We start from the raw sequence: 57,671 nt of genomic DNA on the forward strand, positions 1-57,671 counted from the left end.
CCACCAACACCAACTAGAAATCCAGATGATGTTATTTCAATCTTTAGCAATCATTATACAAATACTAATGTAGATTTTTATAATGGATATTGGCAACCTTATCAAACCACCGAATCTGCAGATTTTAGTGTAAATGATGATGATTTTTTAAATTATACGAATTTTAATTTCGTAGGTATTCAATTTGCTAGCCCTACAATTAATCTAACTTCACTGGCTAACTTGCATTTTAATATGTATATACCAAACGAGGTCCCTTCTAATTTTGATTTTTTAGTAACAGTAGTAGATTTTGGTCCCGATGGTGTAAATGGTGGTACAGATGATACAAGACAGCAATTATTTGTTAGAAAAACACCAAGTATTGTGGCAGATTCTTGGATGACCTTTGAATTTTCATTGAATGGTTTAACTAATAGAAATAATGTTGGATTACTCATCTTCGAAAATATTAATTTTTCATCACTTACAAATTTGTATCTAGATAATATCTATTTCTATAATTAAAATAAAATAAAATGAATTTTATAAATAAAAATAAATCAAAACTTCGTTTACCATTATTTGCATTTGCAATCGTACTTTTTTCAAGTTGCGAAAATGGCGAAACTCAAACAGTTACCACAAAATCTGAATTAGTTTGGTCAGATGAATTTGATACAGATGGCGCACCAGATAGTAATAAATGGACTTTTGATATTGGAGACGGTACTGCTCAAGGTATCCCTGGATGGGGAAATAATGAGTTACAGTATTACACAGATCGTCCAGAAAACATAGTTGTTCAAGACGGTATGTTGCATATTACTGCTAACAAAGAAACTTTTATGGGGGCTACCTATACTTCTGCTAAAATCTTAACCAAAGGTTTATATGAAACTAAATATGGAAGGTTTGAAGCTCGTATTAAATTGCCTTGGGGTAAAGGTTTGTGGCCAGCATTTTGGATGTTAGGAGACGATGCTGACGGCACTGTTACTTGGCCAAACATTGGGGAAATAGATATTATGGAATACAGAGGTCAACAGCCAACAATAACCCATGGTAGCGTTCATGGACCTGGTTATTCTGGAGCAACACCTATAACTAAAAGCTACGAATTAACAAATGATAGGTTTGATACTGGTTTCCATATTTTCGGAATAGAATGGGGAGAAAATTACATTAACTATTATGTAGATGATGTACTTTACAATCAAATTACACCAGCAGATTTGCCAGAAGGCGCAAATTGGGTATTTAATAGCAACCAATTTTACATAATATTAAACATGGCTGTTGGTGGTAACTTTTTAGAAAACCCAGATTTAAATACTGTTTTTCCACAAACCATGATTGTAGATTACGTAAGAGTATACAAATAGAACAAAAATTAAATATTACAAATTAAAAATAAAAACATTGTTTTTCATGTCTTTAGATATGTTTTAAGTATGATTTTATAATGACCAAGAATACTATTTATTTAGGTAAAAATTTAGCAGAAAACACTGCTTTAAAGGTAAAAGGAGAATTAGTAAACTTTGATAACGAAGTTTATTACAAAATTTCGAATAGTAATAAAATGAGACCCTTTTTTATGAGTCTTGTTAGTAACGCCAATCACTGGATGTTTATTTCTAGTAATGGAGGTTTAACTGCAGGTAGAAAAGATGCAGAAAATTCACTATTTCCTTATTATACAGATGATAAAATAACAGAATCTGCAGAAGTAACAGGTAGTAAAACAATACTACAAGTTCATAAAGAAGACAAAACTTTTCTTTGGGAACCTTTTTCTGATAAATATGAAGGCGTTTACCAAATAAAAAGAAACCTTTACAAAAATAGTTATGGAAACAAAGTTGTTTTCGAAGAAGTTAATGAAGATTTAGGATTAACTTATAGATATCACTGGAATACTTCAAATGAATATGGTTTTATTAGAAAATCAAACTTAATTAACAACACAAATAATAAGGTTGATGTAACTATTTTAGATGGGGTTCAAAATATTTTGCCTTATGGAGTAACTTCAGCAATTCAAGGTATACGCAGTAATTTAGTAGATGCTTACAAAAAAAGTGAGTTAGAAACAAGTTCTGGTATAGGTATTTATGCATTAAGTGCAATTATTGTAGATAAAGCAGAACCAAGCGAAGCATTAAAATCAAATTTAGTTTGGTCTTTGGGTGTTAAGAATCCAACATACTTAATTTCTTCAAGACAATTAGACGCTTTTAGAAATGGTGAAGAAATGCATCAAGAAATTGATGTAAAAGCAGAAAAAGGAGCTTATTTTACAATTCAAGATTTGTCTTTAGAGGCAAATGCGCAAGAATCTTGGTGTTTAATTGCAAACGTTAATCAAGATTTAGGAGATTATCATCGTTTGGCAAAACGCATTAAAACCGAATCTAATTTATCAACCTTACTTCAAAAAAGTATAGATGAAGGCACAGCGCAATTAATAAAATTAGTAGCTGCTTCTGATGGTTTAGAGTTGGGTGAAATACAATTAAGAAATACACGTCATTTTGCAAATACACTTTTTAACATTATGAGAGGTGGTATTTTTGATGATGGATATAAAATTGAAAATCAAGATTTTAAAAAATACTTAAAAGGTGCAAACCAACAAGTATTTAAAAATCAACAAGAAATCATTAATAAATTTCCAGAAGAATTTACGGTAGATTATTTAAAAAACACAGCAAAGACAAGTAAGGACAAAGATTTTAAAAGACTGTGTTTTGAGTATTTACCTTTAAAATTTAGTCGTAGACATGGAGATCCAAGTAGACCATGGAACCGTTTTTCAATAAACACACAAAGTGAGATTGATGGTTCTAAAATATTAGATTACGAAGGAAACTGGAGAGATATTTTTCAGAATTGGGAAGCATTAGCACACTCATATCCAGAGTTTATAGAAGGTATGATTCATAAGTTTTTAAATGCTTCTACTTTTGATGGTTATAATCCTTACAGAGTTACCAAAGGTGGTTTTGATTGGGAAACTATAGAACCAGATGATCCTTGGTCTTACATTGGTTATTGGGGTGATCATCAAACAATTTATTTATTAAAATTCTTAGAATTTATAGAAAATTATTATCCTGGTAGATTGTCAGAAAACTTTACAGAACCTGTTTTTGTATATGCCAATGTGCCCTATAAAATTAAAAGTTATCAAGAAACATTACAAAACCCAAAAGATACCATAGACTTTGACCAAAAAGCGCATCAAAAAATAGATGAATTAAGAGCTCAAATTGGTGCAGATGGGGCTTTGTTAAGAGACGCAAATGATTCCATTTATAAAGTAAATATGATGGAAAAATTGTTAGCAACACTATTAGCAAAAGTAGCTAACTTTATTCCAGAAGGTGGTATTTGGATGAATACACAAAGACCAGAATGGAATGATGCCAACAACGCTTTGGTAGGTAATGGAGTTTCTATGGTAACGCTTTATTATTTACATCGTTTTATTACATTTTTCGAAAAAGTAGTGTCAAATACTGATATTGAAGAATATACGATATCTAATGAATTGGTTACTTTTTTCAACAAAGTTGTGACATCATTAAAGGATAATGAAAGTATTTTGTCTAAAAACATTTCTAATGCAGATCGTAAAAAAGTTTTAGATGGTGTTGGTGAAGCAGGAAGTGAATACAGATTAAAAATTTACGCAGAAGGTTTCCAGAATAAAAAATCGCCAATTTCTAAACAAGAATTGGTAGACTTTTTTAGCATTACCAAAAAATATACATCACAAACAATCGATGCCAATAAGCGCAAAGATAATTTGTATCATTCTTATAATTTAATGACTGCAGAAAATGATAAAGAAGTATCAATTTCTTACCTGTCAGAGATGTTAGAAGGGCAAGTTGCAGTATTAAGTTCTGGTAGCTTATCTCCAAAAGAATCCTTAGCAGTTTTAGATGGTTTAAAAGCAAGTGCTTTGTTTAGGCAAGACCAATACAGCTACATTTTATATCCTAACAAAGATTTAGGAAGATTCATTGATAAAAACAATATCCCAGAAACAGCTGTAAAAAAATCGAAACTATTACAACAATTACTAGCAGAAGACAATCGTCAAATTGTAGAAAAAGATGTTGCTGGAAATTATCATTTTAATGGAAACTTTAACAATGCGAATGCATTAAAAGTAGGATTGAAAAACTTACCAGAAAAATACCATTCTTTAGTAAACAATGAAGAGGAATTGTTGTTGGCAGTTTACGAAGAAATGTTCGATCATAAATCATTTACAGGAAGATCAGGAACATTCTTTGGTTACGAGGGCTTAGGGTCTATTTATTGGCATATGGTTTCTAAACTATTATTAGCAGTTCAAGAAAACTGTTGGTTGGCTGTAAATAATAACGAAAGTGAAGATGTTATTGGTAGATTATTAGAACACTATTACGAAATTTTTGAAGGAATTGGTGTGCATAAATCACCAGAATTATATGGTGCTTTCCCAACAGATCCATATTCACATACACCAGCAACAAAAGGAGCGCAACAACCTGGTATGACAGGTCAAGTAAAAGAAGATGTGCTTTCTAGAATGGGCGAATTAGGTGTTTTTGTAAAAGATGGAGAGGTAACATTTAATCCAAGATTACTTAGAGATGAAGAGTTTTTAAAGACTTCAAAAGATTTCGAATATATAGATGTAGAGAATCATAAAAAAACACTAGTTCTTGACTCAGATACTTTAGCTTTTACCTATTGTCAAGTACCTATTGTCTATACATTGTCTTCAGAAAATAAGTTAAAAGTATTTTATACAGAAGGCAAAACATCTACAATAAATAGTTTAAAGTTAGATAAAAATAACAGTGATAAATTATTTAAAAGAACAGGTGAGATCAACAAAATTATAGTTTTTGTAAACAAATAAAAACATCCGAATTTAAACAGTTAGTTATGAACATAAATAAGACACTTTTTTTAGCTCTTTTTGTATTGATGTTTAACTTCGGATGTAATAAAAAAAACAACACAGAAAATACTCAAACAGTATCAATGACAGCTTCAGAAATTTTAGGAAACCCTAATTATTTGGCAATATCATATGGTGGTTATAGAGAAACCTCTAGAGAAATTCAACCAACAATAGAAGAGTTGAAAGAAGATTTAAAAATTCTTTCTGCTATGGGCGTTAAGGTTTTAAGAACTTACAATGTACAACCCAAACTGCCACATGCTTCAAATGTTTTAAAAGCAATTTCAGAGCTTAAAATAGAAGATCCAAATTTTGAAATGTATGTAATGTTAGGTGCATGGATAGATTGCTTAAATGCATGGACAGATAAAGTTCCTAATCATAATATAGAAAGTCCTCAAAACGAAGGAGAAATTAAAAGAGCAGTAGCCCTAGCAAAACAATATCCAGAAATTGTAAAAATAATAGCTGTTGGTAATGAAGCTATGGTAAAATGGGCAGCAAGTTATTTTGTACAGCCTAATGTAATTTTAAAATGGGTAAACCATTTACAATCGTTAAAACAAAAAGGAGAGTTACCTAAAGATTTATGGATTACAAGTTCAGACGATTTTTCATCTTGGGGTGGTGGAGATCCTCTTTATCATACAGAAGATTTAAATAAGTTGATAAAAGCAGTAGATTATATTTCTATGCATACGTATCCATACCATAACACACATTATAACCCTGCATTTTGGAAAAATCCGAATCACTTAAAAAATCTGTCAGACAAAGAAAAGATTGATGCTAGTATGCTAAGGGCTTTAAATTTTGCAAAAAACCAATATAAAGGTGTTGTTAATTATATGAAAAGTATTGGTGTAAATAAGCCTGTTCATATAGGAGAAACTGGTTGGGCAACCATTTCTAACGGTCTTTATGGACCAGATGGTTCTAGAGCAACAGACGAATATAAACAAGGTTTGTACTATAAATATATTAGAGATTGGACCAATAAAGAAGAAATTGCTTGTTTCTATTTTGAAGCTTTTGATGAACAATGGAAAGATGCCAATAATTCGAAAGGTTCAGAAAATCATTTTGGGTTAATAAACTTAAAAAGTGAAGCTAAATACCCACTTTGGGAAATGGTTGATAACCATGTTTTTAAAGGCTTAACTAGAAATGGAAAACAGATAACCAAAACTTTTAACGGAGATAAAGAGCAAATGATGAAAACTGTTTTGGTGCCAAATACAGATTATCCAAGATAAATATTATTAAAATGAAATTCAATATTTTTTTTTCGACACTTTTTTTATTAGCTATAATGAGTTGCACACAAAAAGATAATACACTTGCTGTAGAAGTTTATGAAACTTCTGCTGCAGGCAATAAATTAGCAAAAATCACCAATTTTAAATCTGTAGAAAAGAGTTCTATCATAGCATTAGATCCTTCAAAAACATTTCAAACAATTACAGGTTTTGGAGGCGCATTTACAGAGTCATCTGCATATTTATTAAATAAATTAAGTAAAAAAAATAGAGATACTATTTTACAAGCCTATTTTTCAAAACAAGGTGCTAACTACTCATTAACAAGAACTCACATGAATTCTTGCGATTTTTCACTATCTCAATATTCATATTCTCCAGTTGAAGATGATATAAATCTAGAACACTTTACTATAAAAGATGATATAGATGATTTAATACCGATGATAAAAGATGCTCTAAAAGTATCTGAAGATGGTTTTAAAATATTTGCATCACCTTGGACAGCTGCCCCTTGGATGAAAGATAACAAAGAATGGGTTGGCGGTAAATTATTGCCAAAATATTATGATACTTGGGCGTTATTTTTCTCTAAATATTTAGATGCTTACCAACAAGAAGGAATCGATATCTGGGGTTTTACAGTAGAAAATGAACCTCATGGAAATGGTAATAATTGGGAGTCTATGCATTTTACACCTAAAGAAATGACAGATTTTGTTCAATTTCATTTAGGACCAAAGTTAGAAGTAGAGGGTTATGGTGATAAAATTATTTTAGGGTACGATCAAAATAGAGCAGGCTTAAAAGAATGGGTAGATGAAATGTATAGAGATGAAGCCTCTTCTAAATACTTTGATGGTACTGCAATTCATTGGTACGAAAGCACTTATGAGGTGTTTCCAGAAGAACTACAATATGCGCATAACAAAGCACCAAATAAATATTTAATAGAAACAGAAGGTTGTATAGATTCTCAAGTGCCTGAGTGGAAAAATGATGTTTGGTATTGGTCAAAAGAATCCACAGATTGGGGTTGGGATTGGGCTCCAGAAGATCAAAAGTATTTACATCCAAAATATGCGCCTGTAAATAGATATGCAAGAGATATTATTGGTTGTCTAAATAATTGGGTAGATGGTTGGGTAGATTGGAATATGGTTTTAGATAGACAAGGTGGCCCAAATTGGTTTAAAAATTGGTGTGTAGCACCCATTATTGTAGATTCAGATAAAGACGAAGTATATTTTACACCATTATATTACACAATGGCGCACTTTAGTAAATTTATTAGACCAGAAGCAAAAGTTATTGGATTAGAAAATTCAGATAAAGAGTTACAAGTTACAGCAGCACAAAACAAAGATGGTTCTATAGCTGTAATTGTATTTAATGAGGGTAAAAAAGCGAAGAGCTTTACATTAAAATTTAAAGAAAAAGAAATTACTATAAACATAGATCAACAAGCATTACAAACAATATTAATTAACTAAATTATAAAATATGTCTAATATTAAAACAACAGCAAGAGGAAAAGTACCTTTTGGACAAAAAGCAGCATTTGGTTCTGGTCACTTTGTATTAAACCTTTTACCAGGTGTATTGGGTGTGTATCTCCAGGTATTTATTTTAACAGCTTTTGGTATGGATCCTGTTTGGGCTGGTTTATTAGGCGGTTTACCTCGAGTTTTTGATGCTTTAACAGACCCCATTATGGGCTTTATTTCAGATAATACAAAATCTCGTTTTGGTAGAAGAAGACCTTATATTTTTACAGGGGCAATAATAAGTGGAATCCTATTTATTTTAATGTGGCAATTAGATGAAAACGCATCACAAACCTTTAACTTTTGGTATGTAATGATTTTGCAAATTCTGTTTTTGGTAGGAAACACCATGTTTGCAACACCATTAGTTGGTTTAGGATATGAAATGACATCAGATTATAATGAAAGAACAAGATTAATGAGTCTTGCAAATAGTATGGGGCAAATTGCGTGGATGATAGTTCCTTGGTTGTATGTAATTATTCCAGATGTAAATACGTTTGACAATCCTGCACAAGGGGTAAGAACAATGGCAATAATTGTAGGTGGTGTATGTATATTATTTGGAGTTTTACCTGCATTTTTCTGTAGAGGTATAGATTCTGCAAATATGGATAATAGACAGGTTATTACCCTTAAAACACTTGCCTCTAACTTTAAAGAGTTATTTAAAGCAATCAAACAAGTATCCAAAAACAAGCCTTTTATGAAACTTTGTGGTGCTACTTTTTTAGTATTTAATGGGTTTCAATTAGTGGCTGCATTTTCTGTATTTATCATTGTTTTTTATATGAATCATGGTAGTTGGGAGCAAGCAGGTACTTGGCCAGCTTGGTTTAATACTTTAAATGCGGTAATTACTGCTTTTATAGTAATACCAATTGTATCTAAAATGGCAACAAAATGGGGAAAAAGAAATGCTTTTTTAATTTCTACATTTTTGTCGATAATAGGTTACGTTCTAAAATGGTGGGGTTTTGATATTGCTCTAAATAAAAGCTTTAATGAAACAGCTTTAGGAGAATCAATGACCAATGGTGTGGCTTCTATTTTTGAATTTTTAAATCCTTATTTAGATACTATTGGTATGTCTTGGTTTAGTATAGATGCCAGTAACGGAATACCATGGCTTATCTTTTTACCAATACCATTTTTTGCTTTTGGTATGGGAGGTTTATTTACCCTAATGATGTCTATGACTGCAGATGTTTGTGATTTAGATGAATTAGAAAATGGAATGCCTAGAAAAGAAGGAACTTTTGGAGCCATATACTGGTGGATGGTAAAGTTAGGGCAAGCAATTGCAATTATTTTAAGTGGTGTAATACTTAAGTTTGTTGGTTTTGATCAAAACATTACAAAGCAAGCACTAGAAACAATGACATCGTTAAGAATTGCAGATATTGTAGTACCTGCAAGTACAGCAGCATTAGCAATGTTTGTCATGTGGAAATATAGTTTAAATGAGTCTAAAGCTAAAGAAATTAAAGAGGTTTTAGTGAAACGTAGAGGAGAATTATAAAAAAAATATATGTCATTTAGAGGAAAACATAATTATTTAGTAAGTACCACCAATTATAGTGGTTACCGAGGTAAAGATTTTTCGAAATATTCATTAGAAGATTTAAAATCACAATGGAAAGAGGTTTTAAACCAAGGAATGCATGGTATTTGTTTTAGTATGTATGAAGATGGTCAAGAGCCAGGAGACACTATTACAGAAGAGCAGGTAGAAAGACGTATTAAAATATTAAAACCCTATACAAAATGGATCCGTTCTTTTTCTTGTATAGAAGGTAATGAACACATACCAAGAATCGCACAAAAACATGGATTAAAAAATATGGTGGGGGCTTGGTTAAGTGATGATTTAGAAAAAAATGAGCAAGAAATAGACGCATTAATTCAATTAGGTAAGCAAGGTTACATAGATATTGCTGCAGTTGGTAACGAGGTTTTATACAGAAACGAATTAACTTTAGAACAACTGTTAGCCTACATTAAAAGAGTAAAAGAAACACTACCAGATGTTGCAGTGGGTTATGTAGATGCTTACTACGAATTTTCTAGACACCCAGAACTGGTAGAAATTAGCGATGTAATTCTATCAAACTGTTACCCATATTGGGAAGGATGTCATATAGACGATTCTTTAAATCACATGCAACAAATGTTTTACCAAGCTACAAAAGCTGCAAAAGGTAAAAAAGTAATTATTACAGAAACGGGTTGGCCAAGTAAGGGGGGAACTGAAGTAGCAGCAGATTCTAATGAAGAAAATGCAATAAGATATTTTATAAACACTCAAAAATGGTCTCAAAAAGACAACGTAGATATTTTTTACTTTTCATCTTTTGATGAATCTTGGAAAACTGGAGATGAAGGAGATGTTGGAGCTTATTGGGGGTTATGGGATAAAAACGAAAAACTAAAATTTTAAAACATCTTATTCAATTATAAAATGTATTTTATTAATCCTTTAAATATGAGTTATTTAAAGGGTTTTTTAGTTTCTAACTACTTGTCAAATTTTTAGAATTCACCAATCTTTTTTTACCCATACACTACCAATACACACTTATTTTTATTTACAAAAAAATATTATTTTTTTATTAAAATAATTTCAATGTAAACTACCGCTCTCACTACAATGTGCTAATTTGTTAAATGTTAAATTTAGTTTTTTTATTTTTTGTATGTTTTTTGTTGAGGTGCTATATGTTAAAAATGAATATATTAAAGTTAATATTGTATATAACAATTTAAATAAACTTTATAATTATGAAAAAAATTACATTACTATTGATGTTATTTGTTACATCACTTTTAACATCGCAGAATACAGTTTCTGTTGATGCTTCAAAGACTTGGAAGTCATTTGTAGCTGCATTTAATGTTTCGGACGGAAATTTTGAATTTGGGTTTAATTATGAATTTGCAAAAAATAAATCAACATTTTCTGGAAACGTATTAACTATGCAACCCAATTTTTTAATTTGGGCTGAAAATGCAGCATCATGGGATGCTGGTTGGTTTAGCGCTTCAGAAACTCCTAACAAAACCGTTGAAGTAAGTGGGTTTGTAGAAGATAGTAGTTTAGCAGGTTCCGATTTAACTTTTTCTGGAAACTTAGATTCTTATACAATAGCTTCTGGATACACCGTAAAAGCTTTTATAAAAGCTTTAGATCCAGGTAACAATTATGCAACGGTTACAAATAAAACATTCACTTTAACAGATGCGGTTAGTACTTTTAGTGTTTCTGCTTCTGCAAGTGAGTTACCTGCAGGTCATATTGTACAGTATGGTTTTTCAGTAACTGGTTTAATAGCAAATCCTACTGAAGAAAGTAATTTAGGCAGCGTTGTTGTAAGTAACCCAGCAAATAGTAGTCAAACGGCAACTTACGATTTGCTAGAGTCATTTAACGGTACTGGTTTACAAGGTGGTTTTGGTGATGCAACTCCAGTTTATGATGCTGACCCCACAGATGCCAATACTCAAGTTGTTAAAATAACAAATACAAATGGTGCAAATTGGCAAGGTACAGACGTTACTTTAACTACTCCTTATACTTTAACAGCAGCTACCCAGCTATCTATGCAGTTAGATGTTTATTCAACTACAGCTATAACAATTGCACCTAAAGCACAAGGAGGTGTTGATGGGGCTCCAGATTCAGTTACTTCTGTAAGCCATACTGGATCAGGTTGGGAAACTTTAACGTTAACATTCGACCAAAGCTTGGATGGGAAAGGACAAGCCAATGGTATTTATACTGATTTTGCACTCCATACCAATTGGGATACTAGTACTAACAATTTTGGAACACCAGATGGTAGAGTTTTTTATATAAAAAATCTTAAAGGTTTACCAACAACACTTCCAGAAGATCCAGCACCAACTGATGCTCCAACCACTCCTCCAACAAGAGATGCAGCAGATGTTATTTCTTTGTTTAGTGATGCTTACACAGATAAACCTAACGTTACGTTTGGAACTGATTGGGATGAAGCTGATATTTCTGATGTTACAGCAGCAGGAAATAATATTAAAAAAGTTTCATTTGCATCAGGTCAAAATGCTAATTTTGTAGGAATAGATTTTGCAAATTCAAAAATAGATTTAACATCATTCACTCATTTCCACATTGATATTTGGACAGAAACAGAGACTTTAGACAAGAGTTTTAATCACAAATTAGTTAACTTTGCTAATGTAGAAGCAAAAGAGACTAGTGCAATAGAGTTTTCTACAGCTAATGGTTCAAGTCCTGCTTTGCCAAATCCTAACCCAGGAGGTTGGATATCATATGATATACCATTTTCATCATGGATTGTAGCAGGGAATACCGGTATTAATTTAAGAGATAATATTGCACAATATATAATTACTTCAAATTTAGGAGTTGTTTATGTTGATAATATATATATATATAAAGATGGTTCTGGGACTGGAAATACTGGAGATAATGCATCAGGTGATATAATTAATTGGACTTTTGATGAAGCTGCTTCTATAAACGTATTTGATAAAATTGCAGATGCTGCTGCAGATACAAATGCTGCAGTTAATTTTAATGAAATTGGTAATGGTACAGGTGCTTTAGAAATAATAGGCGTTAATAGTGCTGGTGGAGCTGGTAAAAATTATTCTTACAGATATCAAAACGAAAATTTTGATTTTAAAGGTAATTCTGAATTTAATATTTCTTTTGATGTTAAATTTGTTGGGAATTATGTTGGTGCTGCTTTTCACACGGGGATCCAAGTGCCAAATACAACTTCTGGTGCAGGTGTAAAACAAATAAATAAATTAGATTTACAAAGTCAAATAAATAATTCTACTTGGTCTAATATAGAATTTAATGTTTCTGACAATGATTTTAATGGTTCAAATGGATTATTTATTTTTGATTTTATAATTGCTGCTGGTGCTGATGTGAATGCTGGAGGTACTGTTTTAATCGATAATTTTAAGATTTCTGGTTTAACTACTGCAAGCGTAGATAATAATAAGTTATTAGGTTTTTCTATGTTTCCTAATCCAGCTAAAACTCAATTACAAATATCAGCAAAAGAAACGATTACTAAGGCAGATGTTTTTAACGTTTTAGGTAGAAAGGTAAAGTCTTTTACAGTTAATAATACAAGTACTAGTTTAGATATTTCAGAATTAAGTAAAGGTATTTATTTAATTAAGTATGAATCTGCAGGAAGAGTAGGTACAGCAAAATTTATTAAGGAATAGTTTTTTACACTAATACCTTAAACTTTAAAAACGCTCAAATTTATTTGAGCGTTTTTTTATGGCTAAAAATATTGTTTGATAATAGAATTAAATTACAAAAAAAGATAGAAAAGTATTTTATTTTAATTGATTACACCAACAACAAATTCAAAGACATTACATCTAATTTACCAGTAGAAAAAAGGTGTTTTTTTTAGTTTAAAATTTCTTTTTCCTTACATCTAAAACAATTTTCTTGTCCCAAAAAGTTAGGGTTTCCAAATTCTTCAGACCAAAAACCCTCTAAAATATCTTTGGTAATACATTTATAAACTACAACACCTTTGTAGATTTCGTTTTCATCACCTTGATATTCAAAATTAATAACCAATATATTATTCTTAAAAAAACCTTTGCCAAATTGTTGCTGGCTTTTATTTATTAGCCATTTAGCATCAATTCTATGATTGCTATCAAGGCTTAGACTTAATATACCTTTGTAAGTGTTTTCAGAATCATCTTGGTTACTTCCAATAATTTGATACTCTCCAATTAAATCTTCTATAACCATTACTTGCCAATACAGAAATTAGAAAAAATATGGCCTAAAATATCTTTATCTACATCATATTCTCCTGTAATATTCCCTAAATGACGCAAACATTCTCTAATATCTATAGAAAATAAATCTGTAGAAATTTCTAAATCTATCCCTTGTTGTACAGAGGTAATTGCTTCTAAGGCATTGTTTAAAGCTTCAAAATGTCTAGAATTGGTTACAATAGTTTCGTTATTGCTTAGCGCACCGATATTTACCAAAGATGTTAGTTCGTTTTTCAATTCTTCTATCCCTGTTTTTTGCTTTGCAGATAAAGGAATTAAGTTTTCAATTTCCGATTCTAAAATAGATAAATCATGACAAGATAACGTATCTACTTTATTGGCAATAACCAACAACCTTTTATTTGGGAAACGCTTTTTTATGGTATCAATTTCCTCTAAAAAAGAATCCTTTGAGTGGATGTATTTATTGGCATCAATTAAGAAAATAATCAACTGTGCATTTTCTGCTTTTTCATACGCTTTTTGTATTCCAATACTTTCTACAACATCTACAGTTTCTCTAATTCCTGCTGTATCTATAAATCTAAAAGCAACACCTTCTATAATTAATTCATCTTCTATGGCATCTCTAGTAGTACCAGCAATGTCAGACACAATGGCTTTTTCTTCGTTTAAAAGTGCATTTAATAGTGTTGATTTTCCTACATTAGGTTCACCAATAATAGCTACTGGAATTCCGTTTTTCATGGCATTTCCAAACGAAAACGAATCTATCAATCGTTTTAAAACAAAAGTAATTTTTGCTACCAGTTCTTTAAATTGAGTTCTGTCTGCAAATTCTACGTCTTCGCCAGAAAAATCGAGCTCTAACTCAATTAAAGCAGCAAAATCTAATAATTTTTTTCTCAATTCTTTTAACTCGCTGGTAATGCCACCTCGCATTTGTTGTATGGCCATTTGGTGGCTTGCAGCAGAGTTTGAGGCAATTACATCTGCAACCGCTTCTGCCTGACTCAAATCCATTTTTCCGTTTAAAAAAGCGCGCATCGTAAACTCCCCATTATCTGCCATTCTACAACCTTTTTGCAAAAATAATTGTATAATTTCTTGCTGAATAAAACTAGATCCATGACAAGAAATTTCTACAACATTTTCACCAGTATAAGAAGTTGGATTTTTAAAAACAGATACCAAAACTTCATCTAAAACAATATCATTTTTTATAATATGCCCTAAATGTATGCTATGTGTTTTTTGCTTTTTTAAAGATTTATCATTTTTTATCGATTTAAAATTGGCATCAACTATATTAATAGCATTTTCTCCAGAAAGTCTAATTACAGAAATTGCGCCAACTCCTGCAGGAGTCGCCAAAGCAATAATGGTATCATTTTGAATCATATTGCAAAAATACGCAAACATTTTACTACAAAAAACCAAAAAGTTTAGCGCATTTTTAGTAATTAGACTTTTTAGCTAATTACTATCAATTTTATAAGCTAACTATAAACAAGCAAAAATAAATTGAAGTTAGTATAAAACTAAAAAAGTATATTTGTTTAAGCAATCTATTAATTTTTTGAAAATATATTTTTGTAACAAATACTAAATTTTTCGGTCAAATAAATAAAGTAACAAACATGAAAGAAGACAAACAACTATTAGTATTAACTCACTTAAGTCAATTATTAGATTTTGTATCAGGAATTGGTGGTTTTATTGTGCCGTTAATTTTATGGCTTACCAAAAAAGACGAAGTTTATGGTATGGATTTTCACGGAAAAGCCATTTTAAACTTTAGAATATCTATGTTTATTTACATATTAATATGTATCCCTTTAATTTTACTTTTAGGTTTAGGTATTTTAGGTTTAATCATTTTAGGGTTTTTATATTTAATCTTACCTATAACAAATGCCATCAAAGCAAGTAATGGAGAAGCACCACATTATCCATTAAGTATTCAGTTTATAAAATAATTTTTGGGCGTTCCCTTTCAGGTCAGGCTTTCCACTATATCTTTTTATGTTTAATGTTTTATAAAAGAATATTTTTTTAAAGGAGAAAGTAGTTGTTATTTATAGAGAAAAAGCAAACATAAAAAGGATGTCGTTTCAATCCTTAACGCAAGCTAGTTTGCCAACAACGTAATTACTTTTAACTAAATGTTTTTTATAATAGCTTCATATTCGTGAAAAAAAAGCTCAAATTTAGGCATGGTTGCTACAAAAAACTCAAAACAATCTCTCCAAGTATTTTTGTTGTGGATGCTAAATTTACGTTCAAAAGGTACATAAATTCTTCTTATGATTTTACCATTATCAAGTTTATAACAATCATTAAAAATAACTTCTGGTAATGCTGCCTCTAAAAGAGTTTTTAAAGAAAGTAATTGGTCATAATACAACATGTTTGTTAACTCATCAGGATTTTCTAAATCCAAACAAACCATGGCTCTTTTTCTGTCAGCAACAAATTTAAAAGCCAAACCTTTTACTTTGGTATTGTACAACAACCATTTTCTTGGAAACGATTTTCCAAAACTAGTCCAAAATTCTTTTCTAAGTTTTGCAGCTTCGTCTTTAGAAAACATTTTTTTTTAATCAATTTTTAAATTCAATAATATTTTGTTTTTTCACCATAAACCATAAACCATAAACCATAAACCATAAAAACCATAAACCATAAACCATCAACCAAAATTACCCATGAATTTTAGCCACATGTCCACGTTCACGCATCATTTCTGCTTCAAAAGCCAACAAAGCATTCCATTTTTGGTCTACAATTTCTCTATCTTGATATTGTCTTGCAAACTGTAAAAAAGTAGTATAATGTCCAGCTTCAGAAATCATTAAATTTTTGTAGAATTTTTGCAGTTCTTCATCTTCCATGTTTTCAGAAAACACTTTAAAACGCTCACAACTTCTTGCCTCAATTAAAGCAGCAATTAACAAACGTTGCACCAAAGCTTGTGTTCTATCTTTGGTTTTAGGAAAAAACTTCTGTAACCTTATGGCATAATCGTTTTTTTGCTCCCTGCCTAAAACCATTCCTCTTTTAACCATCAGCAAGTGTACCATTTTAAAATGTTGCATTTCTTCTATGGCAATGTTGCTCATTTCCTTAACTAATTCAGTTTCTTCAGAGTAATTTATAATAATAGAAACAGCATTAGAAGCTGCTTTTTGCTCTAAAAAAGCATGATCTGTTAATATTTGTTCTAAGTTTACTTTGGCAATTTCTGCCCAAGAAGTTTCAGTTTCAAACTGTAATCCTAACATAATATATAAGTTTCTGATGCAAAAATAAACAATATTTCATGTAAAGAAACTTGCCACAACTATGTTTTTTCATAAATTAGACTTTTTAAAAAATTAACATGTTAGAATTAGCAGGAATTATAATTTTAGGAATATTGGCACAATGGGTGGCTTGGAAATTTAAAATACCAGCCATCTTACCATTAATACTAATAGGTTTGTTGGTAGGCCCAATAGCAGCAGCATATTTAAGTGAAGATGGCTCTAAATGGATAGAACCCATTTGGAATGGAGAAAAAGGTTTATTTCCTGGAGAAGGTTTGTATTATTTTGTTTCATTAGCCATTAGTATCATCCTTTTTGAAGGAGGTTTAACCTTAAAAAGAAGCGAAATTAAAAATGTAGGTCCTGTAATAACCAAATTAATTACCGTGGGTGCTGCAATTACCTTTTTCGGAGCTGGTATTTTAGCACACTATATATTTCATTTAAGTTGGGATTTATCCTTTCTTTTTGCAGGTTTAATTATAGTAACTGGGCCAACAGTAATTACACCTATTTTAAGAAATATTCCTCTTAAAAAAGATATTTCTACTGTTTTAAAATGGGAAGGTATTTTAATAGACCCAATTGGTGCACTTGTTGCAGTATTGGTTTTTGAATTTATTAGTGTTGGTGGGGGTGGTGGTTTTACCAAAACTGCCTTAATTGAGTTTGGTAAAATATTACTTTTCGGAACAACTTTTGGGTTTACGTTTGCACACGCTTTAGCTTTTGCAGTCAATAAAAGGTTAATTCCACACTATTTATTAAATGTGGTTTCTCTTTCTGCGGTTTTATTGGTTTTTGTTGAGTCTGAGCTTTTTGCGCATGAATCTGGCCTTTTAGCAGTTGTAGTTATGGGGATGGTTTTAGGAAATGGAAAATTAAATAACATTAAAGAGCTATTGTATTTTAAAGAATCGCTAAGTGTTTTATTAATTTCGATTCTTTTTATTTTACTTTCAGCAAACATTAATATAGAAGATTTAATGCTTTTATATACCTGGAAAACAGCCTCTTTATTTGCCATAGTTGTTTTTGTATTAAGACCTTTAGCAGTTTTTGTAAGTACTTTTAAATCAAAATTAAAACTTAATGAAAAGCTATTTATAAGTTGGGTAGGTCCTAGAGGTATTGTTGCCGCAGGAATTGCATCACTTTTTGGTAGTAAATTGATAAAACAAGGAGTAGAGGGTGCAGAATATATTACACCTTTGGTTTTTATGATTGTTTTAGGAACCGTTTTGTTAAATGCAACAACAGCAAGAGTTTTTGCAAAATTAGTAGGGGTTTTCTTAAAAAAATCGGATGCAATTTTGTTTGTAGGAGCTTCAAACCCTGCAAGATTAATTGCTAGTTTTCTAAAAGCTAAAGGCAAAAGAATTATTTTAATAGATTCTAACAAAAATTTTGTGCAACAAGCTTTAGATGATGATTTAGAAGCATTTAAAGTAGATGTCTATGATGATGAATTAACTGATAATATAGAGTTAAATGATGTTGGATATTTAATTGCTTTAACAGGAAGTGACATGGTAAATAAACATGCAATTAATAAGTTTTCTCCAGTATTTGGTGAGCATGGTTCTTATAAATTAGCATCTTCTGAAGAAATTATTGAAGCAACAGTTACTGAGAGAAAAAACTTTTTTACACCAAATGACGATTATATAAATTTGAGTGAAGCTTACAGAGAAAATCCGAATATAACAGAAGTAAAAATAGCCAATAAAGAGGAATATGATAAGGTTTTAGAAATGCTATCTGAAGAAGAAAAAGCAGTTGCGCTATTCATAGAAAAAGGTACAGGAATTTATTTAATTCCTGAGTTTGAAGAAACAGAAGCTATCAAAGAAAACTTAGTTTTATCTTATTTAGGTAAAAAAATGAATTTTCAAAAAAATAAAAATAAAAAAAGTAAAATTTAAAAAGCAGTTTATTAAGTGTACTAAATGCACTCATAAATGTAAAAATGTTACAGATCTAACATAAAAGTTTGACGTAACTTTTCTAACATAGGATTTTTTTCTAAAAGTTTGCTGTATTTTTCTTGTGGAGTATAAGCAAACTTTTTTTCTACAGTTTCATTAAGCTCTAAGGCAATATCAATTCCGTAATTATTTAATTTTTCTCTTAAAAAATTTAATAATTTAGGTCTTCCTTTTTTAAATTGATCTTGCATTAATTTGTTGGGTACAGTGTACACAATTTTAAATTTACCATCTAATTTTGGTGCATCTGCAGCAATAATAGAAGCCATGCTTCTTTCACCTTTTTTGTTTAAAACATTAATGTATTCTTGCCAAAAAAGTTGTAATTCTTTTTCTGTAAAAACATCTTTTGGGTGGTTGTCAAAATTTTCTTCAACAACTTTTTTCTTACTTTCTTTCTTTTGATGTATGCTTTTTAAAGATAAAGAAGAGGTGCGTTTTCTTGCAAAATTTAAAACAGGTTTTACAGGTTCTGTAGAAGCTGATATATGGTCAGTTTTTACTTGCTCTTTAGCCTGTGTTAGCTCTTTTTTTACAATTGTTTCTGTTTTTAAAACAGATTTATTTACTTGTTTTTTTATAGGCGAAAGAGCTTGAAAAAATGTAGCAGGTATTATGTAGTTAGCTGACTTTTTTTTTTCTCCATCAAAAGTGATAGAGGCAATCTGCATTAAAGTTAATTCTACCAACAATCGCTGATTTTTACTTGCTTTGTAATTTAAATCGCAATCATTTGCTTTATTAATGGCTTGCATTAAAAAGGGAATACCAGCTTTTTCTGCTTGCTTTAAATATTTCTTTTTAGCAGCGTCACCAACTTCCAATAAAGCAACGGTAGCTTTGTCTTTAGCAACTAATAAATCTCTAAAATGACTAGCCAATCCATTAATAAAATGATGTCCTTCAAAGCCTTTTGCTAAAACTATGTTAAACGTATTTAGAACATCAGGTATTTTATTCTCTAATAATAAATCTGTCATTTTAAAATACGTATCGTAATCTAAAACATTCAAATTTTGGGTTACAGCCTCTCTAGTTAAATTTTTACCAGAAAAACTAACTACTCTGTCAAAAATAGACAAAGCATCTCTCATAGCGCCATCAGCCTTTTGGGCTATAATGTGTAAAGCATCATCTTCAGCTGTAATTTCCTCTTTCTCGCAAATGGTTTTTAAGTAATTTTTGGCGTCTAAAACACCAATTCTCTTAAAATCAAAAATTTGACAACGAGATAAAATTGTAGGAATTATTTTGTGCTTTTCTGTAGTTGCTAATATGAAAATAGCGTGTGCAGGTGGCTCTTCTAAGGTTTTTAAAAATGCGTTAAATGCAGACTGAGAAAGCATATGAACCTCATCAATAATATACACTTTGTATTTACCAGTTTGTGGTGGTATACGTACCTGGTCTGTTAAACTTCTAATATCATCAACAGAGTTGTTAGAAGCTGCATCCAACTCAAAAATATTAAAAGCAAAATCTTCATCTTTAGATAATGCTGCCTCTTGTTGATTGATTTTTTTTGCCAATATTCTAGCACAAGAAGTTTTACCCACACCTCTAGGTCCTGTAAACAATAAAGCTTGTGCTAAATGATTGTTTTTTATAGCATTGTCTAACGTATTAGTAATGGCTTGTTGGCCAACAACATCCTCAAAATTTTTAGGACGATATTTACGTGCTGATACTATAAAGTGTTCCATGTATATTTTAAAGTGTTTAAATTCGAGTAAATTAAAGTTGTTTTCTTTAATTTTTCAGTAAAAAGAAAAATTATTTTCTCATTTACCCAACAAAAATAACTATCTGAACCCTTTTAAGCAAAAAGGTTTCTTAACAAAATGCTAAAGTTGTAAACAACTGTAAAATATGCCGTAAATTTGCAATTTAAATTGTAGTTTAAAACATTATTTATTTAGAGATAAACGTTTCTAAAATTTTGCGCCAAGCGCGATGCAATGTTTTTAGCGCAATTTTTACTAATAATCATAAAAAAATATAAATGAAATATATAAAATTTAGTGTAATAACTAGTTTGTTAGTTTTAGTTGTTGCATGTTTTAGTTCTGCTAATAAAAAAGAAAAAACACCTTTACAAGCCATGTATTTACCACAAGACGAATATAAAACTGCTTATTTTGCAAGTGGATGTTTTTGGTGTGTAGAAGCTATTTTTGAAAGTGTAGAAGGAGTAGAAGAGGCTATTTCTGGTTATGCAGGTGGTAATACCTTAAACCCAACATATGAAAAAATTGGAACAGGAAAAACAGGACATGCAGAAAGTGTTGCGGTGTATTATAACCCCAAAAAAGTAAGTTTTAATACTTTGGTTACTGTGTTTTTTGGTTCTCATAACCCGACAACTGTCAATGGGCAACATCCAGATTATGGAACGCAGTATAGATCTATAGCGTTTTATCAAAATGCCAACGAAAAAAAGACCATCGAAACGCAAATTGCAAAACTTAATAAAGAAGTTTATAATGGTAAAATTGTTACAGAGGTTAAGAAACTAGATAAGTTTTACAAGGCAGAAGCATATCATCAAGATTTTGAAAAAAGAAACCCAAATCAAAGTTATGTTAGGGCAGTTTCTATACCAAGGTTGAATAAATTTAAAAAGAAGTTTCCACAATTATTAAAAAAAGAAGCACATTAAGTGCTTCTTTTTTTTGCTGTTTATTTGGCTTTTTCTACCAATTCTATTTTATTTACAGATGTTTTTGTTGTAAAAACACCATAATTTATGGTAATATTTTTTTTGTCTATTTTGTCTATTGTACCAACAGAATTTGAATCTATAATTCTAACGCTGTCATTTAACTTAAAAACGTAAGCTGCTTTTTGTTCTGCTTTTTTTACAGCTTCTTTTTTCTTTTCTTTTCTAACCTCTACAACTTTTTCTAAAACCTCTTTTTCTACTTTTTTAATTACTTGCTGCATTTGTTTTTCAACAATTTTTGCTTTTTGCTTTTGCGATTTTGTTTTTGGTTTTACAGGGGTCTTCTTAGCATGCTTTACTTTTTCGTCTGCAACCCATTTATTAAAATTAGTGTTTAGCTCTTTTTTATTATTGGTTTGAAAGTACTTGTTTAATAGCTCATTTATCTTTCTACCTAAAGAAAGCATTTTTTGATTATTGTCATACAATTCTTGAAAACCTGCTAGTTTTGCCTGTATTTTAGCCTCTTTTTCTTGTAAACTGTCTAAATGTTCTTTTCCTTTAGTTTTTTGTTTTTCTAAATTATCCGAGTTTTTTTGTAGTCGACTTCTTTCTTTTTGCAGTTTAGAAATTGTTTTGTCTAAACGAACTTTTTCGGTTTCTACACGCTTTTTTGCTTTGTTTATTAAGCTAAAAGGAATTCCGTTTTTTTGGGCAACTTCAAAAGTAAAAGAACTACCTGCTTGCCCAATAAATAGTTTGTATAAAGGCTCTAAAGAGCGCTCATCAAATTGCATATTGGCATTGGTAACATTTTCCAATTCGTTAGCCAGTACTTTTAGGTTAGAATAATGTGTAGTAATTACACCATAAGCATGTTTGTTGTAAAACTCTTCTAAGAAAATTTCTGCTAATGCTCCACCCAATTCTGGGTCAGAACCAGTACCAAATTCGTCTATTAAAAATAAGGTGTTTTCGTTACATTTTCGTAAAAAATAACGCATGTTTTTTAAACGATAGCTATAAGTGCTTAATTGATTTTCAATAGATTGATTGTCTCCAATATCTGTTAGAATAGTATCGAAAATATACGTTTGGCTACGTTCTGCAACCGGAATTAACAAACCACTTTGTAACATTAATTGCAACAAACCAATGGTTTTTAAGGTGATGGATTTACCACCAGCATTGGGTCCAGAAATAACAATAATTTGCTGTTCTTTATTTAATTCTAATGTTTGCGCAACAGTCTTTATATTTTGTTGATTGTTTTTTCGCCATAAAATGGGATGTACAGCATCTTTAAAAAATACTCGTTTTTCTTTGGTTATTTTAGGTAAAATAGCATGAATTTCTCTTGCATATTTTGCTTTTGCACCTACTGTGTCTGTTTTAACTAGATAATTAACATAGTCTTCTAACAACTCGGTAAAAGGTCTAATTGTAGCCGCCAAAGCTCTAAGTATTTTAATTACTTCTTGCTTTTCTTCGTACACTAAATTCTGATATTCTCTACTGTAAGATAAAGTAGCTTGTGGCGCTATGTAAACAATATTACCCGATTTTGAAGAGCCTAATAAACTACCAGCAATTTTTCTTCTATGCATTGCTGCTACTGCTAAAACCCTTTGGTTATCTACAATTGTTTCTTTAATGTCATCTAAATAACCTGCAGCAATGGCTTTAGATAACGCACTAGAAAAACTTGCACCAATTTTACCACGAACGTTATTAATATCTCTTCGAATTTGTTTTAAAGTAGATGAGGCATTATTTTTTACCTCGCCAGAAATGTCTATAATTTTTTTAATTTCATCATCTACATACGTAGTGAATTCTATTTTTTGAGTAAGCTCATAAAATGTTGGAAATTGTACTTTAAATTTTTTAAAAAATTTAATATGCTCGTTTACGGTTAAAGAAGTGCTTGCTATTTTTAAAAAAGCATCAGTTTCTATAAAGCTATTTTCTATTTTTAAGCGTTTTACACTTTCTTTAATATTATCAAAACCATGATTGGGTATTCTATTTTCGCTTTCAAAAGAAGATACATATTCATTTACCAAATGCAACTCTATAAACAATTGTTTTCTGCTAGTAAAAGGTAAAATTTCTACAACATTTTCTTTACCCAAACCAGAAATACAATGTTCTTTAACATGTTGTAAAACAGTTTTAAATTCTAAATCTTGTAATGTTTTCTCTGAAATATTAGTCCTCAAATTTGTAATTTTGATAATCTATTAAATAAAATAATTTTATAAACTTTATTGGGTTTAAAATTGAAGTAACAAAAATAACAAACAATGCAGGTAAAAATAGCTGATAGCTGGAAAAATATTTTACAAAATGAGTTTGAGAAGCCTTATTTTAAAGATTTAACTTCTTTTGTAAAAAATGAGTATGAAAATTACCAATGTTACCCAAAAGAGAAAGACATTTTTGCAGCTTTTGATTTTTGTACATTCGATAATTTAAAGGTGGTAATTATTGGGCAAGATCCTTATCATGGCCCAAATCAAGCTAATGGCTTGTGTTTTTCTGTAAAAGATGGCATTACTCATCCACCATCTTTAATAAATATTTTTAAAGAAATAACTGCAGATTTAGGTAAAGAATATCCACAAAGTGGGAATTTAGAAAAATGGGCAAAACAAGGTGTTTTATTGCTAAATGCTACTTTAACAGTAAGGGAGCATGAAGCTGGAAGCCATCAAAAACAAGGTTGGGAAAGGTTTACGGACGAAGTTATTAAACAGATTTCTAAAGAAAAAGAAAGTGTTATTTTTTTACTTTGGGGTGGTTTTGCTAAGAAAAAAACAAAATTAATAGACAACACAAAACATCATATTTTAGAATCTGGACATCCAAGTCCTTTAAGTGCAAATAGAGGTTATTGGTTTGGCAACCAACATTTTTCTAAGGCGAATGCTATATTAACTGATCTAGAAAAACAACTAGTAGCTTGGTAAGCTATGCGTTGATAGATTTATGGAGCATTGATTAAACTATTTGTTTGAACTCTTTTGATAAACGAATTAAGGGAGCAGAGGAAGTAAAAAATCTTCAAAAAAAACTACTATATGAAGCGTGTTTATTGAATTTAAAACTAAGAAACAAACTGATTATTAGAATAAATCTGCTTGGTTTAATGTTGTTTGATTGGTTGGTAAAACATCTGCTAAACCACAAGATTTAGACATGCTTCTACAAGAAGAAAAACAAATTAAACCTATAATGCAAATTGCAATAAAAACTATTTTTTTCATTTTTTAAATTTTTTTAAAGTCTAAATATACATATTTTTTATGAACTCACCTGAATTTTTATTGCCTCCTATAGCGATCAAACAAATCATTTTATTTTGAATTCGGGTAACTTTTTTTTTGATGGGTTTGCCATCATTCTACTCGTTTATTTTTAGCCATTTTTGAATATCTTCTAGTTGCTGTTCGTATCTTTTTGCTAAAATCTTACCGATATTTTTATATGATGATTTCAAATATTCATGAACGCTCGCCAAATTCAAGGGTTTTTTTCAAAGATTTGTATAATTTTTGATGGATTGCCAGCACTCATATCTTTAATGATTTCTTAAGTTAAAACAATGCTAATAGCTACTTCTTTCGCACGAAAAGCTTTACACATTTGTATCATATCATTTGGATAATCTTTCTAGCAAAGTTTCATGTTTTTTTATTGTATTGTTTTTTTCTTTTAAATATCAAGAATAATTAAAGTCTTCTGCTACTCCTATCTACTTTGAGGATTGTCTTTTACTCAGTTAATTTATTTAAGCTGTAAATAATTAAATCTTCTACAACTTTTCCAGGTTTTTTGCTAAAAGTACCATTTGCTCTGTTAGCAATAATGGCGTTTATTGAACAAGAATTATGACCTAACAATTTAGACAAACCGTAAATGGCAGAAGTTTCCATTTCTAAATTGGTAATTCTATGTGAATTGAATTGAAAAGAATCAATTTTATGGTTTAAGTTATCGTCTTGTAAAGCAAGTCTTAAAACTCTGCCTTGAGGGCCGTAAAAACCACCAGCAGTAGCTGTTATCCCTGTAAAAGTATTATCTGAGCTTAATTTTTTTTCTAATATTTTACTATTTTTTATAATAATGGGAGCTGCTTTTTTAGTACTCCAGTTGGTATGTTTTACGAAGGCATTTTCTATATCTGTATTACAAATACTTTCTATTTGATATGAATGCAACAGGCCATTTAAATCTAAACCAAAAGAGCTTATTAAAAAACTATCTACAGGAATATCTACCTGTAAAGATCCAGAAGTACCAATTCTAACAATATTTAACTGGCTTAAATTTTCTTTAGGTTTTCTTGTAGTTAAATCAATATTTACAAGCGCATCTAACTCATTCATTACAATATCAATATTATCTGGTCCAATACCAGTAGATATTACAGAAAAGCGCTTGTTTTTATAAGTGCCTGTGGTAGTTTTAAATTCTCTTTTTTGTGTTGTAAACTCAATAGCATCAAAATATTTTGTTATTTTATCTACGCGATCTTGATCGCCAACAAAAATAATATCTTTAGCAATGTTTTCTGGTTTTAAATTCAAATGATAAACGCTACCATCTGCATTTAAAATAAGTTCAGATTGTTTTATTTGCATTTTTAAGAGGTGATTTGTAATAGTTTTTGATTGTTTTTACTAAATAAAAAACTAAATTTTTTAGCTCCTCCAAGATAAGAATTTTCGTTTCGTAATTGCCTATAAAAACTGGTTTCGTTTTCTAAAACTTTTTTGCCTGTTTTGGTTAATTTTACAGGGTTATAAGATGCAAATAATGGGTTTAGTTGCGTTATGGTTTTTTGGTATTGTAAGTCTCCAAAGCCAAATAATTCTTGCTCTTTAAGTAAACTACCCAATAGTTTGTTTTTAGTTGTTAATTTGTTTTTTGTAGCAGTTTGTAGTACAAAGTTTTCTACATTATTCAATCCATTTTCTACAGAAGGAAACCTTTGCAAATGTGTTTTTAAAGCATTTTCTAAATTTACAAATGTATTTGTTGTTTTAATATTTGTAATAGTTTCTAGCCTTAGAGGACTGACCGAACAATATAGTTGCCAAATGTAATCTGCGTAATCAATATCATTTTGAGATAAATTAATTCTTTTTTTATAATGCTGATGTATTTCAGATTCAGAAAGCTCACATAAACCTTTTAATTTTGTTGACTTTTTTACTTTTCCGCTACAGACCAAAGAAATAGGATAGTCTTTTCTGTATTGTTTTAACCAACTAATAACCGCTAACATATTAATTTGACAAAACAAATCGTACTCAAACCAAAGTACAATTTCTTTGGTTTCTTTTTTGTTACAAAGCCTTCTGTATTCTTTTATGGTATAGTCTATAAATTTTTGTTTACTAACTTTGTAAGTGTTTTTAAAAAAGCTATACCTCATTTTCCAAAAAACATCACTACCAACATTTGTAGTGGTTTTGCCTTCGCTTAGCATTTCTCTCCAAGTGATAAAATCTCCAGTAAATTTAAGTTTTTTTAGATAGTTTGTGGTACTGTCTCCATTTGTTATGTGTAAAATTAAAGCGCCCATAATAAATTGACAATAAATTTAATTACTTTTAATTGTGTTGATTTTTATGTTGTTAACCTCCAACACGTTTTACTTTAAAACCTTTATCCTTTAACATATTCATAATTTTATCTCTAAAATCTCCCTGAATGATAATTTTATCATCTTTAAAACTACCTCCTACAGAGAGTTTGGTTTTAATTTCTTTTGCCAAAATTTTAAAGTCTGCTGTTGCACCAGTATACCCCTCTAAAATGGTAATTGGTTTTCCTTTTCGCTTTTCGTATTTACAAATTATAGGTTCATCTTGTAACCAAATATTCGATTTTTCTATGGTTGGTTCAGGTGTTTCCTTATGTTCTGGAAATAGGTTTTTTAATTGATCTTTTAAATCCATTTGTTAGTGTTTGGTTGTAGTTTTGGTTTATAGTTTTTGTTTTGTAAAAACCAAAAACCGCCAACTATTTCTTCAATCCTAATTCTTTTAAACGTTGGTCTAAAAATTTACCTGCAGTAATATCTTCAAACTGTTTTGGGTTTTCTGTATCTACACAGTTTTCTAATACATCTAATTTCATTTCACTTACTGGATGCATAAAAAACGGAATGGAATATCTTGAGGTACCCCACATTTCTTTAGGAGGATTTACCACTCTATGGATGGTAGACTTTAGTTTGTTATTACTATGTCGTGATAACATATCTCCAACATTAATCATCAATTCATCTGGTTCTGCCATAGCATCTATCCAATCGCCTTTGTGGTTTTGCACTTGCAAACCTTTACCTTGAGCGCCCATTAATAGCGTAATTAAGTTAATGTCTCCATGGGCTGCAGCTCTTTCTGCGCCTTTTGGTTCTGTCTTTATAGGTGGATAATGAATAGGTCTTAAAATACTGTTTCCGTTTTTGATGTGTTTATCAAAATATGTTTCTTCTAAACCTAAATGCAATGCTAAAGATCGCAGCACATATTTTGCTGTTTTTTCTAACATTTTATAGGTTTTTTTACCAACCTCATTAAATTTTGGGAGTTCTTCTACAATTACATTTTCTGGGTATTCTGCAGCTCTTTTAGGATCGTCTTTTACATATTGACCAAAATGCCAAAACTCTTTTAAATCTGCTTCTTTTTTACCTTTTGCAGATTCTTTTCCAAAAGAAACATATCCTCTTTGTCCTCCAATACCAGGTATTTCGTATTTTTCTTTTGTTGCTAGGGGTAAGTCAAAAAAGTTTTTGATTTCTGCATATAAATCTTTTACTAATGTATCGTCTAAGAAATGACCTTTTAAAGCTACAAAACCAATGTTTTCATAGGCGTGACCAATTTCGTTTATAAATTTTTGTTTTCTTGTTGCATCGTCAGACAAAAAGTCTGCTAGATTTACACTTGGTATTTTATTCATTATGATATTTTTAAGGTAGAAACCTACGTTAAAGTTACTAAAAAAAGAGGAATTATAATGGTAGTTTATTTTTTTGTAAATGGAATTAGGTAACTTACAGTATAATTAAAGCCAAAACCTGTATTGCTTTCAAAAATTCTATTGAAACCAGGTGCGTATAAGGTTTTAAAGTTTTCGGGTTCTTTAACACTCATTAAAATCTTATAAGAAAGGCTAAAGCTTACAAATAAATTTTTTAGTGTTTCTGCTTTTATGCCTACCATAAATTCAGACCAATGTGCATTTAAATTTTTTGCTGTTACTGGATTTGTTACTGGCTCTGCAAGAAAATAATTGCCATTATCTGCATCTGAAACATTGGGTGTATAACTGTTTAAAGTTTGATCAAATAAGGCAAAACCATATCTATATCCTACAAAAACTTCGTTGTTCATATCTAACCAATTTTTGTAGGCATTGTAGTTAATGCCCAAACGGATATAGTTTCCTTTTGCTGTAGAGTTAGAAACCATAAATTCTGATGATGTTTCTTCTTCGTAACCTAATTCTGCAGCAATGTATAAATTCTTTTTAATTCTGTAATCACCAACAATTTCAAAACCAGTATAAACACCATCAAGCGAAGCTTTGATAGGTTTGCTAATGTCTACACCTAAACGAATACCAGCATTGGTTTTGTAAATTAGGGTATCTTTTTCTTTGGTAACAAGACTATCTTTAGGTTGCTCTTGCGCATAATTTTCAGCAAAAACAAATACCATAAAAAGGCTAATGAAATACTTGTACATGTGCTGTGGTTTGATCGTTTAAATTAAGTAAAGTTTTGGGCGTAAAATCTGTAAACCAAGTATTTGTTGGTGATGAAAATTCTAAATTTTTATACACAATTTTGTAACCACAAGAGCGTGAAACATATTCTTCTTGAATATCATAATTAATAGAAAACTGATTTACAACACCATCTTTAGAAAAATTATATACAGTTTCTAAAGCATTTGGGTTCAGAGGGATTACAATGCTGTCTGTACTAACACCATTATATCTAGCAATTGTATCGCTATTTGCTTCTGAATTAATTACTAAGTTTTGCACTCTTTTTGTTGTTTCTCTATTGGTATCGTCATAAAAACGAATAATTAATCTTGGTGTAACAGGGTTTTGAGTACAAAAATCATCTTTTTCGCAAGCGGAAAAAAGTGCTACAGATACTAGTAAAATTAGAATTGTTTGTTTCACGAGTCAAATATAGGTATTAGAATTTTTTCTAGAAGATTATTCCTCTTCAACTTCTACAATTTTATTGATGGCTTCTGCTAATTTAAAATCCAGTTCTGTAACTCCATCAGCATCATGTGTGGTTAATGTAATGTCTAAAGTGTTGTAAACGTTTGTCCATTCTGGGTGATGATTTAAAGCCTCACATTCAAAAGCAATTCTGTTCATTGCAGACATACAGTCTTTAAAATTATCAAACTCAAAATCGGTATGAATGGCATCATCATAAAAATCCCATTCTTGTAATTTTTCTATTCTTTTTTCTATTTCTAGATTTGTTAGTTTTTTCATTTTCTGCGTTTTATATATTATTTTAAATGTTTGGGCATATCTCTGCTTTCATGTAAAACTCTAATAATTAATAGTTTGTTTTCAATTATTTTATAAAAAATAATGTGTTTTTGAAAAGCGATACTAAATATACCCTCTTTAATTTCTTTTCTTGTTCTACCTAAGTTTGGTTGGTTACATAATTGAAAAAATAAATCTTCAATGTTTGATAGATATACAATTGCTTGATTTCGGCTATGACTTTTTTCTGTATAATCAAAAATATCTTCTAAATCTGCATCTGCTTCTTTGGTTAATTCATAATTTTTAAGAATAACCATTTTACTATTCTTGTTTCGATTCTAAAATATCTTTTACAGAACGCTTACTTATTCCACTTTCTAGTCCTTTTTCTATTTCTGCTCTTAAATCTTTTATAATTTTATTTCTATATATGGTATGCAATCTTAAAGCATCTCTAATTACTTCACTATTATTTTGATACTCGCCAGATTCAACTTGAGTAGTAATATATTCCTCCTGTTGTTTTGTAAAACTAATATTCATAATTATTTATTTTGATAGCATAAAAGTATAAATATTATCTATATTTAGCAAATATGGATAAATTGTTAAATAAAGTCTATTTACTTCTCAAACAAAACCACAGTTTCTATATGGCTTGTGTGCGGAAATTGATCTACCAAACTTATTTTTTTCATTTGATAACCAGCTGCTGCTAACAATTCTGTATCTCTTGCTTGTGTGGCTGGGTTACAAGAAACATATACCATTCTGTCTGCATTTAAGTTGATAATTTTTTGCAGTGTTTTTGGTGCAATACCAGCTCTTGCAGGATCTAATATGATTGTTTTTATTTTATTTTGATATTCTGGATGTGCTATTAAAAATTTACCAACATCTGCTGCAAAAAACTTTAAGCCTTCTATATTATTTCTTTTAGCGTTCTTTTTTGCATCTGCTATGGCTGATGCTACAATATCTACACCCACAATTTTTGCATTATCGCTTTTAGAAGCTACAATTTGACCAATGGTTCCTGTGCCACAAAATAAATCCATAACCACAGTATTGTCTACTTTGGTTTTATCCTCTAAAACATATTCCACTACTTTAGAATATAATCTTTCTGCACATTTTGGGTTGGTTTGAAAAAAGCTTTTCATGCTAATTTCAAAGTTTAAACCCAACAATTCTTCTACAATTTTATCTTTACCATACACCAACTCTAAACTACCCGAAGTAGCAATGGTTCTGTCTCCAGTTTCATCGTTAATAGTATGTAATAAACCTGCTAAACGATCTCCTAAAATATCTTTTAGAAACGCCGCAAATTTGTTTAAATCGAATTTATCTAAATCATCAGAAGTTGTTACTAAATTACATAACAACTCGTCTGTTTTAAAAGATTTTCTAACCACAAAATATCTAAAAAAACCTTCTCTTTTTGGTCCATGCCAAGGTTGTAAACCTGTTTCTTTACAATACTTACGAATGTTTTTAAGATTGTCTTCTAACTGCTTGTCAAACAAGCCAGAATCTTTTTCTAAATTATCTCCCATCCACCAAACACCACGTCTTTTAAAACCTAGTGTAAACTCGTCTTTATCTGTTTTTTCAATTCTGTCGTAACCAATAGCAGAAAAACCATATTCCATTTTATTTCTGTAATGAAATACGTTTGGCGAGGTTACAAACTCATCAAAAAGATCTTCTATATTAGTAACTTTACCAATTTTTTTAAAAAGAGAAAGTGTGCTTTCTTTTTTGTATTGATGTTGTAAATTGATAGGTAATTGAATGTAAGGTGCCCCAGGAATATCTTGATAAGGAACTTTAACTTCATCTTTAGAAGGTTCTAAAACATCAATTAACTTAGCTTCTGCGTATTTTTTGCTAGATTTTTTTATTTGTGCCTTTACCAATTGACCCGGTAAAGTATTGGGTACAAAAATGACAAAACTGCCTTCTTCAGAGTGTATTCTGGCAATACCTTTTCCTCCAAAAGCATAATCTTCTATGGTAAGTTCTAAAACTTGATTTCTTTTTACAAATTTATTTCGTTCTCTACGTGGCATTTTCTGTATTTAGTGGATTGCAAAATTAGCAAAACTTATTGATTGAAGTAGGAATTGAAATGTATTTATAGAAAAACATTTTTATTTAAAAAAAGAGGTATTTTATTTAGAAATAATTTCTAAAACCAACGCTTTGGTTAGTGGTTTTCCGTTGGCAATTTTTTTGATATTTTCAAAGGTAAAAACAAAATCGCATTCTTTTTTATAATCTGAACATCCATAAGCTGTTTTTCCTTTTAGAATGGTTCCTTTTTTACATTTTGGACAAGTTATTTTACTTTGCAGCGATTTGTCTGCATCAGGAGTGAGAGTTTTTTTAGGTTCAAACTTTACATTAAAATCATCATCAAAACGAAGTAAACCTTCTGCCTTAGTATCATTTACAGAAAACCCTTTTAAATTGTTAGTACAACCTTTGTCTATTAATCTAATAATCTGGTTTTCAGAAATTTTTTTATCGTAAAATTGAAACGGAATTTTTAAATCGCAATTGTTTTTATATTCAGAGCAACCATAAGCTGTAGAGCCTTTTAACAACTGCCCTTTTTTGCATTTTGGACAAGTTTTACCTACTACTTGTTTTTTTGTTTTTTTGTTTTTTCCACTTTGTGGAGATTTCTCTTGGGTACTTTGACTGACACTATTAGAGGAAATTCGTTTTTTAGTCGTGTTAGAACGTACTTCATAAACCAGTTCATCAACCATTTTTTTCATGTTATTGATAAACGTTCCTGCATTAAAATCTCCACGTTCAATTTCTTTAAGACGTTTTTCCCAACGCCCAGTTAATTCAGCAGATTTTAGTAATTCATTATCAATAATATTTATCAGATCGATTCCTGTTTGTGTAGGTAAAACCAGTTTTTTCTTACGTTCTATATATTTTCTTCTAAATAAAGTTTCAATAATACTTGCTCTTGTTGATGGTCTTCCGATTCCATTTTCTTTCATCAGCTCACGCATTTCATCATCATCTACTTGTTTACCAGCAGTTTCCATAGCTCTTAACAAACTTGCTTCTGTAAAGTTTCTTGGTGGCTTGGTTTCTTTTTCTAAAAAAGAAGGTTCATGAGTGCCTTTTTCACCTTTGGTAAAACTAGGTAAGGTAGTTTGTATATTTAGCTCTTTTTTCGCCTTGCTTTCTTCAGTTTCAAAAACGATTCTCCAGCCTTTAGTTAAAATTTCTTTACCTGTAGTTTTAAAAGGAACTTCTGCAGCTTTGCCTAAAACAGAAGTGTTAGAAACATCTGAATCTGGATAAAAAACAGCAATAAAACGTTTGGTAATAATATCGTAAACTTGTTGTTGATTATATTGCAAATTCCCTTGAATTCCCGTAGGAATAATGGCATGGTGATCTGTTACTTTTTTATCATCAAAAACACGTTTAGACTTTTTTATTTTCTGTCCTAAAAGAGCTTGTGTAAGCTTACTATAATTGGTTAATTTCGATAAAATTCCATGTACTTTCGGATACACATCATTAGGTAAAAAAGTGGTATCTACTCTCGGGTAGGTTACAACTTTCATTTCATATAACTTCTGGACTATTTTTAAGGTTTCATCTGCAGAAAAACCAAACTTATTGTTACAATATACTTGTAAACCTGTTAAATCGAATAGTTTAGGTGCGTATTCTTTTCCTTTTTTCTTTTTTACAGAAACAATTTCAAATTCAGATTGCGCAACTTTATCAGCTAAAACTTGTCCGTCTTCTTGTTTTAAAAAACGACCGTCTTCATAATTAAAAAGGGTGTTTCTATAAGTTGTTTGTAGCTCCCAATAAGGTTGTGGTTTAAAATTTTGAATTTCGAAATAACGATTTACCAACATAGCTAGGGTAGGAGTTTGCACTCTACCTACAGACAAAACTTGTTTGTAACCACCAAATTTAACAGTATATAAACGTGTTGCATTTAAGCCCAATAACCAATCTCCAATAGCTCTAGAATAGCCAGCATAATATAAATTATCGTAATTTTCTGCAGGTTTTAAGTTGTTAAATCCGTCTTTAATGGCTTCTTCTGTTAATGATGAAATCCATAAACGTTGTACTTTTCCTTTATAATTACATTGATTGATTACCCAACGTTGAATGAGTTCTCCTTCTGTTCCAGCATCCCCACAATTAATAATTACATCTGCTTTTTCAAATAATCCTTTTACAATATCAAATTGTTTTTTAATTCCAGAATCGCCTGTAACTTTGGTGTCAAAACGTTCTGGTAACATGGGTAAATTATTCAAATCCCAACTTTTCCAATGAGGTTTGTAATCTTTAGGCTCTAAAAGAGTACATAAATGCCCAAAGGTATAGGTTACAGCATAGCCATTACCTTCGTAAAAACCATCACGTTTTGTGTTGGCTCCTAGAATATTAGCAATCTCTCTTGCTACACTTGGTTTTTCGGCGATACAGACTTTCAATATTTTAGATAATTAAAGACTCGAAAGTAATAAAATTAACGGTATTAATAAATAAAAAATGATTCCTAATTTTTTAGCAATAATTGCGTCTTCAAATTTCTTGATGTAACCGTACTTTATAAAACGTTCAAGTTCAGTGTCATTATAATCTTTAACATGAAGTAAATCTGAACCAAAACTAAAAGGTAGTAAAAGATATCTTAAAGATAAACTTTCCATTTTTCTTTTACATGTATTTTTTTTGATTCAATTTTACTTTACCAATTCTAATTGAATTCGTTTTCTAAACACATCTACCTCTAAAACTTTTACCACAATTTGTTGTTGTAAACTTACAATAGTATTTACATCTTTTACAAACGAATCTGATAAATTAGAAACGTGAATTAAGCCACTTTCTTTAATACCAATATCTACAAAACAGCCGAAATTAGTAATGTTATTAACGATTCCTGGTAAGAGCTGTCCAATTCTTAAATCATTAATGGTTTTGATATTTTTGTCAAAAGAAAACACTTTGGCTTTTGCTCTTGGGTCTAAACCTGGTTTTTCTAACTCGTTAATAATGTATTTTAAAGTTGGTAAACCGTTAGTTTCTGAAACATAATTATTTACATTTATTTGTTTAAGAATTTCTTTGTTCCCAATAATATCTTTCACATTCGTTTTTAAGTCTTTCGCAATTTTATCAACCAAAAAATAACTTTCAGGATGTACACCAGAATCATCTAAAGGATTCTTTGCATTTTTAACTCTTAAAAATCCTGCAGCTTGCTCAAAGGCTTTTCCTCCTAAACGTGGTACTTTTTTAATCTCATTTCTAGAAGAAAAAGAACCATTTTTATTTCTGTAATTTACAATATTAGTGGCTAATTTTGGTCCAATTCCAGAAACATAACTTAGTAAAGATTCGCTTGCAGTATTAATGTTTACACCCACTATATTTACGCAACTTTCTACAACCGTATCTAAAGATTTTTTTAGTTTGGTTTGGTCTACATCATGCTGATATTGCCCAACTCCAATCGATTTTGCATCAATTTTAACCAGTTCTGCTAAAGGATCTTGTAAACGTCTACCAATAGAAACGGCACCACGAACTGTTACATCGTAATTTGGAAACTCATCTCTAGCAATTTTAGAGGCAGAATATATGGATGCTCCAGCTTCACTCACCACAAATACATCAATTGCATTTTTAAACTGAATTTTTTTAATCAATTGTTCTGTTTCTCTAGAGGCTGTTCCATTTCCAATAGCAATAGCTTCAATTTTATGGGCTTCTGCTAAAGAACTAATTTTTTTAATCGCATCTAAAGATTGGTTTTGAGGTGCATGTGGAAACACGGTTTCATTATGTTTTAATTCTCCTTGTTCATTTAAGCAAACAATTTTACAGCCAGATCTAAAACCAGGATCTATTGCCAACACTCGTTTTTCTCCTAAAGGAGCCCCTAACAATAATTGTTGTAAGTTTTTCGCAAAAACGGCTATGGCACTTTGATCAGCTTTTTCTTTGGCAATTGATAAAGCTTCATTGGATAAAGAGGGAAATAACAAACGTTTAAAAGCATCTTGAATTGCCCATTGAATTTGAGTAGTACATTCGTTGTTTGTACGAATAATTCTACTTTCCATTTTTTGAAGCGTTCTTTCTGTATCAATTTCTATTTTTATACGAATAAACCCCTCTTTTTCGGCTCTTAAAATGGCTAATAATCTGTGCGACGGAATCCGGTTTAAAGATTCACCCCAATCAAAATAATCTTTAAATTTTTGTGCTTTTTCATTATCTATTTCCTTTTTTATTACTTTAGATGAAATAGTACCGAAGCGTTCTAGTTGATAACGAATATTATTTCTAATATCTGTACGTTCGTTAATCCATTCTGCAATTATAAAACGTGCGCCTTCTAGAGCATCTTCAATTGTATCAACTTCGTTGGAAGTATATTTAGAGGCTGTATATTCTAAATCATTTACACGTTGACTCATAATCATTTTTGCCAACGGCTCTAAACCTTGTAAACGTGCAGATTCTGCTTTTGTTTTTCTCTTTTTTTTATAAGGTAAATAAATATCTTCTAAGGTAATACTGTCTTTTGCACTTTTTACTTTCTGAGTTAATTGAGCAGTTAAAACCTTTTGCTCTTCTAAAGCTTTTAAAATGGCAATTTTTCTTTTTTCTAAGGCTTCAAAAGTTTCTTTAATTTTTACAATTTCTCCAATTTGAACTTCATCTAAATTTCCAGTCATTTCCTTTCGATATCTAGAAATAAAGGGAATAGTTGCATCTTCATTTAACAATGAAAGTGTATTGGAAACCGATTTTTCTGCTAAGTTGGTTTGTTGTATTACGTATTGGAGTAGTTGCATTTATTTTTAAATATTTATCAAATTTAAACTGTCTCCTTGAGCGTAGTCAAAAAGATTATAGTTTTTAAAAATTTTATTAGTTTTCGTCTGCGCTGAAAAGACAAGAATTAATTTTTTTAAGAAATTACTTTCTCATAAGCAAAACGTTTTGCATTATATGAAGTATAAATAACGCCACAATATTGGTAACCCAATTTTTTAATTAAAGATTGCATTCCGATATTTTCTTCATGTGTATCAATCTTTAAACTTTTTATGTTTTTTTCTAATAATTGCAAGTGAAATTCATGAAACATAAAAGTAGCCAAACCATATTTTCTAAATTCTTTTTTGATGGCCATTCTATGAACTACGCCATATTTTTCATCTTCACTTACAATCCAATTACCATCTATAATTTTTTTGTATGTGGGCTCTTTTCTTGTGGTAAACATAGAAGTTGCCATAACCTGATTTTCATCATTTACAACCACATAACTTTCACCTTTTTTAATATCGTTTTCAACTTGGGCTGCATTTGGATAGCCATTTTGCCATTGATCTATCTTTTGTGATGCTAAATACGCTTTTGCATCATCAATAATTGTTAGAATATTTGGAATATCTTCTGTTTTAGAAAGCCTAATTTTCATTATCATAAATTTAGACCCCACAGGTTTTTGTACTGAATTCATTACAGTATCTAAACCTGTGGGGTCTGTAAAAATAATTTATTTTTTAGAAAAAGTTAAAGAGTAACTGCTTCTTTTTTAGTTTTTTTTAACTGAGAAAATTCGACAACTTCTTGATTGTGTAAAATATCTTGAATCGTTTGTCTTTTTCTAATCAAATAGTCTTTTCCTAGATGAACCATTACTTCTGCAGGTAAATAACGCGAATTGTAATTAGAAGCCATAGAATAACAATAGGCACCAGCATTATGGAAACACAAGACATCCTCTTCTGAAATTTCTGCAATCCTTCTGTTAGAACCAAAGGTATCCGTTTCGCAAATATACCCCACAACAGAGTAGTATCTATCTCTTCCTTTCGGGTTAGAAATATTGGTTATATGATGGTAAGAATTGTACATCATAGGTCTTACCAAATGATTAAATCCAGAGTCTACATGCGCAAAAACGGTAGAAGTGGTTTGTTTTACAACATTTACTTTTGCTAAAAATACACCAGCTTCAGACACTAAAAATTTTCCAGGTTCAAACATTAATGTAATGTCTTTGCCATATTCTTTACAAAACTCGTTAAAACGTTCTGATAATTGTACGCCTAATTGTTCTATATCTGTAGAAATATCTCCTTCTTTATAAGGCACTTTAAAACCGCTTCCAAAATCGATAAAATCGATATTTTTAAATTGTTTAGCCACATCAAATAAAATTTCTGATGCACGTAAAAAAGTATCAATATCTAAAATATCAGATCCTGTGTGCATGTGAATTCCGTTAATATTCATACCCGTATTTTCTACCACACGTTTAATATGTGGAACTTGATGAATAGAAATCCCAAATTTAGAATCGATATGACCCACAGAAATTTTAGAATTTCCACCAGCCATAATGTGTGGATTGATACGCACACAAACAGGAATTTCTGGGTGTTTTTGACCAAATAATTCTAAGATAGATAAATTATCAATATTAATTTGAACGCCTAATTTTGCAACTTCTTCAATTTCTTGTAAAGAAACTCCATTGGGTGTATAAATAATATTTTTTGGATCTATACCTGTAGTTAAGCCCAATTGCACCTCTTGATGAGAAACTGTATCTAAACCAGCACCTAAATTTTTAAAGAATTTTAAAATATTTATGTTTGATAATGCTTTAACGGCATAATTTAATTTTAAATTTTTAACATCACTAAAAGCGTTTGTTAACCTATTGTATTGCGATTCAATTTTATCTGTATCGTAAACATATAAGGGACTTCCGTATTTATTTGCTAATTCTAAAAGTTGCGAGTTTTCCACGATATTTTTTGTTTATTTTTGTCAAAAGTAGTTAAAATGTTTAGTTCTAAATCATTTGTTTAAAAATATAACATATTGTTTTTTATTGTGAATTTTGTAAAAGTAATACACTACATATTTTAGGTAATATGTAAATTAACAAACGGGTTTTTTCTCGTTGAAATCCTGTTGATAACTAATTGTTTTTGTTATTTTATTTTTTGTTGTGAAACCCTATTTTTACAAGTACTTCAAACCTAAAAGTAGTAAACGTTTTTTATGAGTCAGGAAACAAAATATACAGAAGATAATATTAGATCTTTAGATTGGAAAGAGCATATTAGAATGCGTCCAGGAATGTACATTGGTAAGTTAGGAGATGGTTCTTCTGCAGACGATGGTATTTATATTTTGGTAAAAGAGGTTTTAGACAACTCTATTGACGAGTATGTAATGGGGGCAGGTAAAACCATAGAAATTTCTATACAAGGTAGCAAAGTTACAGTTCGCGATTATGGTCGTGGAATTCCGCTAGGAAAAGTAGTAGACGTAGTTTCTAAAATGAATACAGGTGGTAAATACGACTCTAAAGCCTTTAAAAAATCTGTAGGTTTAAATGGGGTGGGTACCAAAGCTGTAAATGCACTCTCGTCTTATTTTAGGGTAGAGTCTACACGTGAAGGTAAATCTGCTTCTGCAGAATTTAGCCAAGGTAATTTAGGAGAACAAGAGTTTTTAGAAGAAACCTCTCGAAGAAAAGGTACCAAAGTTCAGTTTATCCCAGATGAAACCATTTTTAAAAACTACAAATTTAGAAACGAATATGTTTCTAAAATGTTGAAGAATTATGTGTATTTAAATCCTGGTTTAACCATTATTTTTAATGGAGAAAAATACTTTTCTGAAAACGGATTAAAAGATTTATTGGAAGATAATAACAACAAAGATGATATGTTGTATCCAATAATTCACTTAAAAGGAGATGATATTGAAGTTGCTATTACACACAGTAAAACTCAGTATTCAGAAGAATATCATTCTTTTGTAAATGGACAGCATACCACACAAGGAGGTACTCACCAATCTGCATTTAGAGAGGCTGTTGTTAAAACCATTCGTGATTTTTTTGGTAAAAACTTCGAAGCTTCAGATGTACGTAAATCTATCATTTCAGCTATTGCAATAAAGGTGATGGAGCCTGTTTTTGAAAGTCAAACTAAAACCAAATTAGGTTCTACAGAAATGGGTGGAGATTTACCAACTGTTAGAACGTATATCAATGATTTTGTTAAAACACATTTAGACAACTATTTACATAAAAATACAGAGGTTGCAGACAAACTGCAAAAGAAAATTTTACAAGCAGAAAAAGAGCGTAAAGAACTTTCTGGAATTAGAAAATTAGCGAGAGATAGAGCTAAAAAGGCCAGTTTACACAACAAAAAACTAAGAGATTGTAGAATCCATTTAGGGGATACCAAAAAAGAAGCACATTTAGAAACTACTTTGTTTATAACAGAGGGTGATTCTGCTTCTGGATCGATTACAAAATCTAGAAATGTAAACACACAAGCTGTTTTTAGTTTAAAGGGAAAGCCTTTAAATTCTTACGGATTGAGTAAAAAAATAGTGTATGAAAATGAGGAATTCAATTTATTACAGGCAGCTTTAAATATAGAAGATGGTTTAGAAGACTTACGCTACAATAATATTGTAATTGCAACAGATGCAGATGTAGATGGTATGCATATCAGGTTGTTATTAATTACTTTTTTCTTACAGTTTTTTCCAGAATTGATCAAAGAAGGGCATTTGTATATTTTAGAAACGCCTTTATTTAGAGTGCGTAACAAAAAGCAAACGTTTTATTGTTATTCTGATGATGAAAAAAGAGAAGCTATAGGAAAATTGAGAGGCAAACCAGAAATTACACGATTTAAAGGTTTGGGTGAGATTTCTCCAAACGAATTTGTCCATTTTATAGGTGATGATATTCGTTTAGACCCAGTAATGTTAGACAAAGAAATGTCTATAGAGCAAATGTTAGAGTTTTATATGGGTAAAAACACTCCTGATAGACAAAAATTTATCATCAATAATTTAAAAGTTGAATTAGATTACGTAGAAGAGGAGGTATGAAAAATATAAAAATAGTTTTTAATATATTTTCAATAATTTTTGCAGTTATTCTAATTTTTTGGATTACTCAAATCAATTATGATGATTTATCATTTAAAGAAAATTTATCAGCATATTTAGGAATTTTATCAATGTCTATGATGACAATTGCAATGCAAATGATAGGAAAAGGTATTAATAAAAGGAAATAAAAATATAGAATTGGTATTTTCTTATTTAGATGAATTAATTGAGAAAAAAGAAAGTCCGCCAAAGAGAAATCAAATAGGTTATATCAAAAATAAAGTTAATAAGTAAACTTGCGTTAGGGATTGAAGTGGAAATTCTTTTTATTGTCAGTTCGAGTTTTTTTGTGAAGTATGAACAAAAAAGTATCGAGAACAAAATAAAAAGATTGTAACGTAAAGCCCGACCTTTAGGAAACACCAAAATAAAAAAAACACAATTAAACGATTTAACGTTTTTTATGAGTGAAGAAATAAACGAAAACGAACACGAAGAAGAATTAACAAATCAAGGAGAAAATTCTCAAGAGGAAACTATTACTAAAGTTACAGGAATGTACAAAGAGTGGTTTTTAGACTACGCTTCGTATGTAATTTTAGAAAGAGCAGTTCCGTCTTTAGAAGATGGTTTAAAGCCTGTACAGCGAAGAATTATGCATTCTATGAAAGATTTGGATGATGGACGTTACAACAAAGTAGCCAATATTGTTGGGCATACCATGCAGTATCATCCTCATGGAGATGCTTCTATTGCAGATGCAATGGTGCAAATGGGGCAGAAAGAATTGCTAATAGACATGCAAGGAAACTGGGGTAATATCTTAACAGGAGATAGAGCTGCAGCATCAAGATATATAGAAGCGCGTTTGTCTAAATTTGCTTTAGATGTGGTGTTTAATCCAAAAACCACAGAGTGGAAATTGTCTTACGATGGTCGTAAAAAAGAACCTATAGATTTACCCGTAAAATTCCCATTATTACTGGCACAAGGTGCAGAAGGAATTGCAGTAGGTTTATCAACTAAAATATTACCACACAATTTTGTAGAATTAATAGATGCATCTATAAAATATTTAAAAGGCAGAAGTTTTAAAATTGTACCTGATTTTTTAACAGGTGGAATTGCAGATTTTACCAATTATAATGATGGTAAAAGAGGAGGGAAGGTGCGTATTCGTGCAAAAATTTCTCAGCTAGATAAAAAAACGTTGGTTATTAATGAAATTCCGTTTTCTACCACAACACAATCTTTAATAGACAGTATTTTAAAAGCCAATGATAAAGGTAAAATTAAAATAAAAAAGATTGAAGACAATACTGCAGCAGAGGTAGAAATTTTGGTGCATTTACCACCCAATGTTTCGCCAGATAAAAGTATAGATGCATTATATGCATTTACAAATTGTGAAACTTCTATTTCGCCTTTATGTTGTACTATTGAAGATAATAAACCTGTTTTTTTAGGAGTTTCTGAGCTTTTAAAACACTCAACAGACTTAACAGTTGAGTTGTTAAAACGTGAACTAGAAATTCAGTTAAATGAATTGGAAGAGCAATGGCATTTCTCTTCTTTAGAACGTATTTTTATAGAAAATAGAATTTATAGAGATATTGAAGAAGAAGAAACTTGGGAAGGTGTAATTGCTGCCATTAACAAAGGTTTACAACCACATATAAAGCATTTAAAACGCGCTATTACAGAAGAAGATATTGTACGTTTAACAGAAATTAGAATTAAAAAAATATCAAAATTTGATATTGACAAAGCCAAGCAATTTATAGAAAGTTTAGAAGACAAAATTGCAGCAGTTAAAAATAATTTAGCCAATTTAATTGAGTTTGCTATTGATTACTTTAAAAACTTAAAAGAAAAATATGGCAAAGGCAAAGAACGCAAAACAGAAATTAGAATTTTTGATGATATTGTAGCTTCAAAAGTAGCCATGAACAATGCAAAACTCTATGTAAATAGAGCAGAAGGGTTTATTGGTACTTCTTTAAAAAGAGACGAATTTATTACAGATTGTTCAGATATTGATGACATTATTATTTTTAGAAAAGATGGTCAAATGATGGTGACAAAAGTAGACTCTAAAACCTTTGTTGGTAAAGATATTATACATGTGGCTGTCTTTAAAAAGAAAGACAAACGTACTGTTTATAATATGATGTACAGAGATGGTTTAAAAGGGCCTTCTTACATGAAACGTTTTAATGTAACATCTGTAACTAGAGACAAAGAATACGATTTAACCAATGGTAAAAAAGGCTCTGTTGTACATTATTTTACAGCAAATCCAAATGGTGAAGCAGAAGTTGTAACTATTAATTTACGTTCTGTTGGTAGTGTTAAAAAATTAAAATGGGATGTCGATTTTGCTGATTTAGCAGTAAAAGGACGTGGAGTTCGAGGAAATACAATTACCAAATATGCCATTAAAAAAGTAGAATTTAAAGAAGCTGGAGTATCCACTTTAAAACCACGTAAAATTTGGTTTGATGACGCTGTACAGCGTTTAAATGTGGATCATAGAGGCGAATTGTTGGGTGAGTTTAGAGCAGATGATAAATTATTAATTATCACACAAAGTGGAAAGGCAAAAGCAGTAAAACCAGATTTGGCAATGCATTTTGAAGATGATATGATTATATTAGAAAAATGGAAACCTCAAAAACCGATTTCTGCTATTTATTATGATGGTGAAAAAGAACGTTATTATGTAAAACGTTTTTTAATAGAAAACCCAGAAAAAGAAGAAGAGTTTATTTCTGATCATCCAAAATCTCAGTTAGAAATCGTAGCAACCGATTATAGACCTGTTGCAGAAGTACAATTTTCTAAACGTAGTTTAGATAATGAAGAAGTTAATTTTGAAGAGTTTATAACTGTAAAAGGTATTAAAGCTTTAGGAAATCAATTAACTACAGATAAAATTAAAAATGTAAACCTTCTAGAACCTTTAGCTTATAAAGAAGAAAATGAGGTTGATTATAAAGAAACAGAAGTGATTGATGAAGAGGTTGCAGAGAATAAACTTCCCATAGAAATAGATGAGGTTGCCCCTAAAAAAGCTATTTTAGAAGAACTATCTGCAGAAGAAAAAGCACGTATTGCCTTGCAAAAATCAATTACCAAAAAGAAAGCAGCAGAAAAAAAGAGAGATGATGAAAATCAACAGAAGTTATTTTAAAATAAAATAAGAGATGTTTACAATTAATTCATCTTTTCAAAGAAAGTTAATTTATATTTTGGTAACAAATCAGGATTTGTAATTTTAATAATATCTTTTAAAACAAAATCGGGTCTTGTAGGTGCTAATTCATAATAAATAACACCTCCTGTAATTCCTTTTTTGGTGGTCGGTGTATAAATTTTATCATTTTTAAAAGCATTAAATTTAGCGTACAAAGAATTATTATTTACCAGTTGTTTTTGGGTAGAAAAATAACCTGGAGCTATCCAAAAATCAGCATTTTGTGCCTTGTCAAAAACGCTTTCAAAACTTAGTGATAAACTTCCTTTTCCTTCTGTTTTCTCCCATAAATAATCAACATTTGCATCTTTTAAAAAGGTAGCCACAAAACTGTTTCCAGCAGGTAAATTCCAAATATCTTTACTCATAATGGCACCTGATAAAATGGTTGGTTTTTTAGTTGCTTTTAGAGCAATTTTTTTAGCTTCTAGATAATTAGTTTCAATTAGGTTAAAAATACTATCTGCTTGTTGTTCCTTATCAAACAAAACTCCAAAAAATTTAATCCATTCAGCTCTACCTAAAGGTGTTTCTTCCAACCAATCTCCATTATAAATAACTTTAATGCCTGCTTTTTTTAAGGTTGATAAACTTTTATCTGCAGAAGCAACACTATAGCCAACCACTAACTCTGGCTGTAAATGCAATAATATCTCTGTATTTAAAGAAGATTCTTTGCCAATTTCTACAATGTTACCTTTATCTATTAAAGCTCTTGTTTTTTCGGATGAAATATATGTAGCATTTGGAAAACCAATAATAGCATTTTCTTCATCTAATAATTCAATCATTGGAATATGTGTTGTGGAAGTCGTCACAAAGTGTTTTACAGGAACTTCAATAGTTTTGTTATTTTTATTAGCAATAGTATTCTTTCTTCTTTGAATGATACTATACTCAAAAACTTCTTTAGAATTTTGATATGCAGCTTTAATTATTAACTTTTTTACGCCATTTTCTTCAATAATATCAAAACCTTCTGCATACTTAATACTACTTTTTTGCCTGGAATTTGTATCTTTTTTTATCACTTCTTTTTTACAAGAAAAGAATATGAAAAGCAACATTAAAAAGAAACTTATGTTGTTTTTTTTCATTTAGGATATGTTTGGTTTTCTTGTTTTTGAACTCTTATAAAAATCATTCTTCTGTTTAATTTTTGTAAGTTCGGTAAAATGTGGTTCTTTTTTCTCATTTTTTTCCTGTGCCTTTGCTAACAACTATGTTTTTTAAAACATTTTTTGATGCTTACTTGCAAATTCTTTTATGCTTCTAAAGAAAAATGCTTGTGATTTGATGCAAATAACTTTTTTTAAAAAGAGCTTTAGCCATTTCAAAAGTCTCAACAGTATCAATATTTACAGCTATATTTGGTGTTTCTTTACCAACAAGGTCACTATGTAAAAAAGTAAATTCTCTTTCTATATTTACTTGCGAACGCAATTTTAATGTAGAACGTTTTAAACGAATCATTATATTTTTAAAACCTAGTTTTAGGTCGTTTTCTATCCTCATAATTGTATAAAAATATTAGAGTTTAAAGATATAAATTTTAAGAAAGATTATGTTAGATTATTTATAAGAATACATATATATTTGTTACGATTTTTGGTTTTAATGTAGTAATCTACTGCATTAAATTAAAAGGGAATCTGGTTAAAATCCAGAACTGTACCCGCAACTGTAAGTTAAAACTGAATGTTGTTTGTTAAAAACAAATAGATTTCAGTACCTCTTTAGAGGATGTTGTTAACACTATTGCCACTGTTTAAAATGATTGAGTTCAGAAAAATGGGAAGGCTAGCAACATAAAAACAAGTCAGGAGACCTGCCAATAATCAACAGTAAAAAAACTTTCGGGATAAAAGTTTATGTACTATAATATATTTCTGTGCACGAAATTTACCTGATTTAATGTAAATCAAATTTATTAAAAAAATGAAAAAACAATTACTAATTGTTAGTGTATTGGTATGTAATCTTGTCAACGCAAATCTTTTTGCACAAAAAAAACAGCAAAAAGAACGTGTAGAAACTCTAAAAGAAATTGTAGTTACAGCAACTAAGTTTACTTTAAAAAAAGAAAATACAGGTAAAGTAATTCATAAAATTACACAAAAAGAACTACAGCAAAATGCAGGTAAATCTGTTATAGAAATTCTTAACACCATTGCTGGTATAGATGTTAGAGGTGTGAATACCAACCCAACAGAACCTAGAAGCATCAATATTAGAGGTGGTAGAAGCAGACAGGTTTTGGTATTAATTGATGGTGTTCCAGTAACAGATCAATCTGCTATTAATCAAGAATTTGATTTGCGTTTATTAGCCGTAAACCAAATAGAAAGTATAGAGATTTTAAAAGGAGCCTCATCAACTTTATATGGTTCTGGAGCCGCAACTGCTGTAATTAATATCGTCTTAAAAAAAGCTTCTAAAAACAATATATCTGGTTCTTTTGAAACTAGTTTAGGAACCAACAATACTGCAAATACATTAAAAAGTAGTTTGTCAGATAGAAATCAAAATATTAACATAAATGGTAGTGTTGGTAAATTTAATTTTTTAGCATCGTTTAGTTTAACAGGTGTAAATGGCATGTCATCTGCTGTAAGTAAAACCAATACTGTTTTTGAAGACGATGCCTTTTATTCTAAAAACACACTTCTTAAGTTAGGGTATCACATTCATAAAAATTTAAAAATAGAAACTTTTTTAAATTTTGATGATTTTAAATACGATTTTGATGCAAGTTTTTTTTTAGATAACCCTGTAAATAATGGCGATAACCAACAGTTTAGGTTTGGTGTAAAACCTACGTTTACATACAAAAATGGTCAATTGTATTTGTTAGCTTCTGTAAATACTGTAGATAGAAACTTCGATCAGTTTAATGCTTTTGCAGGTACTTTAGATTTTTATAATTTTAAAGGTAGAAGTGTACATTTAGATTTGGTAAATAAATACGAATTCTCTAAAAGTTTACAACTTATTGCAGGTATTAATTACCAAGAACATAGCAATAATACAACAACACCATTTGCAATAATAAATAAGAAAGTAGCTAATTTTAATACGCTAGACCTTTATGCAAGTGTCGTCTTTATTACCGATTTTGGAGCTAGTTTTAATGCAGGTTTACGTTACAATATGCATCATGTTTATGGGAATCAATTAGTGTATGATGGTAATATAGCGTACACTGTTTTAAAAAGTGAAAACACCAATATAAAATTATTAACTTCTTACAGTACAGCATTTATAGCACCTAGTTTGTATCAATTGTTCGATGGTTTTGCAGGTAATATTGATTTAAAACCAGAAACTAATGAAACTTTTGAAGCTGGTTTTGATATGAATTATCAAGATTGGCTGCAGTTAAATGCTGTATATTTTAAAAGAGAAGAAAATGATGCCATAATTTTTGATACTACTACTTTTAAATATGCAAATGGATCTACAAATGCGAATGGACTAGAAGTTAGCACTAAAGTTGTACCAACAGCTTTCTTATCTGTAAACGCCTCTTATACTTTTATTAATAAAGATGAATTTGAAGATTTTGATGATTATATACCTGCTAATAAATTAGTGGTAGGCTTAGATGTAACTCCTTTTAAAAATGCATTTTTAAATTTTAATTACAGAAATGTCGGTAAAAGAACTTTTTTTGATAGATATGGTTCTTTTGGGAATGCAGATGAAGATGTAATTTTAGAAAAGTATCAAGTTTTAGATGTTATGGCAAATTATAAAATATTGAATGGTACAGTTACTTTTTTTACCGCTTTTACAAATTTATTAAATGAAGATTATAATGATGTTTTAGGCTATTCTACAAGAGGTAGAAATTACAAAGTGGGCATTAGGCTGCAATTTTAATTCAGTAGAAAATACACTTAAAAAGAAAAAATAATATCCCGTTTTATTAGAATTCTCATAAATAGAAAAGCCTTTTCTTAAAGAAAGAAGGCTTTTTAGTTATAATAATTTTCTCACTTCTTTTTTTATAAACACTATAGCAGTTTCTGTTGGTGGTGTAGATTTAGAATAGTCAATCAACACGTTTTCTCTTAAATCCATAGCAGAGGATGCGTTTTCTGCAACCTTTTTTAATTTATTTATAACCGCATTTTTTGCTGCATAAATGGCTGTCCAAGTTTCATCAGAGATGTAAATTTGCTGTACTAAATTGTGTTCAAATTCTTGATTGATGTTTGCAATTAGCAATTCTAAATAATCGTTTGTATTGGTAGAAATTGGCTGAATTCGCATGAGCATTTTTACAGGGTTTATACGCTCACAAAACAACATTAAACGCTCATAAGCTTTTAGTTTTATAGGTAAAGATTCTTTTTTTTGTTGTGCTAACAGAGCTAATTTTTTCTCTTTTACAGTATTATTTAAAAAACCGTTAAACATATAATAAGCTACAAAACCCGTTATTGCAGCTGGTAAAATATAAGCGAAACTTTCTAAAATTTTATCTTCCATAATTTATATTAATGTTGCTAAATATCGGTATAAGATTCCTATTAAAATGGCAAAACCAAAACTTAATAAAGTACCAATTAAAATGTATTCTGTTAGTTTTCTATCTTTAGAAGAGCTTAAATCTCCAAATCTAAAAACCGATTTTGCTGCTAGTAAAAAACCTATGGCTTCCCAATGATTGGTAATTACAAAAACAAACACAAATAAACGTTCTAAAATACCAATATAACGTCCTGCTTTTGCTAAAGAATCGTCGTTTTCTTTCTTGCTTTCAGGATTCCATTGTGTAATAATTATTTTTATTATGATAGATGATACACTAACCAATAAAACAATAGAAATTAATAGTAGTAGTGTTTTTTCATTGATGATTTTATCTAAAGAAATTATAAACGGATGATAATAATTTGTAATAATTACTATAACTAAAATATGAGCAATTTGGTCTATAAAAAATAAAGTACGATTTGTTTTGATCTTCTGAAGGTAGAGTTTTAAAAGGTCAATCAAATAATGAGAACCAACAATTACTAATACGCCTAACCAGTATTTTTGAATATCAAAACCGATAAAAATAAATAACAACAAGAAATGTATACCAATATGTACGTATAGCTCTATAGATTTTATCTTCTTCTTTTCTTTCTCTTTTACCCATTTATAGGGTTGAAATGTAAAATCTCCTAAAAAATGTGCTAGTAAAATTTTTAAAAAGAATACCATCCATTTATTTTTTTATGTGTTACCATATTATGATATATTTTTTCTAATCTTAGAATTTCATCAAGCCCAGCCCTTTTTCTTCTTTCACTTGCGCTACTTTCTGAAATATTTAACTCTTTAGCTATTGTTTTTTGGAGAGTTTCTTTTTTGTTTAAGTATTTTACAGCAAATTCCGCAGAGTTTGTTGTCCAATTATCCATAGTTAATAACGCTAAAGCAAGTGTACTATTCATTATTTCATTAAATTGTTCATCATCAGTTAAAATAGCTAAATTTTGTTTTTTTATTATAGAGTCAAATGCTTTTCCACTTAAAATAAAAGCTTCTCCATTTCCTTCAGTTATATTTTTATAGTTATTGTTTTTTTTACCAATACCAATAGCGATTCGAACATCTAAATTTTTTATTTGTTTTAAAATAGCTTTTAATTTTATTGCAAAAAACAATCCATTCTCTGCTTCTTCTATCTCAATTTGAAAACTATCTCCCCTAAATATTTCCCAAGTTTTCGGAGTTTTTCCAATACTATTAAAGGCAGATTTTAGCATAGGTAACCACTTATCTGAATCAACTTTTCTTGAGTTGATAATATCTCCTGTAAGAATACTTGTCATTTATTTTTTTTTGTAAATATAACTTTTTGCTCATAAATATTCAAATAATTCGGGTTTTAAAACGAATACTTATAAATTCGGGTTTTAAGTCGAACTTGATAAAGTTCGGATATTAAGTCGAATTTACTGATGATAATTTGTGAATAAAAACTAAAAATCTTCTTTAAAAAAACGATAAGTTTGGTTAATTTCACACTTTAAAATACTTCATAAAAAATATTTCTTTGAGTAATTATTTAGATTCTTTAAACGAAGCACAAAAAATGGCAGTCTTGCAAAAAGACGGCCCCATGATAATTATTGCGGGTGCAGGTTCTGGTAAAACAAGGGTTTTAACTTATAGAATAGCCCATTTAATGCAACAAGGAGTAGATTCGTTTAACATTTTATCGCTTACGTTTACCAACAAAGCTGCAAGAGAAATGAAAGAAAGAATTGCAGGTGTTGTTGGGGTTAGTGAGGCCAAAAACCTTTGGATGGGAACATTTCACTCGGTTTTTGCTCGAATTTTACGTTCTGAAGCAGATAAATTAGGTTTCCCCTCTAATTTTACAATTTACGATACGCAAGACTCTGTTCGTTTGATTTCTTCTATTATCAAAGAAATGGGGTTGGACAAAGAACGTTACAAAGCCAAACAAATTTTAGGGCGTATCTCATCTTTTAAAAACAGCTTAATTACGGTTAGAGCGTATTTTAATAATTCTGATTTGCAAGAAGCAGACATGCATGCAAGCAGGCCAAAAGTAGGCGATATTTACAAAGAATATGTAGATAGGTGTTTTAAGGCAGGTGCAATGGATTTTGATGATTTGTTATTAAGAACCAACGAATTGTTGGCTCGTTTTCCAGACGTTTTAGCAAAATATCAAGATAGATTTCGTTATATTATGGTAGATGAGTATCAAGATACAAACCATTCACAATATATCATTGTAAGAGCTTTAGCAGATCGTTTTCAAAATATTTGTGTGGTAGGAGATGATTCTCAGAGTATTTATAGTTTTAGAGGAGCAAATATCCAAAATATCTTAAATTTTCAGAAAGATTATCCAGATGTAAAAACCTTTAAATTAGAACAAAATTATAGATCAACCAGTAATATTGTAAACGCTGCAAACTCAGTTATAGCAAAAAATAAAACAAAGTTAGATAAAGAAGTTTGGACGTCTAATGATGCTGGAGATTCTATAAATGTAATGCGTACTATTTCAGATGGAGAAGAAGGGCGTTTTGTAGCACAGTCTATTTGGGAAAACATGATGAACCATCAGTTAACGCCAGATAATTTTTGTGTTTTATATAGAACCAATTCACAATCTAGAGCCATAGAAGATGCTTTAAGGAAAAAAAATATCGACTATAAAATTTACGGAGGAATATCTTTTTATCAGCGTAAAGAAATCAAAGATATTTTATCTTATTTACGCATTTTGATCAACCCAAAAGACGAAGAAGCGTTAAAAAGAATTATCAATTATCCTGCACGTGGTATTGGTGCAACAACTATAGATAAGCTAACCATTGCAGCAAACCACTATAAAAAATCAATTTTCGATATTATAAAATATATCGATAAAATAGATTTAAAAATAAATTCTGGCACCAAAAATAAGTTACAGAATTTTATGAATATGATTTTGCGTTTGCAAATAGAAGCTAAAACCAAAAATGCTTTTGAAATTGCAGAAATTGTAGTAAAACAAACCCAATTAATAAAAGACTTAGAAAAAGATGGTACACCAGAAACTGTAAGTAAAGTAGAAAATGTACAAGAGCTTTTAAACGGAATTAAAGACTTTATTACAGATAAAATAGAGCAAGGCGAAGATGCTTCTTTAACATCTTTTTTAGAAGATGTGGCTTTAGCAACAGATTTTGATGCAAAAAAAGATAATGAGAAACCAAGCGTTTCTTTAATGACTATTCATCAATCTAAAGGATTAGAATATTTGTACGTTTACATTGTTGGTTTAGAAGAAAATTTGTTTCCCTCTGCCATGAGTATGAACACCAGAAGCGAGCTAGAAGAAGAGCGTAGGTTGTTTTACGTGGCCTTAACTAGAGCAGAAAAAGCAGCTTATTTAACCTATGCACAAACACGTTACAGATGGGGTAAATTGGTAGATGCAGAACCTAGTAGATTTTTAGAAGAAATAGACGATCAATTTCTATATTACATCACCCCAAAAGTGCCAGAACCTTCTATAAATAGGTTTGTAGACAAAAGTATTTTTGATGATGCTCCAAAAGGAATCCGTTTTCAAAAGCCAATTCAGCGAAAAAAAATGGAGCGAGATATGGCTAAAAAGAAAGAAGTCATTATTCCTAAAAATTTAAAAAAGGTATCAGAAACAAAATCAAAATCTAATTTGTTCGACAATAAGATTGCTGTGGGTAATATAATAGAACACGAACGTTTTGGTAGAGGAGAGGTACTTTCTTTAGAGGGAAAAGGACCTGATAAAAAAGCGCTGATTAAATTTAGTACAGCAGGAAAAAAGAATTTATTACTACGATTTGTAAAATTGAAAATTATTGGTTAAAAATCGTTAGTAAAACTAAAATAAATTGCTATTTTGCAACTTATAAAACTATCATATACAAACAAGTCTAATCTTGCACAGTAAAGACCTTATTTATTAAATTTTAATAAATAAAACATACTTCAAAAAATAAATAAATGACATACGACTTAGAATATAATTCAGAAAGACCATTAATGATCATTCCAGAATATGGAAGACACATCCAAAAAATGGTAGACCATTGTGTAGCTTTGGCAGATGCAGAAGAGCGTAATAAAATGGCAAAAGCCATTGTAGATGTAATGGGTAATTTACAACCACACTTGCGTGATGTGCCAGATTTTAAGCACAAACTTTGGGATCAATTATACATTATGTCAGATTTTAAATTAGATGCCAAGTCACCTTATCCAATTCCTTCAAGAGAAGAATTACAAGAAAAGCCAGAGCGATTGCCTTATCCAAAATACGCTTCTAAATATCGTTATTATGGGAACAATATTCAAACAATGATAGATGTTGCTCTAAGTTGGGAAGATGATGATAAAAAAGAAGCATTGGTGTATGCCATAGCAAATCACATGAAAAAATGTTATTTAAATTGGAACAAAGACACTGTAGATGATGCTGTAATTTTTAATCATTTATATGATTTATCTGATGGTAAATTAGATTTAAGAAACTCTGAAGAAGAATTATCTGACAGTAAAAACTTGTTAAGAAAAAGAAATACTCAAGGACAGAATAATTCTAAAAATCATAAAAAACAACACAATAACAAAAACAGAAAAAGATACTAGTCTATGGCGTCATTTAAAATAGAAGGTGGGCATAAATTAAAGGGAACAATAACACCGCAAGGAGCAAAAAATGAAGTTTTACAAATCCTTTGTGCAGTTTTATTAACACCAGAAAAAGTTATTGTAAACAATGTACCAGATATTATAGATGTAAATAAACTAATCTTTATTCTGGGTGAATTAGGAGTTAAAGTAGAAAAACTATCAATAAACTCTTATTCTTTTCAGGCAGATAACATTAATTTAAAGTATTTAGAATCAGCAGATTTTAAAAGAGATGGTAGCTCTTTAAGAGGTTCTATTATGATTGTTGGCCCACTTTTAGCACGTTTTGGTAAAGGATACATACCAAGACCAGGAGGAGACAAGATTGGTCGTAGACGTTTAGATACACATTTTGAAGGTTTTATCAAATTAGGTGCCAAGTTTAGATACAATAAAGAAGAATCTTTTTATGGAGTAGAAGCAGACCAATTACAAGGTGTAGATATGTTGTTAGATGAAGCTTCTGTAACAGGAACCGCCAATATTTTAATGGCAGCAGTTTTGGCAGAAGGCACTACCAAAATTTACAATGCAGCATGCGAGCCTTACATTCAACAATTATGTAAAATGTTGAATGCAATGGGTGCTAAAATTAGTGGTGTTGGTTCAAATTTATTAATTATAGAAGGTGTAGATGCTTTAGGTGGTTGTGTGCATTCAGTTTTACCAGATATGATAGAAATTGGTTCTTGGATTGGTGTTGCAGTTATGACACAATCAGAACTTACTATAAAAAACGTTTCGTGGGAAAACCTTGGACAAATACCCAACGTATTTAGAAAATTAGGCATCACTTTAGAAAAAAAAGGAGACGATATTTACATACCAGAACAAGAATCTTATGAAATACAAAATTACATAGATGGTTCCGTTTTAACAGTAGCAGATGCACCTTGGCCAGGTTTTACACCAGATTTGTTAAGTATTGTTTTAGTAATAGCAACACAAGCAAAAGGTACTGTTTTAATACATCAAAAAATGTTCGAAAGTCGTTTGTTTTTCGTTGATAAATTAATAGACATGGGCGCAAAAGTTATTTTGTGCGATCCACATAGAGCCACTGTAATTGGGCACAATTTTCAATCGCAATTAAAAGCAACTAAAATGACCTCTCCAGATATTAGAGCAGGTATTTCTTTATTAATTGCAGCGCTTTCAGCAAAAGGAACCTCCATTATTAATAATATAGAGCAAATAGATAGAGGTTACGAAAATATAGAAGCTCGCTTAAAATCCATTGGTGCAAAAATAGAACGTATTGAAGATTAGTAATAAATATCTAAAAAAAAATATATGAAAAAGTAAAATATTTTATAAACCAAAATATTTTAAAAATGATAAGAAATTTATGGAATGAAGAATGGAAAAATATTCAATTCGATGAAAAAATTTCTGAAAAAGAAAAATTTAAAATTTCCAACTACGGAAGAATAATTAATTGTAAAGATGAAAATAAAGAGTTTTTAAAAAATGAAAACTATACAAATGGTTATGCAACTATTTCTTTAAAACAAAAAGTAAATGGAAAAAATACAGCAAGATATATACATAAATTAGTAGCACAACATTTTTTAAAAAAAGAAAATGAAGCGCAAGTTTTTGTGATTCACTTAAACTATGATAAAAAAGATAATACTTTAGAAAATTTAAAATGGGCTACAAAAAGAGAAAAAGAATTACATCAATTTAAAAATCCAAAGTTTATAGAATCTCGTAAAAGTATAACTTATGGGAAACTATCTGTTGGTAAAGTAAAAATTATTAAGCGCCAACTTCAAAATAAAAATAATAGAATTACAATGATTGCTAAACGTTTTGGTGTTTCAGATACACAAATACATCGTATAAAATCAGGCGAAAATTGGGTGGAAGTTCAAATATAAAAATATAAAATAGTGTCAGTTTGACACTATTTTTTTGTTGGCAACATTTTTGCCAATTATTAGTAGATAATTTAATGATTACAAAGAAATGAGTAAGAAAGAAAATATACAAGAAGAAGAAATAAAAAATGAGCAAGAAACTTTGCAAGTTGAACAAAATCAAGAGGTTGAACCAGAGGTTGTAAAAGAAGAACCAACAGCAGAAGAGCTTCTTCAAACAGAAAAAGACAAGTTTTTACGTCTATTTGCAGAGTTTGAAAATTATAAAAAAAGAACCACTAAAGAAAGAATAGAGCTTTTTAAGACAGCAGGACAAGAAGTTATGACATCTTTGCTGCCAGTTATAGATGATTTTGAACGTGCCTTGTCACATATTAAAGAAGACAAAGAATCAGAAGAATTAAAAAAAGGTGTATTGTTAATTTATAATAAATTTTACAACACTTTAGAGCAAAAAGGGTTGTCTAAAATAGAAACCGAAGCTGGCGATGTTTTTGATGCAGAAATTCACGAAGCAATTACACAAATACCTGCAACTACAGAAGATATGAAAGGTAAAATTATAGATTGTGTAGAAAAAGGATACAAGTTAGGAGATAAAATTATTCGTTATCCAAAAGTGGTAATAGGACAATAAGACTATAGTCTCTCGTTTTTAGCCGATAGTATTTACTATCGATTAAATTACTAAAGACTAAAAAATAAAACAATGGCAAAACAAGATTATTACGAAATATTAGGTATCTCAAAATCTGCTTCTCAGGCAGAAATAAAAAAAGCATATAGGAAAATGGCTATCAAATATCATCCAGATAAAAATCCCGATGATAAAACTGCTGAAGAGAAATTTAAATTAGCAGCAGAAGCCTACGAAATTTTAAGCGACGAAAACAAAAAAGCAAGATATGATCAGTATGGTCATGCAGCCTTTGATGGTCCTCAAGGTGGAGGAGGCTTTGGAGGTGGAGGCATGAATATGGATGACATATTTAGCCAGTTTGGAGACATCTTTGGAGGTGGTGGCTTTGGTGGTGGTTTTGGTGGTTTTGGTGGTGGTGGAGGCCAGCGTCAAGCCAGAGTTAAAGGAAGCAATATGCGAATACGAGTAAAGCTTACTTTAGAAGAAATTGCAAAAGGCGTAGAGAAGAAGGTTAAAGTTCGAAGAAAAGTACAAGCAGAGGGTGTAACATATAAAACGTGTACTACTTGTAATGGTTCTGGGCAACAAATGCGTGTTACCAATACTATTTTGGGTAGAATGCAAACAGCTACAACTTGTAGTACCTGTTCTGGAGCTGGAGAAATTATGAGCAGCAAACCCAATGGTGCAGATATACAAGGGTTAATTGTAAAAGAAGAAACAGTTTCTATAAATATACCTGCAGGTGTTACAGAAGGTGTACAATTGAAAGTTGGAGGAAAAGGAAATGAAGCTCCAGGTAAAAACTCTATAGCAGGAGATTTATTAGTTTTAATTGAAGAAATTCAACATGAAAACTTAAAAAGAGAAGGGACAAACATTCATTACGATTTGTATATTAACTTTTCTGAAGCAGTTTTAGGAGCAAGTAAAGAAGTAGAAACAGTTACAGGAAAAGTAAAAATAAAAATAGAACCAGGTACACAATCTGGTAAAATTTTAAGATTAAAAGGAAAAGGTTTACCAAGCATAGAAAGATATGGTACAGGAGATTTCTTAATCCATATTAATGTTTGGACACCACAAGAATTAAGCAAAGAACAAAAATCTTTTTTCGAAAATATGTTAGAAGATGAAAACTTTACACCAGCACCAAATAAGTCTGATAAATCATTTTTTGAAAAAGTAAAAGACATGTTTTCATAGTATTATATTAATAAACATTTTAAATGCATTTAATAAATAGAATTTGTTTTTTTTAAAATAATAAATACTATATATTTGCAAAGTTGTTAAGCAATTAACAACATTTTTCTTTTTCATAGCAATTTTTCCCACTCAATTTATTGAGTGGGTTTTTTTTAAAAAGAAATTGTAATTTTGGATATTATTAAAGCAGGCTTATCTTATCGACTTATTATATAAGTAGGAAAGTCCGGACACCATAGAGAATCATAGCGGATAACATCCGTCCAACGTAAGTTGAGGACAAGTGCAACAGAAAGCAAGTACAGTTAGGCTGTAGTGAAACCAGGTAAACTCTATGAGGTGCAATGCCATGTAAATTAGAGTTAGAGAGTTTCTCGCTCGATTCTAAAGGGTAGGCAGATAGATTCTAAAAGTAATTTTAGAACTAGATAAATGATAAGAACCTTTTAAAGG

General features: G+C 30.2%; 49 protein-coding genes, 1 other RNA gene and 1 riboswitch (2 of these 51 running past the window's edge). Of the genes, 23 read left to right on the forward strand and 27 right to left on the reverse strand.

Annotated elements, in window-relative coordinates; translation table 11 throughout:
* The 8 genes from AC2D6T_RS05890 to AC2D6T_RS05925 all read left to right on the forward strand — a co-directional run.
* A protein-coding gene (locus tag AC2D6T_RS05890; protein WP_298949185.1) for an Ig-like domain-containing protein crosses the window boundary here: on the forward strand, positions 1-507 show its final stretch. Its footprint begins 912 nt before the window's first position; only the last 507 of its 1,419 coding nucleotides appear in the window; its start codon lies beyond the left edge, outside the window; the stop codon is at positions 505-507.
* 11 nt (positions 508-518) lie between these two features.
* On the forward strand, positions 519-1,364 hold the full coding sequence (locus AC2D6T_RS05895; RefSeq protein ID WP_298949184.1) for a glycoside hydrolase family 16 protein: 846 nt from the start codon (positions 519-521) through the stop codon (positions 1,362-1,364).
* 80 nt (positions 1,365-1,444) lie between these two features.
* Entirely contained in the window at positions 1,445-4,903 is a 3,459-nt protein-coding gene (locus AC2D6T_RS05900) for a hypothetical protein (RefSeq protein ID WP_484680808.1), read from the forward strand.
* 26 nt (positions 4,904-4,929) lie between these two features.
* On the forward strand, positions 4,930-6,204 hold the full coding sequence (locus AC2D6T_RS05905) for a glycoside hydrolase family 17 protein (RefSeq protein WP_484680809.1): 1,275 nt from the start codon (positions 4,930-4,932) through the stop codon (positions 6,202-6,204).
* Between the two features lie 56 nt (positions 6,205-6,260).
* Positions 6,261-7,700, forward strand: a complete 1,440-nt coding sequence (locus tag AC2D6T_RS05910) for a glycoside hydrolase family 30 protein (RefSeq protein WP_484680810.1) — start codon at positions 6,261-6,263, stop codon at positions 7,698-7,700.
* Between the two features lie 10 nt (positions 7,701-7,710).
* Positions 7,711-9,276: an MFS transporter gene (locus AC2D6T_RS05915; protein WP_484680811.1), complete on the forward strand. Its 1,566-nt coding sequence runs from the start codon at positions 7,711-7,713 to the stop codon at positions 9,274-9,276.
* A 9-nt stretch (positions 9,277-9,285) separates the two neighbouring features.
* Complete coding sequence (locus tag AC2D6T_RS05920) at positions 9,286-10,194, forward strand: glycoside hydrolase family 17 protein (RefSeq protein ID WP_484680812.1); 909 nt, start codon at positions 9,286-9,288, stop codon at positions 10,192-10,194.
* Between the two features lie 341 nt (positions 10,195-10,535).
* Positions 10,536-13,004 (forward strand): T9SS type A sorting domain-containing protein, encoded by a 2,469-nt coding sequence (locus AC2D6T_RS05925; protein WP_484680813.1) that lies wholly within the window; start codon positions 10,536-10,538, stop codon positions 13,002-13,004.
* Between the two features lie 193 nt (positions 13,005-13,197).
* Here the strand turns inward: AC2D6T_RS05925 and AC2D6T_RS05930 are convergent, their stop codons facing one another.
* Together AC2D6T_RS05930 and mnmE are read right to left on the reverse strand one after the other, a co-directional pair.
* Complete coding sequence (locus tag AC2D6T_RS05930) at positions 13,198-13,554, reverse strand: hypothetical protein (RefSeq protein ID WP_298949351.1); 357 nt, start codon at positions 13,552-13,554, stop codon at positions 13,198-13,200.
* On the reverse strand, positions 13,554-14,948 hold the full coding sequence (gene mnmE / locus AC2D6T_RS05935) for a tRNA uridine-5-carboxymethylaminomethyl(34) synthesis GTPase MnmE (protein WP_484680814.1): 1,395 nt from the start codon (positions 14,946-14,948) through the stop codon (positions 13,554-13,556). The genes AC2D6T_RS05930 and mnmE overlap by 1 nt, the downstream gene beginning before the upstream one ends.
* A gap of 239 nt (positions 14,949-15,187) precedes the next feature.
* On the opposite strand from mnmE, the gene AC2D6T_RS05940 reads away from it, so the two are divergent.
* On the forward strand, positions 15,188-15,526 hold the full coding sequence (locus tag AC2D6T_RS05940; protein WP_438988265.1) for a DUF4870 domain-containing protein: 339 nt from the start codon (positions 15,188-15,190) through the stop codon (positions 15,524-15,526).
* Between the two features lie 182 nt (positions 15,527-15,708).
* Here the strand turns inward: AC2D6T_RS05940 and AC2D6T_RS05945 are convergent, their stop codons facing one another.
* Together AC2D6T_RS05945 and AC2D6T_RS05950 are read right to left on the reverse strand one after the other, a co-directional pair.
* On the reverse strand, positions 15,709-16,140 hold the full coding sequence (locus AC2D6T_RS05945) for a DUF4268 domain-containing protein (protein ID WP_484680815.1): 432 nt from the start codon (positions 16,138-16,140) through the stop codon (positions 15,709-15,711).
* A gap of 109 nt (positions 16,141-16,249) precedes the next feature.
* Complete coding sequence (locus tag AC2D6T_RS05950; protein WP_438988268.1) at positions 16,250-16,831, reverse strand: MiaE family protein; 582 nt, start codon at positions 16,829-16,831, stop codon at positions 16,250-16,252.
* A 98-nt stretch (positions 16,832-16,929) separates the two neighbouring features.
* On the opposite strand from AC2D6T_RS05950, the gene AC2D6T_RS05955 reads away from it, so the two are divergent.
* The gene (locus AC2D6T_RS05955; protein WP_484680816.1) at positions 16,930-18,780 is read left to right on the forward strand and encodes a cation:proton antiporter; all 1,851 of its coding nucleotides are present in this window, start codon (positions 16,930-16,932) and stop codon (positions 18,778-18,780) included.
* Positions 18,781-18,827: 47 nt separating this feature from the next.
* On the opposite strand, the gene AC2D6T_RS05960 is transcribed toward AC2D6T_RS05955, so the two are convergent.
* A complete protein-coding gene (locus AC2D6T_RS05960) occupies positions 18,828-20,546 on the reverse strand; it encodes a DNA polymerase III subunit gamma/tau (protein WP_484680817.1) in 1,719 nt (572 codons plus the stop codon).
* A 299-nt stretch (positions 20,547-20,845) separates the two neighbouring features.
* Here AC2D6T_RS05960 and msrA point away from each other — a divergent pair, with 299 nt between their 5' ends.
* Positions 20,846-21,502: a peptide-methionine (S)-S-oxide reductase MsrA gene (gene msrA / locus AC2D6T_RS05965; protein WP_298946497.1), complete on the forward strand. Its 657-nt coding sequence runs from the start codon at positions 20,846-20,848 to the stop codon at positions 21,500-21,502.
* Between the two features lie 20 nt (positions 21,503-21,522).
* Here msrA and AC2D6T_RS05970 read toward each other — a convergent pair whose 3' ends face one another.
* The gene (locus AC2D6T_RS05970; protein ID WP_484680818.1) at positions 21,523-23,727 is read right to left on the reverse strand and encodes an endonuclease MutS2; all 2,205 of its coding nucleotides are present in this window, start codon (positions 23,725-23,727) and stop codon (positions 21,523-21,525) included.
* Between the two features lie 84 nt (positions 23,728-23,811).
* Between AC2D6T_RS05970 and AC2D6T_RS05975 the strand changes: the two genes are divergently transcribed.
* Positions 23,812-24,477: a uracil-DNA glycosylase gene (locus AC2D6T_RS05975; RefSeq protein WP_484680819.1), complete on the forward strand. Its 666-nt coding sequence runs from the start codon at positions 23,812-23,814 to the stop codon at positions 24,475-24,477.
* 156 nt (positions 24,478-24,633) lie between these two features.
* Here AC2D6T_RS05975 and AC2D6T_RS05980 read toward each other — a convergent pair whose 3' ends face one another.
* The 16 genes from AC2D6T_RS05980 to lysA all read right to left on the reverse strand — a co-directional run bounded on the left by AC2D6T_RS05980 (position 24,634) and on the right by lysA (position 38,905).
* Positions 24,634-24,774, reverse strand: coding sequence for a hypothetical protein (locus tag AC2D6T_RS05980; protein WP_484680820.1), 141 nt, complete (start codon positions 24,772-24,774; stop codon positions 24,634-24,636).
* A gap of 507 nt (positions 24,775-25,281) precedes the next feature.
* Positions 25,282-26,151, reverse strand: a complete 870-nt coding sequence (locus AC2D6T_RS05985) for a nucleoside phosphorylase (RefSeq protein ID WP_484680821.1) — start codon at positions 26,149-26,151, stop codon at positions 25,282-25,284.
* Between the two features lie 2 nt (positions 26,152-26,153).
* On the reverse strand, positions 26,154-27,098 hold the full coding sequence (locus AC2D6T_RS05990; RefSeq protein WP_484680822.1) for a DUF1835 domain-containing protein: 945 nt from the start codon (positions 27,096-27,098) through the stop codon (positions 26,154-26,156).
* Between the two features lie 52 nt (positions 27,099-27,150).
* Entirely contained in the window at positions 27,151-27,474 is a 324-nt protein-coding gene (locus AC2D6T_RS05995) for a translation initiation factor (RefSeq protein WP_298946507.1), read from the reverse strand.
* Positions 27,475-27,538: 64 nt separating this feature from the next.
* Complete coding sequence (locus AC2D6T_RS06000) at positions 27,539-28,486, reverse strand: isopenicillin N synthase family dioxygenase (protein ID WP_484680823.1); 948 nt, start codon at positions 28,484-28,486, stop codon at positions 27,539-27,541.
* Between the two features lie 65 nt (positions 28,487-28,551).
* Positions 28,552-29,274: a DUF6048 family protein gene (locus AC2D6T_RS06005; RefSeq protein ID WP_484680824.1), complete on the reverse strand. Its 723-nt coding sequence runs from the start codon at positions 29,272-29,274 to the stop codon at positions 28,552-28,554.
* Positions 29,255-29,722 (reverse strand): DUF6452 family protein, encoded by a 468-nt coding sequence (locus AC2D6T_RS06010; RefSeq protein ID WP_438988280.1) that lies wholly within the window; start codon positions 29,720-29,722, stop codon positions 29,255-29,257. Before AC2D6T_RS06010 ends, AC2D6T_RS06005 begins: the two co-directional genes overlap by 20 nt.
* Before the next feature lie 36 nt (positions 29,723-29,758).
* Positions 29,759-30,052: a 4a-hydroxytetrahydrobiopterin dehydratase gene (locus AC2D6T_RS06015; RefSeq protein WP_438988281.1), complete on the reverse strand. Its 294-nt coding sequence runs from the start codon at positions 30,050-30,052 to the stop codon at positions 29,759-29,761.
* Positions 30,053-30,069: 17 nt separating this feature from the next.
* Positions 30,070-30,372 carry a type II toxin-antitoxin system RelE/ParE family toxin gene (locus tag AC2D6T_RS06020; protein ID WP_298946517.1) on the reverse strand — a complete coding sequence of 101 codons (303 nt, stop codon included), beginning with the start codon at positions 30,370-30,372 and terminating at the stop codon, positions 30,070-30,072.
* A gap of 4 nt (positions 30,373-30,376) precedes the next feature.
* Positions 30,377-30,598 carry a type II toxin-antitoxin system ParD family antitoxin gene (locus AC2D6T_RS06025; protein ID WP_298946519.1) on the reverse strand — a complete coding sequence of 74 codons (222 nt, stop codon included), beginning with the start codon at positions 30,596-30,598 and terminating at the stop codon, positions 30,377-30,379.
* An 80-nt stretch (positions 30,599-30,678) separates the two neighbouring features.
* Positions 30,679-32,130, reverse strand: a complete 1,452-nt coding sequence (rlmD, locus tag AC2D6T_RS06030) for a 23S rRNA (uracil(1939)-C(5))-methyltransferase RlmD (RefSeq protein ID WP_484680825.1) — start codon at positions 32,128-32,130, stop codon at positions 30,679-30,681.
* 102 nt (positions 32,131-32,232) lie between these two features.
* Positions 32,233-34,557, reverse strand: a complete 2,325-nt coding sequence (locus tag AC2D6T_RS06035; RefSeq protein ID WP_484680826.1) for a type IA DNA topoisomerase — start codon at positions 34,555-34,557, stop codon at positions 32,233-32,235.
* A gap of 12 nt (positions 34,558-34,569) precedes the next feature.
* Positions 34,570-34,776: a hypothetical protein gene (locus tag AC2D6T_RS06040; RefSeq protein ID WP_484680827.1), complete on the reverse strand. Its 207-nt coding sequence runs from the start codon at positions 34,774-34,776 to the stop codon at positions 34,570-34,572.
* 33 nt (positions 34,777-34,809) lie between these two features.
* Positions 34,810-36,933, reverse strand: coding sequence for a Tex family protein (locus AC2D6T_RS06045; protein WP_484680828.1), 2,124 nt, complete (start codon positions 36,931-36,933; stop codon positions 34,810-34,812).
* 116 nt (positions 36,934-37,049) lie between these two features.
* Positions 37,050-37,607, reverse strand: a complete 558-nt coding sequence (locus AC2D6T_RS06050) for a GNAT family N-acetyltransferase (RefSeq protein WP_438988287.1) — start codon at positions 37,605-37,607, stop codon at positions 37,050-37,052.
* A gap of 53 nt (positions 37,608-37,660) precedes the next feature.
* Entirely contained in the window at positions 37,661-38,905 is a 1,245-nt protein-coding gene (gene lysA / locus AC2D6T_RS06055; RefSeq protein WP_484680829.1) for a diaminopimelate decarboxylase, read from the reverse strand.
* Between the two features lie 258 nt (positions 38,906-39,163).
* Here lysA and AC2D6T_RS06060 point away from each other — a divergent pair, with 258 nt between their 5' ends.
* The 3 genes from AC2D6T_RS06060 (at position 39,164) to AC2D6T_RS06070 (ending at position 44,219) form a co-directional block, all read left to right on the forward strand.
* Positions 39,164-41,023 (forward strand): DNA topoisomerase IV subunit B, encoded by a 1,860-nt coding sequence (locus tag AC2D6T_RS06060; protein WP_484680830.1) that lies wholly within the window; start codon positions 39,164-39,166, stop codon positions 41,021-41,023.
* Positions 41,020-41,214 carry a hypothetical protein gene (locus AC2D6T_RS06065; protein ID WP_438988290.1) on the forward strand — a complete coding sequence of 65 codons (195 nt, stop codon included), beginning with the start codon at positions 41,020-41,022 and terminating at the stop codon, positions 41,212-41,214. Before AC2D6T_RS06060 ends, AC2D6T_RS06065 begins: the two co-directional genes overlap by 4 nt.
* Positions 41,215-41,489: 275 nt before the next feature.
* Positions 41,490-44,219 (forward strand): DNA gyrase/topoisomerase IV subunit A, encoded by a 2,730-nt coding sequence (locus AC2D6T_RS06070; protein WP_484680831.1) that lies wholly within the window; start codon positions 41,490-41,492, stop codon positions 44,217-44,219.
* A 23-nt stretch (positions 44,220-44,242) separates the two neighbouring features.
* Here the strand turns inward: AC2D6T_RS06070 and AC2D6T_RS06075 are convergent, their stop codons facing one another.
* Positions 44,243-45,379: an ABC transporter substrate-binding protein gene (locus tag AC2D6T_RS06075; protein ID WP_484680832.1), complete on the reverse strand. Its 1,137-nt coding sequence runs from the start codon at positions 45,377-45,379 to the stop codon at positions 44,243-44,245.
* Between the two features lie 175 nt (positions 45,380-45,554).
* Positions 45,555-45,797, reverse strand: coding sequence for a hypothetical protein (locus AC2D6T_RS06080; RefSeq protein WP_484680833.1), 243 nt, complete (start codon positions 45,795-45,797; stop codon positions 45,555-45,557).
* 77 nt (positions 45,798-45,874) lie between these two features.
* Positions 45,875-46,132, forward strand: a riboswitch (cobalamin riboswitch).
* An 88-nt stretch (positions 46,133-46,220) separates the two neighbouring features.
* On the opposite strand from AC2D6T_RS06080, the gene AC2D6T_RS06085 reads away from it, so the two are divergent.
* Complete coding sequence (locus AC2D6T_RS06085; protein WP_484680834.1) at positions 46,221-48,164, forward strand: TonB-dependent receptor plug domain-containing protein; 1,944 nt, start codon at positions 46,221-46,223, stop codon at positions 48,162-48,164.
* Between the two features lie 99 nt (positions 48,165-48,263).
* Here AC2D6T_RS06085 and AC2D6T_RS06090 read toward each other — a convergent pair whose 3' ends face one another.
* From AC2D6T_RS06090 to AC2D6T_RS06100, 3 genes are read right to left on the reverse strand one after another with little or no spacing between them, the layout of a single operon-like run.
* On the reverse strand, positions 48,264-48,776 hold the full coding sequence (locus tag AC2D6T_RS06090; protein WP_484680835.1) for a DUF7935 family protein: 513 nt from the start codon (positions 48,774-48,776) through the stop codon (positions 48,264-48,266).
* 3 nt (positions 48,777-48,779) lie between these two features.
* Positions 48,780-49,499 carry a DUF3307 domain-containing protein gene (locus AC2D6T_RS06095; protein WP_484680836.1) on the reverse strand — a complete coding sequence of 240 codons (720 nt, stop codon included), beginning with the start codon at positions 49,497-49,499 and terminating at the stop codon, positions 48,780-48,782.
* Positions 49,484-50,113, reverse strand: coding sequence for a SatD family protein (locus tag AC2D6T_RS06100; RefSeq protein WP_298946544.1), 630 nt, complete (start codon positions 50,111-50,113; stop codon positions 49,484-49,486). The genes AC2D6T_RS06095 and AC2D6T_RS06100 overlap by 16 nt, the downstream gene beginning before the upstream one ends.
* Positions 50,114-50,337: 224 nt before the next feature.
* Here AC2D6T_RS06100 and AC2D6T_RS06105 point away from each other — a divergent pair, with 224 nt between their 5' ends.
* The 7 genes from AC2D6T_RS06105 to rnpB all read left to right on the forward strand — a co-directional run.
* Positions 50,338-52,659, forward strand: coding sequence for an ATP-dependent helicase (locus AC2D6T_RS06105; protein WP_484680837.1), 2,322 nt, complete (start codon positions 50,338-50,340; stop codon positions 52,657-52,659).
* Between the two features lie 137 nt (positions 52,660-52,796).
* Positions 52,797-53,441, forward strand: a complete 645-nt coding sequence (locus tag AC2D6T_RS06110) for a DUF4290 domain-containing protein (RefSeq protein WP_484680838.1) — start codon at positions 52,797-52,799, stop codon at positions 53,439-53,441.
* Positions 53,442-53,444: 3 nt separating this feature from the next.
* Positions 53,445-54,755 (forward strand): UDP-N-acetylglucosamine 1-carboxyvinyltransferase, encoded by a 1,311-nt coding sequence (gene murA, locus AC2D6T_RS06115; RefSeq protein WP_298946550.1) that lies wholly within the window; start codon positions 53,445-53,447, stop codon positions 54,753-54,755.
* A gap of 65 nt (positions 54,756-54,820) precedes the next feature.
* Positions 54,821-55,369 carry an NUMOD4 domain-containing protein gene (locus AC2D6T_RS06120; RefSeq protein ID WP_438988300.1) on the forward strand — a complete coding sequence of 183 codons (549 nt, stop codon included), beginning with the start codon at positions 54,821-54,823 and terminating at the stop codon, positions 55,367-55,369.
* An 88-nt stretch (positions 55,370-55,457) separates the two neighbouring features.
* Entirely contained in the window at positions 55,458-56,006 is a 549-nt protein-coding gene (locus AC2D6T_RS06125; RefSeq protein ID WP_484680839.1) for a nucleotide exchange factor GrpE, read from the forward strand.
* A 72-nt stretch (positions 56,007-56,078) separates the two neighbouring features.
* Positions 56,079-57,215 (forward strand): molecular chaperone DnaJ, encoded by a 1,137-nt coding sequence (gene dnaJ, locus AC2D6T_RS06130; protein ID WP_298946556.1) that lies wholly within the window; start codon positions 56,079-56,081, stop codon positions 57,213-57,215.
* Between the two features lie 186 nt (positions 57,216-57,401).
* Positions 57,402-57,671: RNase P RNA component class A (gene rnpB / locus AC2D6T_RS06135), an RNA gene on the forward strand (it continues 33 nt past the right edge of the window).

The sequence above is a fragment of the Polaribacter sp. YIW18 genome (genome assembly GCF_057219325.1).

Excerpts from the sequence above, each read along its gene's own strand:
- AC2D6T_RS05895 (WP_298949184.1), top strand. The coding sequence starts at position 519 with ATGAATTTTATAAATAAAAATAAATCAAAACTTCGTTTACCATTATTT.
- AC2D6T_RS05900 (WP_484680808.1), top strand. The coding sequence starts at position 1,445 with ATGACCAAGAATACTATTTATTTAGGTAAAAATTTAGCAGAAAACACT.
- AC2D6T_RS05905 (WP_484680809.1), top strand. The coding sequence starts at position 4,930 with ATGAACATAAATAAGACACTTTTTTTAGCTCTTTTTGTATTGATGTTT.
- AC2D6T_RS05910 (WP_484680810.1), top strand. The coding sequence starts at position 6,261 with ATGAGTTGCACACAAAAAGATAATACACTTGCTGTAGAAGTTTATGAA.
- AC2D6T_RS05915 (WP_484680811.1), top strand. The coding sequence starts at position 7,711 with ATGTCTAATATTAAAACAACAGCAAGAGGAAAAGTACCTTTTGGACAA.
- AC2D6T_RS05920 (WP_484680812.1), top strand. The coding sequence starts at position 9,286 with ATGTCATTTAGAGGAAAACATAATTATTTAGTAAGTACCACCAATTAT.
- AC2D6T_RS05925 (WP_484680813.1), top strand. The coding sequence starts at position 10,536 with ATGAAAAAAATTACATTACTATTGATGTTATTTGTTACATCACTTTTA.
- AC2D6T_RS05930 (WP_298949351.1), bottom strand. The coding sequence starts at position 13,554 with ATGGTTATAGAAGATTTAATTGGAGAGTATCAAATTATTGGAAGTAAC.
- mnmE (WP_484680814.1), bottom strand. The coding sequence starts at position 14,948 with ATGATTCAAAATGATACCATTATTGCTTTGGCGACTCCTGCAGGAGTT.
- AC2D6T_RS05940 (WP_438988265.1), top strand. The coding sequence starts at position 15,188 with ATGAAAGAAGACAAACAACTATTAGTATTAACTCACTTAAGTCAATTA.
- AC2D6T_RS05945 (WP_484680815.1), bottom strand. The coding sequence starts at position 16,140 with ATGTTTTCTAAAGACGAAGCTGCAAAACTTAGAAAAGAATTTTGGACT.
- AC2D6T_RS05950 (WP_438988268.1), bottom strand. The coding sequence starts at position 16,831 with ATGTTAGGATTACAGTTTGAAACTGAAACTTCTTGGGCAGAAATTGCC.
- AC2D6T_RS05955 (WP_484680816.1), top strand. The coding sequence starts at position 16,930 with ATGTTAGAATTAGCAGGAATTATAATTTTAGGAATATTGGCACAATGG.
- AC2D6T_RS05960 (WP_484680817.1), bottom strand. The coding sequence starts at position 20,546 with ATGGAACACTTTATAGTATCAGCACGTAAATATCGTCCTAAAAATTTT.
- msrA (WP_298946497.1), top strand. The coding sequence starts at position 20,846 with ATGAAATATATAAAATTTAGTGTAATAACTAGTTTGTTAGTTTTAGTT.
- AC2D6T_RS05975 (WP_484680819.1), top strand. The coding sequence starts at position 23,812 with ATGCAGGTAAAAATAGCTGATAGCTGGAAAAATATTTTACAAAATGAG.
- AC2D6T_RS05980 (WP_484680820.1), bottom strand. The coding sequence starts at position 24,774 with ATGAAAAAAATAGTTTTTATTGCAATTTGCATTATAGGTTTAATTTGT.
- AC2D6T_RS05985 (WP_484680821.1), bottom strand. The coding sequence starts at position 26,151 with ATGCAAATAAAACAATCTGAACTTATTTTAAATGCAGATGGTAGCGTT.
- AC2D6T_RS05990 (WP_484680822.1), bottom strand. The coding sequence starts at position 27,098 with ATGGGCGCTTTAATTTTACACATAACAAATGGAGACAGTACCACAAAC.
- AC2D6T_RS05995 (WP_298946507.1), bottom strand. The coding sequence starts at position 27,474 with ATGGATTTAAAAGATCAATTAAAAAACCTATTTCCAGAACATAAGGAA.
- AC2D6T_RS06000 (WP_484680823.1), bottom strand. The coding sequence starts at position 28,486 with ATGAATAAAATACCAAGTGTAAATCTAGCAGACTTTTTGTCTGACGAT.
- AC2D6T_RS06005 (WP_484680824.1), bottom strand. The coding sequence starts at position 29,274 with ATGTACAAGTATTTCATTAGCCTTTTTATGGTATTTGTTTTTGCTGAA.
- AC2D6T_RS06015 (WP_438988281.1), bottom strand. The coding sequence starts at position 30,052 with ATGAAAAAACTAACAAATCTAGAAATAGAAAAAAGAATAGAAAAATTA.
- AC2D6T_RS06020 (WP_298946517.1), bottom strand. The coding sequence starts at position 30,372 with ATGGTTATTCTTAAAAATTATGAATTAACCAAAGAAGCAGATGCAGAT.
- AC2D6T_RS06025 (WP_298946519.1), bottom strand. The coding sequence starts at position 30,598 with ATGAATATTAGTTTTACAAAACAACAGGAGGAATATATTACTACTCAA.
- rlmD (WP_484680825.1), bottom strand. The coding sequence starts at position 32,130 with ATGCCACGTAGAGAACGAAATAAATTTGTAAAAAGAAATCAAGTTTTA.
- AC2D6T_RS06040 (WP_484680827.1), bottom strand. The coding sequence starts at position 34,776 with ATGGAAAGTTTATCTTTAAGATATCTTTTACTACCTTTTAGTTTTGGT.
- AC2D6T_RS06045 (WP_484680828.1), bottom strand. The coding sequence starts at position 36,933 with ATGCAACTACTCCAATACGTAATACAACAAACCAACTTAGCAGAAAAA.
- AC2D6T_RS06050 (WP_438988287.1), bottom strand. The coding sequence starts at position 37,607 with ATGAATTCAGTACAAAAACCTGTGGGGTCTAAATTTATGATAATGAAA.
- AC2D6T_RS06060 (WP_484680830.1), top strand. The coding sequence starts at position 39,164 with ATGAGTCAGGAAACAAAATATACAGAAGATAATATTAGATCTTTAGAT.
- AC2D6T_RS06065 (WP_438988290.1), top strand. The coding sequence starts at position 41,020 with ATGAAAAATATAAAAATAGTTTTTAATATATTTTCAATAATTTTTGCA.
- AC2D6T_RS06070 (WP_484680831.1), top strand. The coding sequence starts at position 41,490 with ATGAGTGAAGAAATAAACGAAAACGAACACGAAGAAGAATTAACAAAT.
- AC2D6T_RS06075 (WP_484680832.1), bottom strand. The coding sequence starts at position 45,379 with ATGAAAAAAAACAACATAAGTTTCTTTTTAATGTTGCTTTTCATATTC.
- AC2D6T_RS06080 (WP_484680833.1), bottom strand. The coding sequence starts at position 45,797 with ATGAGGATAGAAAACGACCTAAAACTAGGTTTTAAAAATATAATGATT.
- AC2D6T_RS06085 (WP_484680834.1), top strand. The coding sequence starts at position 46,221 with ATGAAAAAACAATTACTAATTGTTAGTGTATTGGTATGTAATCTTGTC.
- AC2D6T_RS06090 (WP_484680835.1), bottom strand. The coding sequence starts at position 48,776 with ATGGAAGATAAAATTTTAGAAAGTTTCGCTTATATTTTACCAGCTGCA.
- AC2D6T_RS06095 (WP_484680836.1), bottom strand. The coding sequence starts at position 49,499 with ATGGTATTCTTTTTAAAAATTTTACTAGCACATTTTTTAGGAGATTTT.
- AC2D6T_RS06100 (WP_298946544.1), bottom strand. The coding sequence starts at position 50,113 with ATGACAAGTATTCTTACAGGAGATATTATCAACTCAAGAAAAGTTGAT.
- AC2D6T_RS06110 (WP_484680838.1), top strand. The coding sequence starts at position 52,797 with ATGACATACGACTTAGAATATAATTCAGAAAGACCATTAATGATCATT.
- murA (WP_298946550.1), top strand. The coding sequence starts at position 53,445 with ATGGCGTCATTTAAAATAGAAGGTGGGCATAAATTAAAGGGAACAATA.
- AC2D6T_RS06120 (WP_438988300.1), top strand. The coding sequence starts at position 54,821 with ATGATAAGAAATTTATGGAATGAAGAATGGAAAAATATTCAATTCGAT.
- AC2D6T_RS06125 (WP_484680839.1), top strand. The coding sequence starts at position 55,458 with ATGAGTAAGAAAGAAAATATACAAGAAGAAGAAATAAAAAATGAGCAA.
- dnaJ (WP_298946556.1), top strand. The coding sequence starts at position 56,079 with ATGGCAAAACAAGATTATTACGAAATATTAGGTATCTCAAAATCTGCT.